This is a genomic window from Pseudomonas sp. NFACC14 (assembly GCF_900106885.1).
Lineage (GTDB): Bacteria > Pseudomonadota > Gammaproteobacteria > Pseudomonadales > Pseudomonadaceae > Aquipseudomonas > Aquipseudomonas fluorescens_AA.
The window spans coordinates 115,344-173,014 of sequence record NZ_FNOA01000012.1 but is presented as its reverse complement, the minus strand read 5'-3'; the positions used below and the strand labels follow the sequence as shown (position 1 = coordinate 173,014).

Annotated in this window: 39 protein-coding genes and 2 pseudogenes (2 of these 41 cut by a window edge); 27 read left to right on the top strand and 14 right to left on the bottom strand. The window is 61.2% G+C overall.

Going from position 1 to position 57,671, the window contains the following annotated elements:
• The 6 genes from recC to BLU85_RS18865 all read left to right on the top strand — a co-directional run.
• Positions 1–2,219, top strand: partial view of an exodeoxyribonuclease V subunit gamma gene (gene recC / locus BLU85_RS18890; RefSeq protein ID WP_092201962.1) — the 3' portion only. It extends 1,234 nt beyond the left edge of the window; the window shows 2,219 of its 3,453 coding nt (coding positions 1,235–3,453); its start codon lies beyond the left edge, outside the window; the stop codon is at positions 2,217–2,219.
• Complete coding sequence (gene recB, locus BLU85_RS18885) at positions 2,216–5,905, top strand: exodeoxyribonuclease V subunit beta (RefSeq protein WP_092202165.1); 3,690 nt, start codon at positions 2,216–2,218, stop codon at positions 5,903–5,905. The genes recC and recB overlap by 4 nt, the downstream gene beginning before the upstream one ends.
• Positions 5,902–7,998 (top strand): exodeoxyribonuclease V subunit alpha, encoded by a 2,097-nt coding sequence (recD, locus tag BLU85_RS18880; protein WP_092201964.1) that lies wholly within the window; start codon positions 5,902–5,904, stop codon positions 7,996–7,998. Before recB ends, recD begins: the two co-directional genes overlap by 4 nt.
• 138 nt (positions 7,999–8,136) lie before the next feature.
• Positions 8,137–8,712, top strand: coding sequence for a regulatory sequestration protein YfiR (locus BLU85_RS18875; protein ID WP_092201966.1), 576 nt, complete (start codon positions 8,137–8,139; stop codon positions 8,710–8,712).
• A complete protein-coding gene (locus BLU85_RS18870) occupies positions 8,709–9,977 on the top strand; it encodes a diguanylate cyclase DgcN/YfiN (RefSeq protein WP_092201968.1) in 1,269 nt (422 codons plus the stop codon). The genes BLU85_RS18875 and BLU85_RS18870 overlap by 4 nt, the downstream gene beginning before the upstream one ends.
• A 3-nt stretch (positions 9,978–9,980) precedes the next feature.
• On the top strand, positions 9,981–10,484 hold the full coding sequence (locus BLU85_RS18865; RefSeq protein WP_092201970.1) for an outer membrane lipoprotein YfiB: 504 nt from the start codon (positions 9,981–9,983) through the stop codon (positions 10,482–10,484).
• Here the strand turns inward: BLU85_RS18865 and BLU85_RS18860 are convergent.
• Positions 10,481–11,428, bottom strand: a complete 948-nt coding sequence (locus tag BLU85_RS18860; RefSeq protein WP_092201972.1) for a LysR family transcriptional regulator — start codon at positions 11,426–11,428, stop codon at positions 10,481–10,483. The genes BLU85_RS18865 and BLU85_RS18860 overlap by 4 nt on opposite strands.
• A gap of 139 nt (positions 11,429–11,567) precedes the next feature.
• Between BLU85_RS18860 and BLU85_RS18855 the strand changes: the two genes are divergently transcribed.
• The 8 genes from BLU85_RS18855 to gntB all read left to right on the top strand — a co-directional run bounded on the left by BLU85_RS18855 (position 11,568) and on the right by gntB (position 21,116).
• Positions 11,568–13,094 carry a CoA-acylating methylmalonate-semialdehyde dehydrogenase gene (locus BLU85_RS18855; RefSeq protein WP_092201974.1) on the top strand — a complete coding sequence of 509 codons (1,527 nt, stop codon included), beginning with the start codon at positions 11,568–11,570 and terminating at the stop codon, positions 13,092–13,094.
• 10 nt (positions 13,095–13,104) lie between these two features.
• Positions 13,105–13,992 carry a 3-hydroxyisobutyrate dehydrogenase gene (mmsB, locus tag BLU85_RS18850; RefSeq protein WP_092201976.1) on the top strand — a complete coding sequence of 296 codons (888 nt, stop codon included), beginning with the start codon at positions 13,105–13,107 and terminating at the stop codon, positions 13,990–13,992.
• Between the two features lie 274 nt (positions 13,993–14,266).
• Positions 14,267–15,229: a proline dehydrogenase family protein gene (locus tag BLU85_RS18845; protein ID WP_092201978.1), complete on the top strand. Its 963-nt coding sequence runs from the start codon at positions 14,267–14,269 to the stop codon at positions 15,227–15,229.
• An 11-nt stretch (positions 15,230–15,240) separates the two neighbouring features.
• Positions 15,241–16,302, top strand: coding sequence for a threonine aldolase family protein (locus BLU85_RS18840; protein WP_092201980.1), 1,062 nt, complete (start codon positions 15,241–15,243; stop codon positions 16,300–16,302).
• Positions 16,299–17,603, top strand: a complete 1,305-nt coding sequence (locus BLU85_RS18835) for a hypothetical protein (RefSeq protein ID WP_092201982.1) — start codon at positions 16,299–16,301, stop codon at positions 17,601–17,603. Before BLU85_RS18840 ends, BLU85_RS18835 begins: the two co-directional genes overlap by 4 nt.
• Positions 17,600–18,808 carry an MFS transporter gene (locus tag BLU85_RS18830; RefSeq protein ID WP_092201984.1) on the top strand — a complete coding sequence of 403 codons (1,209 nt, stop codon included), beginning with the start codon at positions 17,600–17,602 and terminating at the stop codon, positions 18,806–18,808. The genes BLU85_RS18835 and BLU85_RS18830 overlap by 4 nt, the downstream gene beginning before the upstream one ends.
• A gap of 3 nt (positions 18,809–18,811) precedes the next feature.
• Positions 18,812–19,927 carry an aminotransferase class V-fold PLP-dependent enzyme gene (locus BLU85_RS18825; RefSeq protein ID WP_092290033.1) on the top strand — a complete coding sequence of 372 codons (1,116 nt, stop codon included), beginning with the start codon at positions 18,812–18,814 and terminating at the stop codon, positions 19,925–19,927.
• Positions 19,928–20,129: 202 nt separating this feature from the next.
• Complete coding sequence (gene gntB / locus BLU85_RS18820) at positions 20,130–21,116, top strand: guanitoxin biosynthesis L-arginine gamma (S) hydroxylase (RefSeq protein WP_092201988.1); 987 nt, start codon at positions 20,130–20,132, stop codon at positions 21,114–21,116.
• 66 nt (positions 21,117–21,182) lie between these two features.
• Here gntB and BLU85_RS18815 read toward each other — a convergent pair whose 3' ends face one another.
• A complete protein-coding gene (locus BLU85_RS18815; protein ID WP_060739285.1) occupies positions 21,183–21,527 on the bottom strand; it encodes a cupin domain-containing protein in 345 nt (114 codons plus the stop codon).
• A 96-nt stretch (positions 21,528–21,623) separates the two neighbouring features.
• On the bottom strand, positions 21,624–22,505 hold the full coding sequence (locus BLU85_RS18810; protein WP_092201990.1) for a LysR substrate-binding domain-containing protein: 882 nt from the start codon (positions 22,503–22,505) through the stop codon (positions 21,624–21,626).
• 216 nt (positions 22,506–22,721) lie between these two features.
• Between BLU85_RS18810 and BLU85_RS18805 the strand changes: the two genes are divergently transcribed.
• Positions 22,722–23,486, top strand: coding sequence for a sulfite exporter TauE/SafE family protein (locus BLU85_RS18805; protein ID WP_092201992.1), 765 nt, complete (start codon positions 22,722–22,724; stop codon positions 23,484–23,486).
• Here BLU85_RS18805 and BLU85_RS18800 read toward each other — a convergent pair.
• Complete coding sequence (locus tag BLU85_RS18800; RefSeq protein WP_092201994.1) at positions 23,476–23,790, bottom strand: putative quinol monooxygenase; 315 nt, start codon at positions 23,788–23,790, stop codon at positions 23,476–23,478. The genes BLU85_RS18805 and BLU85_RS18800 overlap by 11 nt on opposite strands.
• Before the next feature lie 200 nt (positions 23,791–23,990).
• Here BLU85_RS18800 and BLU85_RS18795 point away from each other — a divergent pair, with 200 nt between their 5' ends.
• From BLU85_RS18795 to BLU85_RS18785, 3 genes are all read left to right on the top strand, one after another.
• Positions 23,991–24,581: an NADPH:quinone oxidoreductase MdaB gene (locus tag BLU85_RS18795; RefSeq protein ID WP_092201997.1), complete on the top strand. Its 591-nt coding sequence runs from the start codon at positions 23,991–23,993 to the stop codon at positions 24,579–24,581.
• Positions 24,582–24,789: 208 nt separating this feature from the next.
• Entirely contained in the window at positions 24,790–25,701 is a 912-nt protein-coding gene (locus BLU85_RS18790) for a LysR family transcriptional regulator (RefSeq protein WP_092201999.1), read from the top strand.
• Positions 25,702–25,804: 103 nt separating this feature from the next.
• Entirely contained in the window at positions 25,805–26,719 is a 915-nt protein-coding gene (locus BLU85_RS18785; protein WP_092202001.1) for an NAD-dependent epimerase/dehydratase family protein, read from the top strand.
• A gap of 116 nt (positions 26,720–26,835) precedes the next feature.
• Here the strand turns inward: BLU85_RS18785 and BLU85_RS18780 are convergent, their stop codons facing one another.
• Entirely contained in the window at positions 26,836–28,281 is a 1,446-nt protein-coding gene (locus BLU85_RS18780; RefSeq protein WP_092202003.1) for a SulP family inorganic anion transporter, read from the bottom strand.
• A 310-nt stretch (positions 28,282–28,591) separates the two neighbouring features.
• Between BLU85_RS18780 and BLU85_RS18775 the strand changes: the two genes are divergently transcribed.
• From BLU85_RS18775 to BLU85_RS18760, 4 genes are all read left to right on the top strand, one after another.
• On the top strand, positions 28,592–29,941 hold the full coding sequence (locus tag BLU85_RS18775) for a GntT/GntP/DsdX family permease (RefSeq protein ID WP_092202005.1): 1,350 nt from the start codon (positions 28,592–28,594) through the stop codon (positions 29,939–29,941).
• 27 nt (positions 29,942–29,968) lie between these two features.
• On the top strand, positions 29,969–30,829 hold the full coding sequence (locus tag BLU85_RS18770; protein ID WP_072411014.1) for a MurR/RpiR family transcriptional regulator: 861 nt from the start codon (positions 29,969–29,971) through the stop codon (positions 30,827–30,829).
• A gap of 1 nt (position 30,830) precedes the next feature.
• A complete protein-coding gene (locus tag BLU85_RS18765) occupies positions 30,831–32,303 on the top strand; it encodes an N-acyl-D-amino-acid deacylase family protein (RefSeq protein WP_092202007.1) in 1,473 nt (490 codons plus the stop codon).
• A 123-nt stretch (positions 32,304–32,426) separates the two neighbouring features.
• Entirely contained in the window at positions 32,427–32,795 is a 369-nt protein-coding gene (locus BLU85_RS18760; protein WP_060739274.1) for a glyoxalase superfamily protein, read from the top strand.
• Between the two features lie 67 nt (positions 32,796–32,862).
• Here the strand turns inward: BLU85_RS18760 and BLU85_RS18755 are convergent, their stop codons facing one another.
• From BLU85_RS18755 to BLU85_RS18740, 4 genes and pseudogenes are all read right to left on the bottom strand, one after another.
• The gene (locus BLU85_RS18755; RefSeq protein WP_092202009.1) at positions 32,863–35,664 is read right to left on the bottom strand and encodes an RHS repeat-associated core domain-containing protein; all 2,802 of its coding nucleotides are present in this window, start codon (positions 35,662–35,664) and stop codon (positions 32,863–32,865) included.
• Positions 35,661–40,147: pseudogene (locus BLU85_RS18750) on the bottom strand (SpvB/TcaC N-terminal domain-containing protein). The gene BLU85_RS18755 and the pseudogene BLU85_RS18750 overlap by 4 nt, the downstream one beginning before the upstream one ends.
• Complete coding sequence (locus tag BLU85_RS18745; protein ID WP_092202011.1) at positions 40,144–44,712, bottom strand: Tc toxin subunit A-related protein; 4,569 nt, start codon at positions 44,710–44,712, stop codon at positions 40,144–40,146. Before BLU85_RS18745 ends, BLU85_RS18750 begins: the two are co-directional and overlap by 4 nt.
• 30 nt (positions 44,713–44,742) lie before the next feature.
• The gene (locus BLU85_RS18740; protein ID WP_092202013.1) at positions 44,743–47,292 is read right to left on the bottom strand and encodes a Tc toxin subunit A; all 2,550 of its coding nucleotides are present in this window, start codon (positions 47,290–47,292) and stop codon (positions 44,743–44,745) included.
• Positions 47,293–47,520: 228 nt separating this feature from the next.
• On the opposite strand from BLU85_RS18740, the gene BLU85_RS18735 reads away from it, so the two are divergent.
• A complete protein-coding gene (locus BLU85_RS18735) occupies positions 47,521–47,760 on the top strand; it encodes a FitA-like ribbon-helix-helix domain-containing protein (protein ID WP_092202015.1) in 240 nt (79 codons plus the stop codon).
• On the top strand, positions 47,761–48,180 hold the full coding sequence (locus BLU85_RS18730) for a type II toxin-antitoxin system VapC family toxin (RefSeq protein ID WP_092202017.1): 420 nt from the start codon (positions 47,761–47,763) through the stop codon (positions 48,178–48,180).
• Positions 48,181–48,234: 54 nt separating this feature from the next.
• On the opposite strand, the gene BLU85_RS31775 is transcribed toward BLU85_RS18730, so the two are convergent.
• Together BLU85_RS31775 and BLU85_RS31770 are read right to left on the bottom strand one after the other, a co-directional pair.
• Positions 48,235–48,939, bottom strand: a complete 705-nt coding sequence (locus tag BLU85_RS31775) for a methyl-accepting chemotaxis protein (protein ID WP_371128544.1) — start codon at positions 48,937–48,939, stop codon at positions 48,235–48,237.
• A 201-nt stretch (positions 48,940–49,140) separates the two neighbouring features.
• Positions 49,141–50,019, bottom strand: a pseudogene (locus tag BLU85_RS31770) (methyl-accepting chemotaxis protein); the annotation flags it as partial.
• 347 nt (positions 50,020–50,366) lie between these two features.
• Here BLU85_RS31770 and BLU85_RS18720 point away from each other — a divergent pair.
• The gene (locus BLU85_RS18720; protein ID WP_371128543.1) at positions 50,367–51,038 is read left to right on the top strand and encodes a lipopolysaccharide core heptose(II)-phosphate phosphatase PmrG; all 672 of its coding nucleotides are present in this window, start codon (positions 50,367–50,369) and stop codon (positions 51,036–51,038) included.
• 24 nt (positions 51,039–51,062) lie between these two features.
• A complete protein-coding gene (locus tag BLU85_RS18715) occupies positions 51,063–51,923 on the top strand; it encodes a phosphatase PAP2 family protein (protein WP_092202023.1) in 861 nt (286 codons plus the stop codon).
• A 97-nt stretch (positions 51,924–52,020) separates the two neighbouring features.
• Here BLU85_RS18715 and katG read toward each other — a convergent pair whose 3' ends face one another.
• Complete coding sequence (katG, locus tag BLU85_RS18710; RefSeq protein ID WP_092202025.1) at positions 52,021–54,285, bottom strand: catalase/peroxidase HPI; 2,265 nt, start codon at positions 54,283–54,285, stop codon at positions 52,021–52,023.
• A 361-nt stretch (positions 54,286–54,646) separates the two neighbouring features.
• Between katG and BLU85_RS18705 the strand changes: the two genes are divergently transcribed.
• Positions 54,647–55,237, top strand: coding sequence for a hypothetical protein (locus tag BLU85_RS18705; RefSeq protein WP_092202027.1), 591 nt, complete (start codon positions 54,647–54,649; stop codon positions 55,235–55,237).
• Positions 55,238–55,287: 50 nt separating this feature from the next.
• Here BLU85_RS18705 and BLU85_RS18700 read toward each other — a convergent pair whose 3' ends face one another.
• Positions 55,288–56,802 (bottom strand): ABC transporter substrate-binding protein, encoded by a 1,515-nt coding sequence (locus tag BLU85_RS18700; RefSeq protein ID WP_092202029.1) that lies wholly within the window; start codon positions 56,800–56,802, stop codon positions 55,288–55,290.
• Between the two features lie 27 nt (positions 56,803–56,829).
• Positions 56,830–57,671, bottom strand: partial view of an ABC transporter ATP-binding protein gene (locus tag BLU85_RS18695; protein WP_092202031.1) — the 3' portion only. 130 nt of this gene lie beyond the right edge of the window; the window shows 842 of its 972 coding nt (coding positions 131–972); its start codon lies off the right edge, out of view; its stop codon occupies positions 56,830–56,832.

Sequence of the window (57,671 nt, the reverse complement as noted above, 5' to 3'; positions counted from 1 at the left end):
GTGCGGATCCGACCCTGCGCCCACGGGATATCATCGTCATGGTCCCGGACATCGACAGTTATGCGCCGCACATTCGCGCGGTGTTCGGCCAGCTCGACCAGAGCGACCCTCGTTTCATTCCATTCACGCTGACGGACCAGGGCCAGCGTGGACGTGATCCACTGCTGATCGCCGTCGAGCATTTGCTCAAGTTGCCGGACAGTCGTTTCCCGGTCAGCGAAATCCTCGATCTGCTGGATGTCCCGGCGTTGCGCGAACGGTTTGGCATCGATGAGGCCGACCTGCCGACATTGCACCGCTGGATCGAAGGTGCGGGGATCCGCTGGGGGATGAGCGCCGAACACCGTGCCGGGCTGGGCCTGCCTGCGGAGCTTGAGCAGAACAGCTGGCGTTTCGGCTTGCGTCGCATGTTGCTGGGGTATGCTGTCGGCAGTTCGCAGGCCTATGACGGCATCGAGCCCTATGACGAGATCGGCGGTCTGGATGCGGCATTGATCGGTCCACTGGTTGCGTTGCTGGATGCCCTGGAAGTCGCTCATCAGGAACTCACCCAGCCGGCATCGCCGCAGCAATGGGGCTCGCGCCTGCACGACTTGATGCAGCTGTTTTTCCAGGCGAGCAGCGAGCATGACGACTATTTGCTGGCCCAACTCGAAGACTTGCGTGAAACCTGGCTGGAAACCTGTGAGTCGGTGGGGCTGCAAGATGAATTGCCGCTGACGGTGGTACGTGAAGCGTGGTTGGCCGGGCTGGATCAGGGGCGACTGTCCCAACGCTTCCTGGCCGGAGCCGTCAACTTCTGTACCTTGATGCCGATGCGCGCGATCCCCTTCAGGCTTGTGTGCCTGCTGGGGATGAATGACGGTGATTACCCGCGAGCCCAGCCACCCTTGGACTTCGATCTGATGGGCGGCGATTATCGCCCGGGCGATCGTTCCCGCCGTGAGGATGACCGCTACCTGTTGTTGGAGGCGCTGCTTTCGGCCCGGGAAAAGCTGTACATCAGTTGGGTGGGGCGCAGCATTCGCGACAACAGTGAACGACCGGCATCGGTGTTGATCGGCCAACTGCGCGATCATCTCGCCAGTGGCTGGCGGTTGGCCGATGACAGCAAGAGTCTTCTCGATGCCCTGACCCGGGAACATCCGCTGCAACCGTTCAGTGCGCGTTATTTCCATCAAGGTGACGAGCTGTTCAGTTACGCCAGCGAATGGCGAATGCTCCACGACACCTCCGATCACACCGATAAAACCCAGGTGCTGGCACCTTACGTCCAGGAAGAACCTTTGGGCCTCGGTCAGTTACAGGACTTCCTGCGCAATCCCGTCCGCCATTTTTTCAGCCAGCGGCTGAAAGTATTCTTCGAAGCCATCGAGGCGCCTCTGGCCGATGACGAGCCTTTCGTGCTCGATGCGCTGCAACGCTACACCCTGAGTGACAGCCTGCTCGAGGCTGCGCTGGTACGCCTGGACCAGCCGGATCTGGCCCTGGCCGCCCACGCCCAGAGACTCCAGAACAGCGGCCTGTTACCGATGGCCGGGTTCGGAGAGTGTATGCAGCGCGAATTGATCGAACCCTTGCCGGATCTGCTCCAGCGTTACCAACAGCTTCTGGCGTTATGGCCCACACCGCTGACCAGTGCCGTGCCCGTCAGCCTGCACTTGCAGGGCGTGAGTGTCGAAGGGTGGCTCAGTGGCCTGCACCAACGCGCCGACGGTGCGGTCCTCGCCATCACGGCTATACCCAATAGCATCGGTTCCACCAAGAGCCGCAAGTGGCATCGCCTGATACGGCCCTGGGTCAACCATCTCGTGGCCTGTGCTAACGGCTTGTCGTTGACGACGGCGCTGGTGGCCAGTGATGACAGCTTGCTGTTGGCACCTTTCGAAGAGCCTGTCGCACGAAAGCTGCTGGGCGATATGCTGCAGGCTTGGCAGACCGGTATGCGCCAGCCGCTGCCGATCGCGGTGAAGACGGCTTTCGCCTGGCTGGGCCAGAGTGATCCGCTCAAGGCCGAAGCCGCGGCGCGCAAAGCCTATGAGGGCGATGGACAGACGTTTGAAGGCGAACGGCGGGAAAACCCGGCCTTGGCTCGACAGTTTCCGGATTTCGCGGCCTTGATGGCTGACGAAACATTCCCCGACTGGTGCGATGCGCTTTATCGGCCCTTGCTCGAAGCCCCATGGCGTTCATCGGCCGGCGAGAAGGCCCGTTCATGAGTCGGCAGACACCATTGGCCCTGGCTTTTCCGCTACGAGGCAGCCAACTGATCGAGGCCAGCGCCGGTACCGGCAAGACCTTCACCATTTCGGCGCTGTACCTGCGTCTGGTGCTGGGGCACGGCGGTTCGGCGTCCGGTTTTGGTCGCGAACTGCTTCCGCCGCAAATCCTGGTGGTGACCTTTACGGACGCTGCCACCAAGGAATTGCGTGAACGAATTCGCACCCGTCTGGCCGAAGCCGCACGCTTCTTTCGCGACGAGATTCCAGCCCCGGATTCACTGATCGCTGCATTGCGCGATGAATTCAGTGCCGAGCAATGGCCCGGCTGCGCGAACCGGCTGGACATCGCCGCGCAGTGGATGGACGAAGCGGCCGTTTCGACCATCCATAGCTGGTGCCAGCGCATGTTGCGTGAGCATGCCTTCGACAGCGGCAGCCTGTTTACCCAGACCCTGGAAACCGACCACAGTGAATTGCTGGGCGAGGTATTGCGCGATTACTGGCGCCTGTTCTGCTATTCGATGCAAGGCGAGGCGCTGAATTGGGTGCGTACCCATTGGGGAGGGCCGGCTGCGCTGTTGCCACGGGTGAGGGGGCTGTTTTCCAGCGAGCGTGGCGACGCTGACGGGCTTGAGCCTGCCGAACTCATCGCCGCCTCCCTGCAGGAGCGCAGTGCTGCCTTGCTCGATCTCAAGGCGCCATGGCGACAGTGGGCCGTGGAACTGCTGGAGATCTGCCAGCAAGGTGTCGCCAGCAAGTCTGTCGATGGGCGCAAGATGCAGGCGCGTTACTTCGAACCGTGGTTTCAGAAAATCACCGCCTGGGTCGATGACGAAAGCCTTGAGCTGTTGGACATCGGCACCGGGTTCACGCGCCTGACCCCCGAAGGTATGGCCGAAGCCTGGAAAGGTGAAGTGCCCAGCCATCCCGGGCTGGACGCCATGGCCGGTCTCAAGGCCAGCCTGGATGCGTTGCCCACGCCAGATGCCGCCGTGTTGCAGCATGCCGCGCGATGGGTCGGGGCGCGTTTCGAAGCCGAGAAGCGTCGCCGCGCCGAAATGGGCTTCGACGACATGCTGCTGCGTCTCGACGCGGCGTTGCAAGCCGACGGGGGCGAGCGTTTGGCGAGCCTGATCCGAGAGCAGTTTCCGGTGGCGCTGATCGATGAGTTCCAGGACACCGACCCGGTTCAATATCGGATCTTCGAAAGCATCTACCGCATCGAAGACAACGATCCTGAGACCGGGCTTTTCCTGATCGGTGATCCGAAGCAGGCGATCTACGCTTTTCGCGGTGCCGACATCTACACCTACCTGCGTGCTCGCCAGGCCACCGCCGGCCGGTTGCATACGCTGGGCACGAACTTCCGTTCCAGCCATGCCATGGTGGGTGCGGTAAACCATATTTTCCAGAAGGCCGAGTCCCGTCCAAAGGGGCGCGGCGCCTTTCTGTTCCGTGAACCTTCGGGTGAGAACCCGGTGCCGTTCCTGTCCGTTGAGTCCCAGGGGCGCAAGGAGTCCTTGCAGGTGGCAGGACAGGCCGTTGCAGCGCTGAATATCTGGCACCTGCCGTCGGAGCAGCCGCTTTCCGGTGCGGTGTACCGGCAATCCATGGCGGCCGCCTGCGCCAGTGAGATCACGGCATTGCTCAACGGTGGCCAGTCGGGACGCGACGGTTTCATGGTCGATGGCGAAACGTTGCGCGGGTTGCGCCCGGCGGATATCGCCATCCTGGTGCGCGACGGTAAAGAAGCGCAGGCCGTGCGAGACGAGTTGTCCGCGCGGGGCGTGCGCAGTGTCTATCTGTCCGACAAGGATTCGGTCTTCGCATCGCAAGAGGCGCGGGATTTGCTGACCTGGCTCAAGGCCTGCGCCGAGCCGGATGTGGAGCGACCGCTACGGGCAGCGCTGGCCAGCATCACGTTGAACCTGCCGCTGACGGAGCTGGAGCGCCTCAATCAGGATGAGCTGGCCTGGGAAGCCCGGGTCATGCAGTTTCGTGGTTATCGCTCGGTCTGGCGTAGCCAGGGTGTGCTGCCGATGTTGCGCCGCCTGCTGCATGATTTCGAACTGCCCCAGGCCTTGATGGCGCGCAGCGATGGCGAGCGGGTGCTGACCAACTTGCTGCACCTTTGCGAGCTGTTGCAGCAGGCCGCCGGTGAACTGGATGGCGAACAAGCCTTGATCCGGCATTTGTCCGAACACCTGGCCTTGTCCGGGCAGGCGGGGGAAGAGCAGATCCTGCGCCTGGAAAGCGATGAGCAGTTGGTCAAGGTGGTCACGATCCACAAGTCCAAGGGCCTTGAATATCCGTTGGTTTTCTTGCCCTTCATCTGTTCGACGAAACCGGTGGATGGCAGTCGATTGCCGTTGCATTACCACGATGAGGCCAACAAGGCGCAGATCAGCCTCACCCCCACCGCCGAATTGATCGCCAAGGCCGATGACGAGCGTCTGGCCGAGGATCTGCGGCTGCTCTACGTGGCACTGACCCGTGCGCAACATGCCTGCTGGCTGGGTGTGGCGGATCTCAAGCGGGGCAACAACAACAGCTCGATCCTGCATGTGTCCGCGCTGGGTTATCTGTTGGGCGGCGGTGTGCCGTTGGCCGAGTCGATGGAGCTGAGGCGTTGGCTGGAAGACCTGCAACAAGGCAGTGTCGCGGTGAGTTGCCAGCCAGTGCCCGAAGCGACCGACGAACGCTACCGGCCGCCGCGCAACGACGCTGTGTTGCTAGAACCCTTGGTGCCCTTGCGAAAAGCCAGCGAAAATTGGTGGATCGCGTCTTACAGCGCCCTGCGCATCGGCGAAAGCCTGAGCGAAGGCAGCGATACCGCGCCAGAGAATCCGCAGGCCCAGAAGCTGTTCGACGATGAGCGACTGGACCCGGACGCTCCCAGGGAGACCAACGCCATCGGTGGCGATATCCACCGTTTTCCCCGTGGTCCCGGCCCCGGCACTTTCCTCCATGGCCTCTTGGAGTGGGCCGCGGGGGAAGGCTTTTCATCTGCGCCGGCGGATATCGAGGATGCCATTGCCCGACGCTGCAATCGCCGAGGCTGGAAAGGTTGGATCGCCACATTGAGCGACTGGCTGCAGCGCCTGATCAGAATGCCCATGCCCGTCGGCGACGACCAGGCGCCGGTGGTGCTCGAACAACTGACCCGTTTCCAGGTCGAGATGGAGTTCTGGTTCGCCAGCCACAAGGTCGATGTGCAAAAGCTCGATCAACTGGTTTGCCGGTTCACCCATGGCGGTGTGGCCCGTGTCGCGGCGGAACCGGTGCTGCTCAACGGCATGTTCAAGGGCTTCATCGATTTGACGTTCGAACACGACGGTCGGTATTACGTGGCCGATTACAAATCCAACTGGCTGGGTGTCGATGACATGGCCTACACCGTACAGGCCATGGAACAGTCGATCCTGGACCATCGCTACGACCTGCAATACGTGCTGTACCTGTTGGCCCTGCATCGCCAGCTCAAGGCGCGGCTTCCCGATTACGACTACGACCGGCATGTCGGCGGCGCGCTCTACCTGTTCCTTCGCGGCACCCGCTCGACCAGCCAGGGCGTGTACTTCACCAAGCCGCCACGGGCCTTGATCGAACAACTGGATCGGCTGTTCCAAGGCGCGCCCGAACCCAAGGCCGAGCCGGCGTGGGTACAGGGAGAACTGCTATGAGTCGTTCCTTTGCCGACCTGCTGCCCAAGGCCGCCGACGACGAGAGCCCGGTTGACCTGGCCCCCTTGAGCCGTGCCCAGGACCTGCTGTCGTTACTGACGCGCTGGGTCGAGCGCGGCTGGTTGCGGGCCCTGGACAAGGCATTCGTGGCGTTCCTCCATGAACTGGCGCCGAACGATGATCCCTTGGTCCTGCTCGCCGCTGCGCTGACCAGTCATCAACTGGGCCACGGGCATGTTTGCCTGGATGTATTCGAGACCCTCAAGGAGCCGGACTTCGCCCTGTCGCTGCCCCCCGAGGGCGACCTGCAGCCAGGCGTGATGCTGTTGCCCTCGCAAATATTGCAGACACTGGACGGCGCCCATTGGTGCAAGGCCCTGGCGTCCAGCCGGCTGGTGGCCTTGGCTGCGGATGGGAGCGAGGAGGCGCAGCAACGTCCGTTGGTGCTGTCTGGCAAGCGTCTTTATCTGCGCCGCTACTGGGGTTATGAACGACGGATCGACGAGGCGTTGCGCCAACGGCTGATTGACCATGAAGCGGCGCCCGGGGATCTGCGCGAGCGTTTGGACGGGTTGTTCGGGCCGGCCAATGCCAACGGCCCGATCGATTGGCAGAAGCTGGCTTGCGCGCTGGCGACTCGCGGGGCCTTCAGTATCGTGACCGGTGGTCCGGGTACCGGCAAGACCACCACCGTTGTGCGCCTGCTGGCGTTGTTGCAGGCTCCGGCTGTCGAGGCTGGGAGGCCGCTGCGAATTCGCCTGGCTGCGCCCACGGGCAAGGCGGCGGCACGCCTGACCGAGTCCATCAGCCAGCAGGTCCGGACCCTGGACGTGGATGAGGCTGTGCGCGAACGCATTCCGTGCGACGTCACGACAGTCCATCGTTTGCTGGGTAGCCGCCCCGGCACCCGGCATTTTCGTCACCATGCAGGCAATCGCTTGCCGCTGGATGTGTTGGTGGTCGATGAGGCGTCGATGATCGACCTGGAGATGATGGCCAATCTGCTGGATGCGCTGCCGACCCATGCACGGTTGGTGTTGCTGGGGGACAAGGACCAGTTGGCTTCTGTAGAGGCCGGTGCGGTGCTGGGGGATTTGTGTCGAGACGCCGAGGACGGTTGGTACAGTCCCCGGACCCGAGCCTGGCTTGAGTCGGTCAGTGGTGAAAACCTGGCGGCCAGTGACCTGCGGCAAGACCTCGACGGCACTCATCCCCTGGCGCAGCAAGTGGTCATGCTCAGGCATTCCCGACGCTTCGGCGAAGGCAGTGGGATCGGTCAACTGGCTCGCTGGGTCAACCAGCAACAGCCGGAAAAAGCCCGTCAGTTGCTGGAGCAAGGGCAATATGCCGATCTGTCCTTCCTGAAATTGACGAGTGAGCACGACACCAAGCTGGAAAAGCTGTTGCTCGACGGCAAGCCAGAAGGGCCCCAGGGGTATCGGCATTACCTGAGCCTGCTGCGGCAGCGTCGCCCGGCCATTTCCCGCCCCTTGGAAGACGGCTGTTGGGCCGATTGGGCTCGAGAGGTACTGGCGGCCTTCGACGAGTTCCAATTGCTTTGCGCGGTGCGGAAAGGCCCGTGGGGCGTTGAAGGGTTGAACCAACGGATCACCGCCGCATTGCTCAAGGCCCGCCTTATCGATAGCGATCACCAGTGGTACGAAGGACGCCCGGTGCTGATGACCCGTAACGACTATGGGCTGGGGTTGATGAATGGCGATATCGGCATCGCCCTCAAGCTGCCCGAACGTGACGGGCCCGATGCCGGCAAGCAGGTCCTGCGGGTCGCTTTCCCGCGCAATGACGGCCAGGGCGGTGTGCGTTTCGTCCTGCCCAGCCGACTCAATGACGTGGAAACCGTGTATGCCATGACGGTGCACAAATCCCAGGGTTCGGAATTCACCCATACCGCGTTGATCCTTCCGGATGCGTTGAACCCGGTCTTGACCAAGGAACTGGTGTACACCGCCATTACCCGGGGCAAGCAATGGTTCAGCCTGATCGAGCCGCGAGTGGGCATCTTCGAGGAAGCAGTCCGGCGCAAGGTCAAGCGCTTGAGCGGGTTGATGCTGGAGTTGGAGCAGGCTGACTGAATCATCAGCTTTTAATGGTTCATGCCCCTCGGCAATTTTGCCTGTTTCGCTCCGAAGTCTGCGTAACACGTGGTCTCGCTGGCTTTTTGGCACTGTGCTATCGTTCCGGCACTTATCATCTGGATCAAGAGACTTTCCATGAAAGTGCCTGTACGGGAGGCAGTGCGCAGCAAGGGGTGGGGGCATTTTCTGCTGGCCGGCCTTTTATGTCTGCTGCTGCCTGTCGCGATGGCCCAGGAGCAGGTCAACACGACCCAGGCCGAGCAGCGGGCCGAAGCGGTGACCCAGGTGGTGTTGGGCATTCTCAGTTACGCACGCTGGCCCGTGGAGCCCACCCAACTGAAGCTGTGTATCGTCGGGCCAACCCAATACACCGACGATCTGGTCAAGGGCACCACCCAGGCCACGGGGCGGCCGGTGACGGTGCAGCGGCTGCTGGCCGATCATCCTGATATCGCCACTGACTGCAACGCGGTCTATGTCGGCAGGCTGACCAGCGATGAGCACACCCGTTTGTTTGCGTCCTTGATCGGCAAGCCGGTGCTGAGCATCAGCGAAGGCGGCGATCAGTGCACCGTGGGGAGCCTGTTCTGCCTTCGGGTCGGCGATGAACAAGTGTCTTTCGAGGTCAACCTTGACTCTGTGGCGCGCAGTGGTGTGCGCATCCATCCAAGTGTGCTGCAGCTTTCCCGCCGCAGGCCGGCGACGCCATGAAACAGCGCAAACCAAGGGTCCGTCCCACCCTGGGCTCGGTCATCGGTCGTGGCCATCTGATCGTCGCGTTGGTGGCTATCACCATGGCCAGTGTTTCCCTGACCTTGCTCGGCCTGCTGGCGTTGCGGGTCTACGCCGATCACAACCTGCACCTGATCGCCCGTTCGATCAACTACACCGTGGAAGCCGCCGTGGTCTTCGATGATTCGGCCGCGGCCACCGAAGCACTGGCCTTGATCGCCTCCACCGAGGAAGTCGCCGATGCCCAGGTGTTGAATGAACATGGCCGTCTGTTGGCGCGCTGGCAGCGACCGCAAACCGGCCTGTTGTCGGAACTGGAAGTACACATTGCCAAGGCGTTCCTGGAAAAGCCCATCAGCCTGCCGATCGTTCATCAAGGGCAGAACGTCGGCCGTATCGTGTTGGCGGGGCATGGCGGCAGCCTGTTGCGCTTTTTGCTCAGCGGCCTGACGGGGATCATCCTGTGCACGGCGGTCAGTGCCTGGGTGGCGCTTTATCTGGCGCGGCGCCAGTTGCGTGCGATCACCGGGCCGCTGCGCAGCCTGGCCGAGGTGGCCCACGCGGCACGCAGCGAACGAGCCCTGGACCGACGCGTGCCACCGGCGGCCATTGCTGAACTGGATAACCTGGCCAATGACTTCAACGCATTGCTCGATGAACTGGAGTCCTGGCAGACCCATCTGCAAAGCGAAAACGAAACCCTGGCGCACCAAGCCAGCCACGACAGTTTGACCGGCTTGCCGAACCGGGCGTTTTTCGAAGGCCGACTGATTCGCGCCTTGCGCAATGCCAGCAAGCTCAACGAGCAAGTGGCTGTACTGTACCTGGACAGCGACCGGTTCAAGGGCATCAATGACAACTTCGGCCATGCCGCCGGTGACGCGGTGCTGACGGCCGTGGCGACCCGGGTCCGGGCCCAGTTGCGCGAGGATGACCTGGTCGCGCGCCTGGGGGGCGATGAATTCGCCGTGCTGCTGGCCCCCCTGCACAAGGCCGAGGATGCCGAGCGGATCGCTGAAAAAATCATCGCCAGTATGGAGGTGCCGATTCAATTGCCCGGCAACGCCTCCGTGTTGACCTCCCTCAGTATCGGCATTGCCGTCTACCCGGATCATGGTGCCACACCGGGCACCCTGCTCCACGCCGCCGACGCGGCAATGTACCAAGCCAAACGCCTCGCTCGAGGCGGTCAACATACGGCGGGGTCGGATCACTCCGTCGCGGATCTTCAAACCAGGAGCTGACTCGTGCGTTCATACCCTCAATTTTCCCTGCGCTGGTTCGCGGCGCTGTTCTTGCTTGCCATCCTGGCGCTGAGCGGTTGCCAGACGGCCCCGCCGAAAGGTCTGACCCCGGCGCAAGTTGCCGTACTCAAGCAACAAGGCTTCGAATTGACCGACGATGGATGGGCCTTCGGTTTGTCGGGCAAGGTGTTGTTCGGCAGCGATGTGGAAAATCTCAACCCGGCCAGTACCGAAATCGTCGAGCGCATCGGCAAGGCGTTGCTGGGGGCGGGCATCGAGCGGGTACGCGTCGATGGTCATACCGACGCCTCGGGCTCCCAGGCTTACAACGAACAACTGTCGATGCGCCGGGCCGCCAGCGTGGGCAAGGTGCTGACAAGCGTTGGCATGCGCGAAGAGAACGTCCAGCTGCGCGGCCTGGGCAGCAGCAAACCGGTCGCCTCCAACGACACCGCCAGCGGTCGCACCGAAAACCGCCGCGTCGCCATCGTGGTCATCGCCGACTAGTCGGCGAACACCATCTCCCGGCTGTCGCCCATCAACAATGGCTGATTCTGCTCGGTCACCTCGCGGATGTAATCCCACAACAACGTAATCCGCTTCAGTTTCCTCAAATCTTCCCGGCAGTACATCCAGAACTGCCGGGTGACGGTGATGTCCTCCGGCAGCACCGGCAACAGCCTTGGGTCCTGGGCGGCGAGGAAGCAGGGCAGGATCGCCAGTGAGCGCCCTTGCTGCGCGGCCACGAATTGCGCTATCACGCTGGTGCTGCGCAGGTGGGCATTGGCGCCGGGCAGGACGTTGGCCAGGTAGAGCAATTCGGAACTGAACGCCAGGTCGTCCACGTAGCTGATGAACGAATGCTTGCCCAGGTCGGCCGGGCGCTGGATCGGTGGGTGATTGTCCAGGTAGGGCTGGGTGGCATAGAGCTGCAGTCGGTAGTCGCACAATTTGCAGCACACATAGGGGCCATGTTCGGGGCGTTCGAGGGCGATGACGATGTCGGCTTCGCGCTTGGAGAGGCTGATGAAGTGCGGCAGCGGCAGGATGTCCACCGAAATGGCCGGGTAGGCGTCGACGAAATGGCTCAGTTGCGGAGTGATGAAGAAGCTGCCGAAGCCTTCGGTGCACCCCATGCGGACATGGCCGGACAGCGCGACGCCGGAGCCTGAGACCTGTTCGCAGGCCATGTGCAGGGTGCTTTCGATGGATTCGGCGTAACCCAGCAGGCGCTGGCCTTCGGCGGTCAGGACAAAACCGTTGGTCCGGGATTTCTCGAACAGCAGCGTGCCCAGCGAGGCTTCCAGCGAGCTGATGCGTCGCGACACCGTGGTGTAGTCGACAGCCAGGCGCTTGGCGGCCGTGCTGGCCTTGCGGGTGCGGGACACTTCGAGGAAAAACTTGAGGTCGTCCCAATTCAGCGACCCCAGGGAGGTGATGTTTTTTTGCATGATGGACCGGCTTTTATGTGCATTCTTATTAGAAGTTTGCACATCTATACTCCAAAAACCGTCTCATCACCATGCGTGCCCATGCACCTTGGTCTTTGCTGAACCAGCGCTCTCTATAAGAACAATCCCGGAGGCCAGCATGAACGTTTCCCTTACGCCCAGCGACACCACCCTGCAAACCGTCAGACTGTTGATCGATGGCGAGTGGGTCGAATCCCAGTCCAGCGAATGGCACGACATCGTCAACCCGGCGACCCAGCAGGTGCTGGCGAAGGTTCCATTCGCTACGGCGTCGGAAGTCGATGCCGCCATCGCCGCTGCCCAGCGTGCGTTCCAGACCTGGAAACTGACGCCCATCGGTGCGCGGATGCGCATCATGCTCAAGCTCCAGGCATTGATCCGCGAGCACTCCAAGCGCATCGCCGCGGTGCTCAGCGCCGAACAGGGCAAGACCATCGCTGACGCCGAGGGCGATATTTTCCGCGGCCTGGAAGTGGTCGAGCACGCCTGTTCCATCGGCACCCTGCAGATGGGCGAGTTCGCCGAGAACGTCGCCGGTGGCGTGGACACCTACACGCTGCGCCAACCGATCGGGGTGTGCGCGGGCATTACGCCGTTCAACTTCCCGGCGATGATTCCGCTGTGGATGTTCCCGATGGCCATCGCCTGCGGCAACACCTTTGTGCTCAAGCCGTCCGAACAGGATCCGCTGTCGACCATGCTGCTGGTGGAGCTGGCCATTGAGGCCGGCGTACCGGCGGGTGTGCTCAACGTGGTGCACGGTGGCAAGGACGTGGTGGATGCGCTCTGCACCCACAAGGACATCAAGGCGGTTTCCTTCGTCGGTTCGACGGCGGTCGGCACCCACGTGTATGACCTGGCGGGTCGCCATGGCAAGCGCGTGCAGTCGATGATGGGCGCCAAGAACCACGCGGTGGTGTTGCCCGATGCCAATCGTGAGCAGACCCTCAACGCCTTGGTCGGCGCCGGTTTCGGCGCGGCGGGCCAGCGTTGCATGGCCACCTCCGTGGTGGTGCTGGTGGGCGCGGCCAAACAATGGTTGCCGGAGCTCAAGGCCCTGGCGCAGAAACTCAAGGTCAACGCCGGCAGTGAGCCGGGCACCGACGTCGGCCCGGTGATTTCCAAGCGGGCCAAGGCACGGATTCTCGAGTTGATCGAGAGCGGCGTGAAGGAAGGCGCGAAGCTGGAACTCGATGGCCGTGGCATCAGCGTGCCGGGCTTCGAGCAGGGCAACTTTGTCGGCCCGACCTTGTTTTCCGGTGTGACCACCGAGATGCGCATCTACACCGAGGAAATCTTCGGCCCGGTGCTGGTGGTGCTGGAAGTCGACACCCTGGATCAGGCGATAGCCCTGGTCAACGCCAACCCATTCGGTAACGGCACCGGCCTGTTCACCCAGAGCGGTGCGGCGGCGCGCAAATTCCAGAGCGAAATCGACGTTGGCCAGGTGGGCATCAACATCCCGATCCCGGTGCCGGTGCCGTTCTTCAGCTTCACCGGTTCCCGCGGTTCGAAACTCGGCGACCTCGGCCCGTACGGCAAACAAGTGGTGCAGTTCTACACTCAGACCAAGACCGTGACCGCGCGCTGGTTCGATGATGACAGCGTCAATGACGGTGTGAACACCACCATCAATTTGCGTTAAGGAGCCGGACATGAACATCGCATTTATCGGCCTGGGCAACATGGGCGCCCCCATGGCACGCAACCTGCTCAAGGCTGGCCATTCGCTGAACCTGTTCGACCTGAACCAGACGGTGCTGGCCGAGCTGGCGGCATTGGGCGGTACGATCAGCGCCTCGCCTCGCGACGCGGCCCAGGGCGCCGGGCTGGTGATCACCATGCTGCCGGCCGCCGCCCATGTACGTAGCGTCTGGCTGGGTGAGGACGGTGTGCTGGCCGGTATCGCCGCTGGCACACCGGCGGTGGATTGCAGCACCATCGATCCACAAACCGCTCGCGACGTGGCGGCTGCCGCTGCGAAACAAGGGGTGGCGATGGCCGATGCGCCCGTCTCGGGTGGCACCGGCGGTGCGGCGGCGGGTACGTTGACCTTCATGGTCGGCGCCACGGCTGAGTTGTTCGCCACCTTGCAACCGGTGTTGGCGCAAATGGGCCGTAACATCGTGCACTGTGGCGAAGTCGGCACCGGGCAGATCGCCAAGATCTGCAACAACCTGCTGCTGGGCATTTCCATGGTGGGCGTCAGCGAGGCCATGGCGCTGGGCAATGCCTTGGGAATCGACACCCAAGTGCTGGCCGGGATCATTAACAGTTCGACGGGGCGTTGCTGGAGTTCGGACACCTACAACCCGTGGCCGGGCGTGATCGAAATGGCGCCGGCGTCCCGTGGCTATACGGGTGGCTTTGGCGCCGACCTGATGCTCAAGGACCTTGGCCTGGCGACCGAAGCCGCGCGGCAGGCCCATCAGCCGGTGGTGCTGGGGGCGGTGGCGCAGCAGTTGTACCAGGCGATGAGCCTGCGAGGCGAGGGCGGCAAGGATTTTTCGGCGATTGTTAACAGCTATCGCAAGCCGCAATAAGCGTGTGATGGGCGAGGGAGCGAGCTTCCTCGCCACAGCGTCTGATGTTCAAGGTCGCCCCGTTGGCTGGGAAACAAGCTGACTGGGCGATATTTGCCGTGAAGCTGTAATAAACGATATTTACGATGACACTGTCTTGAGTGTACTTGGTTTCATATATATGAAACGTTGTGGATGATAACGAGTTGTTATAGTTATGGAGCCTTGACAGACAAAAAACGTTGCACAATACTCGGCGCTCAGGACGAGCAATCATTATCAAGGAGCGATACCCATGCCTTCGCAGGATACGTGCGTACTTATATCTGCTGCCCTTAAAAAGTTGGCGCTCAATCAAGAATGTCGGGACGCCTTCAGCAAAGACTCGTTGTTCTTCAAGTTGTTCGAGCAAGCGGCCCACCGCTATATCGTCTCTTCGGATCGGGAAGAGCTCGCTGGAAAACTCCAATTACTCCACGACAAAGGCTATCGACTCGGCGTTGAGTATGTCGGCGAGGAGAACCACGATCCGCGCGTGGTGCAGGCCTTTGTCGATGAATATCTGAAGTCTATCCAGACGTTCGCCAAGGCTGGGTTAACGCCGCAGTTGGGGTTTGATCTAAGTGCCGTGGGCATGCTCATTTCCCAGGAAACGGCCTATCGCAACGCCGCGACTATCCTGTCTGCTGCCGCAGAACATAATATTTCCGTGATGATTAGCATGGAGCACTCTTCGGCGGTCGATAAGATCCTCGAAGTGTATTCCCAGTTGGCGCCTGATCATTCCAATGTTGGTCTAACGGTACAAGCGCACTTGCATAGGACGCTTGATGATTTACCCGAAATCATTGGGTATGGCCGTAAGGTTAGATTGGTTAAGGGTGTATATAACGAAGCGCGTGAAATAGCCCTCCCTCGTGGTGCGGAACTGGATCAGCGCTATTTGACATTACTTGCCGAACTTCTCGAGGCCGACATCGCGGTCAGTTGCGCGACGCAGGACCCCAGTCTGATCAAGCGCATTTTCGAGCAGGGTTACCACTCGCGTATCCAGGAACTGGAAATGCTCCACGGTGTGCAACCCGAGACCTTGCGTAACGCCAAGGACGCCGGGCTGGCGTGTCGTATCGCGGCGGTTTATGGCGACAGCTGGTACCTGCATTTTCTGCATCGACTCGCCGAGTCGCCTGAAAACGTCCTGGAGTCCCTCGCTGACTTCTACGATCCCTCTCGCATCGTCTTTGGCGCAGGTTACTAACGGAGCAATTTATGTTTATCGATCTGAGAAGCGACACGGTAACCAAGCCAACGGAAGGCATGCGCAAGGCGATTTATCAGGCTGAAGTGGGTGATGACTGTTTCGGTGAGGACCCGACAGTGCGTGCGCTGGAGGAATACTGCGCCAATTACTTCCAGAAGGAAGCGGCGCTGTTCACCTCGGGCGGCACCTTGAGCAACCAGTTGGCGATCAAGGCACTGACGAACCCGGGCGACGAGATATTCCTCGACGCTTCGTACCACATCAATTTCTATGAGTCGGCTTCGACATCGGCTTTTTCAGGGGTCAATTTTTCGCTGTCCAACCATGACAACGGCCTGTTCGACGTCGGTGACCTGGAAAAACTCTACGCCTCCAAATGCCGCTGGAGTCAGAACTATGCCTTGCCGCGGGTGGTGGTGATTGAAAACACCCTAGGCTGCAAAGGCGGGGACATCTTTCCGCTGCAACAAATGAACGATGTCTTTGCTTACGCCAAGGATATCGGTGCCTATCGTTATCTCGATGGCGCACGCATTCTCCATGCGTCGATTGCCTCCGGCATCGATGTGACTTCATACACCGACAATGCTGATCTGCTGTCCATGTGCCTGTCGAAGGGATTGGGTGCGCCGATCGGTTCGATCATGGTGGGTTCGCAAGAACTGATACTGCGCGCCAAAAAATACCGCAAATGGTTCGGTGGTGATTTGCACCAGGCCGGCATGATGGCGGCGGCCGGGCTTTATGCGATGCAAAACCACGTCGAGCGGTTGGCCGACGACCATGAGCACGCAGCGTTGCTGCACCAGTTGCTCAATGACATCGACGAGGCGCCTGCGCGCTACAAGGGCACGAACATGGTCACCCTGGACATTGCCGCACTGGGTATCGCGCCGGTGCAGTTCGCCGCTCTTCTGCGTCAGAAAGGGGTGGGGGGCTTGCCTTATAACGCCAGGGAAATGCGCTTCATGCCGCATCTCAACATAAGCCGCGACGATATCCATAAAGCCGCCGGGATTATCAAGGAAACCGTTCGTGAGGTCAGCCGTGCCCCGGAGGCGATCAAGTGATCTATAAGAAAAACATTGTGCTGATCGTGGATGCCTATTCGATCGGCAGCCTCATCGCGCCCGCCTTCATTTCCCGTGGATTCGAATGCGTGCACGTGCGTTCCACCGCCAATGTCAACGCCTTCTACAAGCCCTGGTTCCGTCCGGCCGACTTTATCCAGGACGTTCTCTACCACTCTGACGCCGAGCTGCAGCAGGCATTATCCGATTACTCGGTGCAGTTCGTGCTGGCCGGCTGCGAGTTTGGTGTTGAACTGGCTGCGCATCTGGCGGGCCTGTTCGATATTCCTCGCCGCAATGATCCGGCGCATGCCGTTCGCTGGCGCGACAAGTTCGAAATGCATGAAGCCTTGCAGCGGGCGGGCGTGCGCTCGATCAAGCATTTCAAGTCGGATTCGCTGGCAGCGATTCTGGAGTGGATAAAAGAACAACGCATCCTGCCGGTGGTGTTGAAGCCGATCAAAAGTGCCGGTTCCGACAATATTCATATCTGTACGCAGGAAAGCGAAGTCGAACAGGCCTTCGAGGTCATCAAGTCGAGCCAGAACCTGTTCCTTGAAAGCAACGAGGAAATCCTGGTCCAGCAGTATCTGGACAATTCGGATTTCAACTCGGAGTTGTCGGCGAGCAAATCCACGGACGTGGACATCGAATACTGCGTCAATACCGTGAGTGTCGACGGCCAGCACTATGTCAGCGAAATCATCCGGGTATACCGCACTCGGATTGGCGATTCGCCCGTGCACGACTACAACCAGCTGATGTGCCCGGTGGACAATGCCGACGTCTACGGTCGCCTGTCGCAATACATTTTTTCCGTGCTCGATGCGCTGGGTATCCGGCAGGGTGTCGGTCACAGCGAACTGATGATTGTCGACGACGAACCGGTGTTGCTTGAAACCGCGGCACGCATGCCGGGCGGCATCGACCTGTCGGCCTATACCCGGGCCTTGGGGCATAACCAGTTGAGCCTGTGGATCGATTCGTTGATCAACCCCCAGGCCTTTCTCGATTACCGGCAACGCCCGAGAAACAAGCTTTATTTTCATTCCAGCTGTGTGTTCCTGATCGCTCGACAGGCCGGGCCAATCAAGCGCGCGCCGGACCTCGCCCGGTGGAAAGCGATCCCTGGCGTACACAGCATCAAGATCCAGGATGAAGGAGCGCTCAAGGAAACCGTTTCCCTGGAAAACTGCCCGGGCCACGTGTTCATTCTCGACCGTGACCGTGCAGCCATTCAGAAGAGCATCGAGTTGCTGCGCGAGGACGAACCCGGCGTGTACAGGGAAATGTTGTCATGAAAGACGTGTCGGGAGAGCTGGCGGTGCAGGGTGGATTCAAGGTGTATACCCGGCCCGTGGTTCTGCTGCTGTCGGCGACGTTCATCCTGACCGTTGCCCGGGCCCTGGCCTTGCCTTATCTGGTGGTTTATTTCTCCCAGGCCTTTGGCCTGGGGGTCACCGATATCGGTCTTGTGGTGGGCGGCGCGTTGATCGTCAGCTCCATCCTGGGTGTCTACGGCGGTTTTCTGGTGGATCGGTTTTCCAACTACCGGATCCTGCTCGGTGCCGCCACGCTGTTTGCCCTGGCGTTTGCCGTGGCTTACCAGGTGGCCAGCCTGGTGCCGTTCATCATCGCTATCGTGGTGGTCAACCTCGCCTATGCGGTGATCGACATCGCGGTGAAATCAGGCATCGGTTTCCTGGTGACGGCGGACAAGCGGGCGAGCGTGTTTTCCATGAAGTACACGCTGACCAACGTCGGTTACGCCATCGGTCCTTTCCTGGGGGCGCTGTGCGCGAAAATCAGTCCCGGCCTGCCGTTTGCGGTCTCGGCCTTGATCGGGGTGGCTTTTGTCGTGTTGTACAGCGGAATGGGAGCACGGCTTCCCCGTGGAGAAGGCGTAGAGCGGCCAAGTCATGATTTCGCCCGCGTGCTGGTCCATTTGGTGCGTAACTACAAGCTGGTGTGTTTTACGATCGGAGGCGTTCTCAGTGCCGTCGTGTTCGGTCAGTTCACGGCCTATTTGTCGCAATACCTGATCGTGACCAGCACGCCGGAGAACACCTACAAGATCATCAACTATCTGGTCACCACCAATGCTTGCGTGGTGATTGGTTTGCAATACCTGGTCGGCTCCAGGATCAACCAGAACAATCTGTTCCGGATGCTGATGCTGGGCATGTTGTTTTTCGTGGTTGGCCTGATGGGGTTTTGTTACGCACAGACTCCGCTGGCCTGGGTATTGGCCATGATCGTTTTCACCGTGGGTGAAATCATCATTATCCCGGTGGAATACCTGTTCATCGACTACATCGCCCCGGAGGATATGCGCGGCGTGTACTACGGTGCGCAAAACCTGTCCAACCTGGGGGCCGCGCTGGGGCCGGTGCTATGCGGTGTCGCCCTGTCGCTCTTTGCACCTTGGGCGGTGTTCTACCTGTTATCCATGTGCGTGGTCGTGGCCAGTCTGTTTTATTTCCTGGGTTCAAGGCGTGAGAGGTGATTGATGATTCACTTCAATACGGCGGGTTCGGGGCTGATGTCTGCCGAGACGCTGAAGCTGATGCAACGTTATCTGCAGGACGAGTTCGAGTCGGGAGCTTATGAAACCGAGTTGAATTACGCCCCTGTGCTGGACGTTGAGGTCTATGAAAACATTGCCCGGCTGCTGGGCACCGATGCGCGTAACGTGGCGCTTTTCGATGGGGCGACCAAGGCTTGGGTGACCGCGCTGGAGGCATTGACCTGGTCCGAAGGCGCACGCGTTCTGGTCACGCCCTACGAATACGCGGGCAACCTGATCGCACTTGCAACATTGCAGCGCCTGCATGGGGTCGTGGTTGAAGTGATGCCGCTGCTGGCCGATGGCAATCTCGACCTGCCATGGCTGGCCCGGCACATGAGCGCCGAGGTCAAGTTGGTCTCGATCGTCCATGTCCCTTCTTGCTGCGGCATCGTGAATGACATCGAGGCGGTGGGCAGTATCCTGCGCGACTACTCGGCCTGGTACTTTGTCGATGCCTGTCAATCGGCGGGCATGCTGGCGCTGGACGTGCGCGCCGCCGGCTGCGATGTGTTGACGGCTGCCGGTAGAAAATTCCTGTGTGGGCCAAGGGGAACAGGGTTTGCCTACTTGTCCGAGCGCTTCCTGGCCACCGCACAGCCTCGTTTCACTGACCTGGGCCGGGCCACGGTCGATGTCAGCGGCGGTGTCACGCGAGGGATGGAAGATGCCCGCTGTTTTGAATATGCCGAGCGCAACAACGCGGCCGTAGTGGGTTTGAACCAGGCGATAAAAGAGCGCTTGTCGAGCGCCTACGGGGCGGAGTCCGAGCTCTATCGAGTGCTGTTCCGGCGTCTGGCAGAGGCCCCCGGTGTCAACTTGATTGCTCCGGGCACTCACCATCAAGGCATCATCGCTTTCACCCATGAGCGTTGTTCGGCGACAGAACTCGTCAGTTATCTGCGCGCCCGAGGTATCAACGCATGGCCAGGATATGCATCGCATACGCCGTACTTCATGTTGGCGCAGGGGCATGAGCGTTTTGTGCGCGTGTCCATCAATGCGAGGAACAACGCTCAAGAGGTGGATGAGTTCATCGCGTTGCTGTCCGAGTTGTAAATGATCAATGAGGCAACCAATAGCCTTTAAATAAAAAATCTATGTCGTGCGGTTTGTCGCAATGGAATGTGCGTGGTGTGCCTGGCAGGTGACCGTCTGCGGCAGTGGTACTGCATTAATTGTTTTGTCCGGGGAAATAATTAAGGCCGCGCAGGCGTTTCGCGCCTGCATTCATCACTTCGAGTTATGAAAGGGAATTCTGATGAACGATGTGAACAGGTTCAATCCTTCCGCTGCACTCAGGCTGCGTCTGCGGCCCTTGTACAAAAAAGACAATTGGCACTGGCTGGTTGCCCTGGGTGCGGATCTTCTGGTCATTGCCTCGGCGATATTTCTAGCCAATCGCTATAACGTGCTTTATCCGCTGGCATTGTTGTTCATCGGCTCTCGGCAGCGGGCACTTGCCTCGCTTTTGCACGAAGCGGCGCACATGACGTTGGCTCAAAGCAAGGCGCTTAACAAATGGGTCGGTGAGTATTTGTTGGCCTATCCCATCTTTCAGGACTATGAAGCCTATCGTCGATCCCATGTGCAGATGCACCACCACCATCTGGGCGACAAGCTGAAGGATCCCGACCATCGTTTCTATATCGAGTCGGGTTTGTACGAGGCTCAGGACCGTCTGGACTTCCTGTTCCGTCATCTGTTCAGGAGCGTGACGCTGGTCAACACCTACAAGTACTTCCTTTATCTGGTCAAGAACCGGGCGGGGGACATCCTGGCCAATCCGTTACAGGGCTTGAAGCTTCTGGCGGTTCATGGCGCCATGTGGTTGCTCTTCAATTACTTTGTCGGCCCGTGGGCTTATGTCCTGTTCTGGTTGGTTCCTTACTTCACGGTGTTCCAAGTGATTGGCTGGCTCTCCGAGATTTCCGAGCACTTCGGCATGTTCGGGGTGTACCAGGATGAGGTGCAACTGACGCGCAATCGTTTCCCCACTCCGGTCGAGCGATTGTTTATCGGCATGCATGGCGATAACTATCATCTGACCCACCACCTGTTTGCCGGCGTGCCGTTCTGGAACCTGAAGCAGGCGCACCAGATATTGATGGAGGATGAAAGTTATGCGGCGGCCAATCGGGGCTGTGGCGGCATTTTCACTGCGAAAGGGGATGCCCGATCGAGCCTGCATCAGATATTCGAGGCGTATCGCAGCGGTAAAATCAGCACCGTCGACGTGACGGCATAGCGGGGGGCATGCTGCGCTGTGCTCCAGGCGCGCCTTCGAGCACAGCGTATCGGTCAAGCGCGTTCGTCAGGCGAAGACGAAATATTTGCGCACGGTCTCGACCACTTCCCACGTGCCTTTCATGCCTGGCTCGATGACGAAGATGTCACCGGCGCGCAGATGGATCGGCTCCAGGCCCTCCGGGGTGATGATGCAGTAGCCTTCCTGGAAATGGCAGTACTCCCACTTCACGTATTCCACATACCATTTGCCGGGTGTGCAGATCCAGGTGCCCATGATCTTGCTGCCGTCTTCGCTGGTGTAGGCGTTGAGGTTGACGGTGTGCGGGTCGCCTTCGAGTTTTTCCCATTTGCAGGCATCGAGTACGGGCAGCGGATGGGTGTCGCGCAGGACGGTGATGGGGGCGGTCATGTGAGCTCCGAAAGGGCGGAAGAGAACAGGCACCCTAACGCGTGGCCTGGGTGGGTAGATGCCTGTGGTCGACATCGAGCTATCCAGAAGCGCGCATCAATCGGCCAGATGTCGAGCCAGGGCGCTGGCGTAGGCCGGCAAACCGTCGAAGTGGCGGGCGCACAGCAGCAGCGCCCGGTGGGTCCAGGCCTCTTGCAGCGGGACGCAGTGATACGAAGGCTCGGGTGGGCGCCGGTCGATGGCCGCCTTCGGCACGATGGCAATGCCTGCACCATGGGCCACCATGCGAATCATGCCGTCGAAACCATCGGCGCGAATGCGGATTTGCATGCGCGAGCCGATGTGCAGGGCCTGTTCTTCCAGGTGAATCGCCAGGGCACTGGAGGCGTTCAGGCCGACATAGTCATGGCTGAGGGTCTCGCTGAACCGCACCGCTCGACCGTCAGCCAGTGGGTGCCCGGTCGGTAGGATCAAGACCAGTGGATCGTCGCGAAACGGCCAGGCCTGAAGGCCGTGGGTGTCCACCGCGTCGGAAACGATCCCCAGGTCCGCCGCGCCCTGGCGCAGCGCATGGGTGATCCGTGAGCTGGGTAATTCCTGCAGGTCGATGTCTAGGTGGGGATGGGCCTTGAGAAAGCCGGCCAGCAGTTCGGGCAGGTACTCGGTCATGGCGCTGGTGTTGCACAACAATCGCACCCGGCCTTTGACGCCCTTGGCGTATTCGGCCAGGTCCTGTTGCAGGCGTTCGGCCTGTTGCAACAGGGCCCGGGCATGCTCGGCCAGGGCCCTGCCAGCCGGCGTCGGGGTTACGCCACGCCGTCCGCGCTCAAGCAGATCGATGCCCAGGGAAGCTTCCATGGCCCGGACCCGCGCACTGGCCGCGGCCAGGGACAAATGGCTGCGGGCCGCACCGGCGGTGATGTTGCCGGTGTCGAGGATGTTCAGGTAGAGGCGCAGGTCGGTGAGGTCGAAGTGCATGGGCTGGTGATCCTGTGCCGGGTTTGTCTGGTGTTTGCTAAATCGCCATCGCGAGCAGGCTCGCTCCCACAGTTTGAAATGCAATCCCCCTGTGGGAGCGAGCTTGCTCGCGATGACGTCGTCAGCATCAACGAATTTACAGCCTCTTGTCACAAGAGAGGCACCCTCAGTATATGGCAGATTTTCAGGCCAGGTCCCGGGGCGCACGATACCCCCATGAACACACTTATCGCTTTCTATCAAAATCTCGGCCTGGCCCTTTCCTTGCTGGTCATCGTCACCTTCCTGCTGGCCGGCACCATCAAGGGTGTGATCGGCCTGGGGCTGCCGACCGTCTCCATGGGCTTGCTCGGGCTGGCTATGTCTCCGCCACAGGCTGCGGCGTTGCTGATTATCCCGGCGACCCTGACCAATCTCTGGCAACTGGCGTTCGGCGGTCATCTGCAAGCCCTGATCCGGCGCCTGTGGCCGCTGCTGCTGGCGATTTTCTTGGGCACCGGGCTCGGTACGCTGTGGCTCGGTATGACAGGCGGGGCTTGGGTCGTGCGGGCCTTGGGCGGGGCATTGTTGCTGTATGCGTTGAGCGGATTGTTGCTGCCAACGCTGCGGGTCGATCCCGATGCCGAATCGTGGATCGCTCCGCTTTGTGGGCTGCTGACCGGCCTCATCACGTCCGCCACCGGTGTGTTCGTCATTCCGGCGGTGCCCTATCTGCAAGCGCTGGGCTTGAGCAAGGATGAACTGGTGCAGGCCCTGGGCCTGTCTTTCACCGTTTCTACCCTGGCCCTGGCCGCCGGCCTGTTGTGGCGCGGCGAGCTGGGCGGGGGCGAGTTGAGTGCCTCGTTGTTGGCAGTGGCACCGGCGCTGCTGGGGATGTGGCTAGGGCAATGGTTGCGCCAGCGGATCAGCGCCGTGTGGTTCAAACGGGCATTTTTCATCGGCCTCGGCGTGCTCGGCGGCCATCTGCTGATCAGCGGCTAGCCGAGGACGGGCTGAGCATGTCGACGCGGCGGATGTCGAAGTCGCGCTCCAGGTACTCCATGCGTCGCTCGAAGAATTGCCGCATGTGCGGCAGGTTCGAGTGCACCTCCAGGTGCGCCTGGGATGCCCAGATTTCATAGAAGATGAACAGCGTTGGATCCTGCTGGTCCCGCAGCATGTGGTATTCGATGCAACCGGGCTCGGCACGGCTTGGCTCGACGTAGGCGCGAAACAGCGCTTCGAAGGCTTCGGCTTTTTCCGGGCGGGTCTTGGCATGCAGGATGAAACCGTGCAGTTCGCTCATCGAGGGGGCTCCTGAATAAAAGAGGTGTCGGAGCTTACGGCAACAATCGGCCTTCCATTCTTGCGTATAGATCAAATCAGTTTTGCCGTTGCGGTGCTTATTCCGCGCGAAGCTCGTCGGTACCCTGCCGCCATCATTTTCAACCTTTCCATGCAGCGGCCCTCCAACGGCCCACGCCGTGGAACCCGATGAGGCTCCCCATGAAAAAAGTCCTGTTGCTCAACGGCGGCAAACAATTCGCCCACTCTGACGGTCGCTATAACGCCACCCTCCACGACACGGCGCTCAGCGTGTTGGACCGTGGCGGTTTCGATGTGAAAACCACCTTCATCGACGGCGGCTACGACGTCCAGGAGGAAGTCGCCAAGTTCCTCTGGGCCGACGTGATCATTTACCAGATGCCAGGCTGGTGGATGGGCGCACCGTGGACCGTGAAGAAATACATCGACGAAGTCTTCACCGAAGGCCACGGCAGCCTCTATGCCAGCGACGGTCGGACCCGTTCCGATGCCTCGCAGAAATATGGCAGCGGCGGCCTGATCCAAGGCAAGCAGTACATGTTGTCCCTGACCTGGAACGCCCCGCAGCAAGCCTTCGACGACCCGACCGACTTCTTCGAAGCCAAGGGCGTGGACGCGGTGTACTTCCCGTTCCACAAGGCCAATCAGTTCCTCGGCATGACCGGCCTGCCGACCTTCCTGTGCGTGGACGTGATGAAGCGCCCGAACATCGAAGAGGATGTGGCGCGGTATGAGCGGCATTTGATCGAGGTGTTCGGCCTGAAGGCGTGACCTTTTTGCGACGTACCCCGTTACTATCTGTCTGGTCCGGGGCGCGGTGGATCTGTGGCGAGGGGATTTATCCCCGCTCGTCTGCGAAGCAGACGCCGAGGCATGACGACATGATTGCTCAGGTACATCGCGTCGTTGGCTAAGGTCCGCTTCGCGGCCCAGCGGGGATAAATCCCCTCGCCACAAAGATCAATCGACAGGGGGATACGTGAAAGCCAGATCCGACGAGTTGCAGATTTTCGTCTGCGTGATCGAGTGCGGATCGATCTCCGCCGCCGCCGAACAGGTCGGGCAGACGCCATCGGCGGTCAGCCGCACGCTATCGCGATTGGAGGCCAAGCTCGACATCACGCTGATCAACCGCACCACGCGGCGCATGGACCTGACCGAGGAGGGCAAGTACTTCTTCGAACAGGCCAAAGGCATCCTCGACCAGATGGATGAACTGGAAGAGCGCCTGTCGTCCCGCCAGAAAAATCCCGCGGGACGCTTGCGGATCAACGCGGCCTCGCCGTTCATGCTGCACGCCATCGTCCCGCACATTGAAGAGTTCCGCGGGCTTTACCCGGATATCCAGCTCGAACTCAACAGCAACGACCTGATCATCGACCTGCTGGAGCAAAGCACCGACATCGCCATCCGCATCGGCACCCTCACCGACTCGACGCTCCACGCCCGCGCCCTGGGCTGCAGCCCGTTGCACATCCTCGCCAGCCCGGCCTATTTGAAGCGGCACGGCACACCCACCAGCGTCGCCGAACTGGCGGAGCACGCATTGCTGGGGTTTGCCCAGAACGAGGGCCTCAATCAATGGCCGCTGCGCCACCGGCACGGTGATCGCTGGCCGATCCAGCCCGCCATCAGCGCGTCCAGCGGCGAGACCGTGCGGCACCTGGCGCTGCAAGGGCAGGGCATTGCCTGCCTGTCAGACTTCATGACCCGCGAAGACATCCAGGCCGGTCGGCTGAAGGTGCTGCTGGCCGATGCCAACAGCGGATACCGCCAGCCAATCAATGCGGTGTACTACCGCAACTCGCAACTGGCCCTGCGGATCCAGTGCTTCCTGGACTTCATTCAGGGCAAGCTCGCCGACTACGCCGCGCGGGACTTCAAGGGCTGATTCGTGACTTCAAGGCAAGAGTGATTTGGGCAATGTGGACTGTTTCGGCAAGGACCAGTCCTCGATACTCGTCCCATCACTCAGGTTGCCAAGGAGTTATCCCATGAACGTATTCATCACCGGCGCTGCCGGTTTTATCGGCGGTTCCATCGCCACCGGCCTGGTACGCGCCGGGCATCAGGTTCGCGGTCTGGTGCGCAGTGCCGAACAGGCGAGCGAACTCACTGCGCTGGGCATCGAGCCGGTCATTGGTACCCTCGAGGACAGCGCGCTGCTCACCGAACAGGCCCGTGCCGCCGACGCCGTGATCAACGCCGCCAGCAGCGATCATCGGGGTGCGGTCGAAGCCCTGATCGAAGGGCTCGAAGGCTCGAACAAAGTGCTGCTGCACACCAGCGGTTCGAGCATTGTCGGCGATGCTTCCGGTGGTCGTCACAGCGATGACATCTACCGGGAAGGCCATCTGCCGCCACCCACGGTCGACAAAGCGGCCCGTGTCGCCATCGACAATCTTGTCCTGGATGCCGCCCAGCAAGGCGTGAATTCGGCGGTGATCTGCAACACCTTGATCTACGGCCACAGCCTGGGGGTCAAGCGTGACAGTGTGCAGTTGCCACGGCTGCTCAAGCAGGCGCGTAAAAGCGGGGTGGTGCGGCATGTGGGACCGGGGCAGAACATCTGGTCCAACGTGCACATCGAAGACGTGGTCGAGCTGTACAAGTTGGCTCTGACCCGTAACGTACCCGGCACGTTCTATTTCGTTGAAAGCGGCGAGGCCTCGTTCATCGACATGACCACTGCCATGGCCCGGGCGCTGAAGCTGGGCGAGCCGCAAGATTGGCCGCTGGCCGAAGCCGAGGCCGAATGGGGCTACGAAATGGCCAACTATGGCCTGGGTTCCAACAGCCGTGTGCGAGGCACGAACGCCCGTGGGCTGCTGGGCTGGACGCCGAAGCGGACGTCGGTGGTGGAGTGGATTCTCGATGAGATGGTGACATCGACAGTGCCAGCAGAATAAGCACCCTTGTGGGAGCGAGCTTGCTCGCGATGGCGCCAGGTCATTCAGTACTGAAGTTGGCTGACCCACCGCTATCGCGAGCAAGCTCGCTCCCACAGTTTTTGTTGGGTGTTGCTTCAGTCGTGCTGCACGCCTGCACGCTTGAGCATTTGCTTGCAACGCTCGGACAGGTGAAACACCCGCAGGTGCTTGCCCGCTTTGCTGTAGCGCTCGCGCAGGGTCTTGAGCGCGGCGACGGCCGAGTAGTCGACGAAGCGCAAGTGACGGCAATCGAGGGTCACCAGCGCCGGGTCGTTGGCCGGGTCGAACTGGTTGAGGAACGGCGTCGACGAGGCGAAGAACAGCGTGCCGTGCAAGCGATAAAGCTTGCTGCCGTCGGCTTCCTCGTGGGTGTCGGCGTACAGCTCCCGGGCTTGTTGCCAGGCGAAGTTGAGCGCCGCGATGATAATCCCGCAGAGCACGGCCACGGCCAGGTCGGTGAACACCGTGATCACCGTCACCGCGATGATGACCAGCACATCGTTGGCCGGCACTTTGTTGACCACCCGCAACGAGGCCCAGGCGAATGTCTGTTGGGACACCACGAACATCACGCCCACCAGCGCCGCCAGCGGGATGCGCTCGATCAGCGGCGACAGGAACAACACGAACAGCAACACCATCACCCCGGCCACCACGCCGGATAACCGCCCGCGTCCGCCCGAGCTGAGGTTGATCATGGTCTGGCCGATCATGGCGCAACCGCCCATGCCGCCGAGCAAGCCGGAGGCCATGTTGGCCGCGCCCAACGCCACGCACTCACGGTCCGGATAACCGCGGCTCTCGGTGATTTCATCGGTCAGGTTCAAGGTCAACAAGGTTTCCAGCAAACCGACCATCGCCATGATGACCGCATAGGGTGCGACGATTTGCAGGGTTTGCAGGTTCCAGGGAATGTCCGGCAGGGCAAAGGTCGGCAAGCCGCCGGCGATGTGGGCCATGTCGCCCAGTGTTCGGGTCGGCAGGCCGAGCAGGTCGACCGCCAGGCCAACACCGAGGATGGCCACCAGCGCCGGCGGCACGCTGCGGGTCAGGCGCGGCAGCAGGTAGACGATGGCCATGGTCAGCGCCACCAGGCCGGCCATCAGGTACAGCGGCGGGCCGCTCAGCCAAGCCTCGCCATTCTTGAAGTGTTCCAACTGGGCCAGGGCAATGACGATCGCCAGGCCGTTGACGAAGCCGAGCATCACCGGGTGCGGCACCATGCGCACCAGCTTGCCCAGGCGTAACAACCCGAACGCCATCATGATCAACCCGCCCAGCAGCACGGTCGCCAACAGGTACTGCACACCGTGTTGCACCACCAAGGCGACGATCACCACGGCCATCGATCCCGCCGCGCCTGACACCATCCCGGGGCGACCACCGAACAACGCGGTCAGCGTGCACAGGATGAACGCACCGTACAACCCCATCAGCGGATTGAGATGGGCCACCAGGGCGAAGGCGATGCACTCGGGGAGCAGGGCGAAAGAGGTGGTGAGGCCGGCGAGGGTATCGGCGCGAAGGCGTGCTGGTTTCATGATTTACCTGACTGGGCGCCGGTGGAGCGTCGGCTGCCGGGGCGTGGTGCGAAAACAGCTGCGGATGGTACGGAATTGAGTGCGGGGCGGCCAGCCGTCTGTGGTGAGGGGATAAATCCCCTCACCACAAGAGAAGGGTTCTGTATGAAAGTCCGGCGCCGGATTTTCATAGCGGCTGCATCGCGATGTCCGTCAGCGACATTTCTTGCCTGTGGGCGAAAATTACTTTCAATGGGTTTGAAGAATCCTCGGTGAAATGATTTATGAGTTTCACAACACATCGACGTGACCCCCATTCGAGGAGTAACGCATGGCCCCTGCTTTCGGTTATTGGCTACTGGTCTACGCGGCCATCGCCATCATTGCGCTGATCGTTCTGATCGCCCGTTATCGACTCAATCCGTTCATCGTGATTACTCTGGTTTCCATTGGCCTGGCGTTGCTGGCCGGGATGCCGCCGTCAGGTGTGGTGGGGGCGTACGAGGCGGGTGTCGGCAAGACGCTGGGGCACATTGCACTGGTGGTGGCCTTGGGCACGATGCTCGGCAAGATGATGGCCGAGTCCGGCGGGGCGGAGCGGATGGCGCAGACGCTGATCGGACGCTTCGGCGAGCGCAACGCCCACTGGGCAATGGTGTGCATTGCCTTCCTGGTGGGCTTGCCGTTGTTCTTCGAAGTCGGCTTTGTGCTGCTGGTGCCCATCGCTTTCACCATCGCCCGGCGTGTGGGCGTGTCGATCCTGATGGTGGGGCTGCCGATGGTCGCCGGGCTTTCGGTGGTCCATGCCCTGGTGCCGCCTCATCCGGCGGCGATGCTGGCAGTGCAGGCGTTCCAGGCCTCGGTGGGCCAGACCTTGCTGTACGCGATCCTGATCGGCATTCCCACCGCGATCATCGCCGGCCCGCTGTACGCCAAATTCATCGTGCCACGCATCCAGCTACCGGCCGAGAACCCGCTGGAGCGACAATTCCTCGACCGCGAGCCGCGCGCCAGGCTGCCGGGTTTCGGCGTGACCCTGGGGACCATTCTGCTGCCGGTGATTCTGATGTTGATCGGCGGCTGGGCCAACCTGATCTCCACGCCGGGCAGCGGTTTCAATCAGTTCCTGCTGTTCATCGGCAACTCGGTGATCGCCTTGCTGCTGGCGACCGTTCTCAGCTTCTGGACTCTCGGCCTGGCCCAGGGCTTCAACCGCGAATCGATCCTCAAGTTCACCAACGAATGCCTGGCACCGACCGCCAGCATCACCTTGCTGGTGGGTGCCGGCGGTGGTTTGAACCGGATCCTGGTGGACGCCGGGGTCACGCAACAGATTGTCGGCCTGGCCCAGGAGTTCCAGTTGTCACCGCTGGTCATGGGCTGGTTGTTCGCCGCACTGATGCGGGTTGCCACCGGATCGGCCACGGTGGCGATGACCACGGCCTCGGGCATCGTCGCGCCCGTGGCGATTGGCCTGGGTTATCCCCATCCCGAGTTACTGGTGCTGGCCACCGGGGCCGGGTCGGTTATCTTTTCCCACGTCAACGACGGCGGCTTCTGGCTGATCAAGGAATACTTCAATATGACCGTCACGCAAACCTTCAAGACCTGGACGGTGCTCGAAACGCTGATTTCCGTGGTCGCGTTCGCCTTGACCCTCGGGCTTTCGCGCTTGCTTTGAGCGCAACGCACCCCAACAGGAGCCGCCATGGACATCCTCTACCAGATCCGTTCCCGCCAGGATTCCTTCAGCGCCGGCGAAGGAAGAATCGCCCGGCTGATGCTCGAAGACGTCGGCTTTGCCGCCTCCGCCAGCCTCGATGAACTGGCCCAACGGGCGGAAGTCAGCAGCGCTACCCTGTCGCGCTTCGCCCGTACCGTCGGTTGCCGCGACCTGCGGGACTTGCGCCTGCAACTGGCCCAGGCCAGCGGTGTCGGCAGCCGTTTCCTCGACCCCGCCGGCGCGCCGGAGCAATCGGCGTTTTATGGACAGATCGTCGGCGATATCGAAGCGACTCTGCGCCAGCATCTGTCGGCATTCGAAGAGTCGCGGTTCGGCGATGCCGTGCGGATGATCGGCAAGGCACGGATGATTCATGCGTTCGGCCTCGGTGGCTGGTCGGCGCTGTGCGGCGAGGAGTTGCAGGTGCGGCTGGTGCGTTTCGGCTACCCGATTGCCGCCTGTCGCGACCCGGTGATGATGCGCATCACCGCCACTTCGCTGAGTGACCAGCATCTGGTCATCGCCTGTTCACTGACCGGTATCACGCCGGAGCTGTTGAGTGCCGTTGAATTGGCCCGCAGCTACGGCGCGGCGATCCTGGCCGTCACCCGCGCCGACTCGCCACTGGCCCAACTGGCCGACTGCGTGCTGCCCCTGCAAGGCGCCGAAACCTCGTTCATCTACAAACCCACGGCGGCGCGCTACGGCATGCTGCTGGCCATCGACGTGCTCGCCACCGAGCTGGCGCTGGCCCACCCCGAAGACAATCAAGAGCGCCTGCGGCGGGTCAAACTCGCCCTGGACGACTACCGCGGCGGCGACGATCACTTGCCGCTGGGAGACTGACATGCTGTACGACACGCTTATCCGCAATGCGCTGGTCATCGACGGCAGCGACAGCCCCGGTTACCACGCCGATGTCGGCATTCGCGCTGGGCGCATCGAACGCATCGGCGAGCTGGGCGATGCCCGGGCGCTTGAAGACATCGACGCCGGCGGCCGCGTGCTGGCGCCTGGGTTCATCGATGTGCACACCCACGACGACACGGTGGTGATTCGCCAACCGCAGATGCTGCCCAAGCTCAGCCAGGGCGTGACCACGGTGATCGTCGGCAACTGCGGCATCAGCGCTTCGCCGGTGAGCCTGCGGGGCGATCCACCGGACCCGATGAACCTGCTCGGCACAGCCCAGGCGTTCGCCTACCCGCGCTTTGGAGATTATCGTGGGGCGGTAGAGGCGGCGAAGCCGGCGGTCAACGTGGCCGCGTTGGTCGGGCACACGGCGTTGCGCAGCAATCACATGGATGATTTGTTGCGCACTGCGTCGGTGGGCGAAATCGCAGCCATGCGTCGGCAATTGCGCGAAAGCCTGGAGGCCGGTGCACTGGGTTTGTCCACCGGCCTGGCCTATGCCAACGCTTTTTCGGCGTCCACCGACGAAGTCATGCAACTGACCGAAGAGTTGAGTGCATTCGGCGCGGTCTACACCACCCACCTGCGCAGCGAATTCGAGCCGGTGCTCGAGGCCATGGACGAGGCGTTCCAGATCGGTCGCCATGCGCAGAGCCCGGTGATCATTTCCCACCTCAAGTGTGCCGGGGCCGGTAACTGGGGACGCAGCCCGCAGGTGCTCGCGGCCTTGGAGAACGCGGCGAAAACCCATCCGGTCGGTTGCGACTGCTATCCCTACGCGGCCAGCTCCTCGACCCTGGATCTCAAGCAAGTGACCGATGCCCATCGCATCACCATCACCTGGTCGACACCGCACCCGTCAATGGGCGGGCGCGACCTGACCGACATCGCCCGCGAATGGGCGGTGTCGCTGTTGGAAGCGGCGCGGCGGCTGCAACCGGCCGGTGCGGTGTATTACGGCATGGACGAAGGCGACGTCCGCCGAATCCTCGCCCATCCGCTATCCATGGTCGGCTCCGACGGATTGCCCGAAGACCCGTTTCCTCATCCGCGCTTGTGGGGCGCTTTCCCACGGGTGCTGGGCCATTTCAGTCGTGATGTCGGGCTGTTTGCGCTGCACACCGCCGTGCACAAGATGACCGGCCTTTCAGCGGCGCGTTTCGGCCTCAAGCAACGAGGGGAAATCCGCGAAGGCCATTGGGCGGACCTGGTGCTGTTCAATCCGCACACCATTCGCGACGTGGCCGATTTCAACGAGCCGCAACGGGCTGCCGAAGGGATTGATGGCGTGTGGGTCAATGGTGTCTTGAGCTACCGCGAAGGGCAGGCTAACGGGCGCCGGAAAGGCCGGTTCCTGGCGCGGGAGGGTGATCTGCGCCAGGGGTTTGCTCCTGCGAATGACGTGTAAGCGGCTGATATTGTGTAAATTGGCGTCACAATAATGGCACTGCGACACTAAAGAAGCCGGGTCCAAGGCCGAAGCATTGGGGTCAACCCACTAAACTGGGTCTTTTCAGCCAGGGAGCAACCCATGAGCTTCGGTAAAACCACCCCGATCCTGCGGATCTTCGATGAAACCAAGGCGCTGGCGTTCTATGTCGACTTCCTGGGCTTTACCGTCGACTGGCAACATCGCTTCGGTGACAACTTCCCGTTGTACTTGCAGGTCTCCCGTGGCGACTGCGTGTTGCACCTGAGCGAGCACCATGGCGATTGCACGCCGGGCTCGGCCCTGCGGATCGAGACCGATGAGCTGGAAGCGTTCCAGCAGCAATTGCAGGACAAGGCGTATCGCTACGCCCACCCCCAGATCCAGGCCATGCCCTGGGGAAGCCAGGACATGACGGTGGTCGATCCGTTTGGGAACCGGTTGGTGTTTACCAATGCGATCACTGTCTGAGAGGCGCCCCCGCTCGAGTCCTCCAGGCCAGGCAGGATCCGAGCGGGTTTGAGCTGGCCAGGTGCAGTCAGGGACTGGGACCAGGGCGCGGAGCACGATTGATAGCCAAGACATGCTCGTTATATTTCGCGTAGTCCATAGCGTGGCGCCCCGTCTGGATACTGACGCTTTCCGGGATGATGCCGCTGCAATTGAAACAGGCAATGAAAGGTTTCGGTTCATCCACGCCGGTTATTTTGTGGGTGAACAGTTGCGTGTTCGACAGCTTCATTTCAGCTTGACCCGGGTAGAGCGCAACGACCGAGTTGATCAGGCGGACTTCTCCGTGCGCCCCTGGCCCGCCCGTGAGCGTGGGAATGATGTTGTCGGATTTGTCGATGTGCGTGGCGATGAGGTTCTGGGTGTATTGCTGAAGTTCATGGACGTCCTCGACGGTCCTGCTCAGCGTCGGCTCGCTTTTTAACTCGTCAAGGTCCAGTTCGATTTTATGGATCGGATCGTTTTTCGTCGCGCTGTATCGTTCGGCCAGGTCGGCCAGGTATTCATGGGTATTGCCGATCCTGTAGCTGCCGAACTTCAGGTAGAAACTTTCGCTTTGGGCGGTGCCGCCATACGTCTTGTCTACGCCACGGTATCCCTCCGGGCCGGATTTAGGCCCGGTGAGGTTGTAGAATTCGTTGAGGCCCACGCCCAAGCCCTCGACCAAGCCATGGGAGTGAACGACCAGCTCCTTGCGTTTGGTTTTGCTGAAACTGGGGCTGGCGTCGGGATCTGGAGGACCTTCCTGATGAGTGCCGGCACGTTTTTTAGCGTGTTTCGTCGGTGGCGGCTGCATCATTTTCAGGGAACGGGCGTGGCCATCCTCTTTCATCCATTGGAGGAAATCCTCCTTCATCCATCCTTGGCGGTCGACAAACCTGAGGGGGTTGTTTCCCACCAGGGCATACAGGTTCAAGCCATCGACCGCCCCTGCCGGGTCGGGACTGATCCAGCGTTGCAACCACGGCGCGTAGTACCGCTGCCCGTAGTAATACAGGCCACTGGCATCGCGTTCCTTGCCGGAGTAGCGAAGGGTCCGGTAGTCGGCTTCCACGGCTGAGCGGGAGGCCTGCCAAGCGGTTGCGCCGTAGGGCAGGTAGCTTTCCTGGCTGATCAGGCCGCCCTGGTCGTCGAGTTCCAGTGAGCTGGAGCCCAGGTGGTCGCCAAGGCCATAGCGAATCTGGTTGGCGGCGATACCGGACGGTCGGCCTTCGGTCCAGTGCAGGTAGCGCACGTTGTAGCGACCGGCTTGCAGGGTGATGACTTCCAGGCGTTCATTATCGCGCGTGCGAATTTCGAGGCCCGGCAGATAACGGACTTCCCGAGTGTGAACCCGTGTTGCGCCCAGGGTTGTCTGGAGCTTGCGTACTCGTTGACCGCCGCTGTCGTAGCGATAGCGCTCGATGTCATCGGCAGCGTTTTCACGCCGCACCAACACCACGCCGTCGAGCTGGTTGCGCAGGTTCCATGTCAGCGCCTGGCCTGGGGAAAGCGCCTGCTGGTTGCCGTTGGCATCGAAGTCCACTGCCACGTCGGGCGTCGATTGGCCTTTATTCCAGGCGCGCAGGCGATTGCTCGCGGCGGCCACGTTCAGGGTCCGGGTGTAGTGATTGCCGTCGCGACGATGGCGCAATTCGATCAGGTTGCCGCCGGCGTCGTACTCGTAGTGTTCGGTGAAGTTGAACAGCTGATTCGGGTCGATGGGTGTTTTGCCGAGGGCTGGAAGGTCCGGGGGGCTGGTCAATCCGGCGGCCTCGCGGCCCGTCGCGCTGATCAATTGGTAAAGGCTGTCGTAGGTGAATGTGCTGGCGGCTTCGACCCGCTGGTTACTGCCGAACTGCACCGGTTGGGCCTTGTCCTCGAGGTGCGTCACGTTGCCCACCGGGTCGTAGGTGTAGCGCAGATCCTGCAAGGTGCTGGCCGCCCGCGACGTGAGCAGTTTGGTCAGTCTACCGTTGGCCGGATCGTACACGGCGCGACTGACGACCCCGTTGCCGGCCGTCTGGGACTCGATCTGGCCGGACGCGTTATAGACCAGATCGCTCATGATGACTTTTTCGGTCGCCGTGTTGCTTATCTGCAGGCCCACGGACTTGAGCTGACCGGCGACATCGAACGAGTAGCGCTGCTGGTGCTGGGCGGCATCGGTCTGCTGGATGAGTTCGGCGAGCGCGTCGTAGCGCCAGCGGGTGGTGTAGCCGTTCCCCTGTTCCAGCAAGCGATCGCGGTCTGTCTCCTGCGCTGGCCAGTCCAGGCGTTCGGCGGTGGCCAGCAGGTGCCTGGTCTGGCTGAGAGGTTTGGCGCAAAGCCCATAGTCATGGATCAACAAGGTGCCGGCGCTGTCATCGTGGCGGATCAGCGCACCGCACTGGTTATGCACCGCGGACTCCGGCGAATTGTCGCCGTAATGCCGGCATTCGACCCTGCGCGGTACGTCGCCTGCCGCTTGTTCATGGACGGCCGTCATGCGCAGTTGCGTGTCATAGGTGGTTCGCCAATAGGTGCCTCGCTGATCCCAGCAGTGCGATAGCTGCCCGGCATCGCCAGGCAGGTACAGGCGCCACCCGGCATCGATACTGTCGAGCAACAGCGTCTTGCCGGACAAGCTGAAGACCGTCCGCAGGTTCGCTCCGCCGGTCGCCATGGCAAACAGTCGAGGATCACGCTGCGCCACCGCTCGTCCCGCCGCGTCATAGTCTTGCTGGGCAATGCGCGCCTGGGAGGGCGCCTGGGCGTCGCGCCGGTAGTAGGCGATTTGCCGCACGGGCAGGCCACGACTGTCGAGGGCATTGATCGTGGGCGTCTTGTGATGAAGGCGTGCGTCGTTCATACGCCACCTCCAGCCGTGGCGGCGTGTTCGGACAGGACTTCCTGCAGCGTGTCATTCTCGTCCTCGTCCACGGTGTACCAGGGATGACGTGTATGCCGACGCAGGTAGGCGAGGCCATTTTGCCTGGCGAGCAACACGTGGCTGGGGCGTCCGAGTGGGTCGTAGAAGTGTTGGTCGAAATGCCCGGACTGGCGCAAGGACGTATCGTTGATGTGGCTGTGCCGGTCGGCGAAATATGGGCGGTAGATACGCACCGCCAGGCCCTTGCTGTTGTATTCCACCCGTTCGCTGACACGCCAGCGCCTGGCGGCGATCTGCTCCTTGGGCTTTCCATCCGTCAGTGTCAGGTCGCCCTTGGCGTCGACGACATAAGCCAGGCCCGGTTCGACGAGTTGCTTGCTTTGCAGGGGGCGCCCGAAGCCATCGAAGCCACTGACGGCGATGCGGATTTGTCTTCGGGAGTCATCCGGGTAGCGGTCGGCGACCAGCGTGGCGATGTGTATCGGTTCACGGGGCGCGGCTGCGATTTCGTGTTTCAGCTTGAGGTCGTCGGCGGAGGATGTCTGAAGCTCCGCCAGGCGGGCTCGGGCCGATGCGCGGATATGGCCGCTGGGCAGCAGGTCGCCGTTACCCACGCAACGTGCCAGCCAGTCGCTGTCCGACCGGGCAACCGTCGAAACACGTCCCATCCAACTGAAGGGCGCGTAATAGAGGGTCATGGCGGCATCTTGCAGAGCATCCCTGCTTTGGTTGATAGCATCTGCCGGGCTGCTGAACGGTGGCCGTTTGAACTGTGCGAGCGGCTTGAAACCCACGGGTGTGTGGTGCTCGTCCCCATGAAAAGAGGTGGCCAATACTTGGCCGAACGCATCGAACAGGCCTTCCTGTACGTTACCGTTAGGGTCGATGATGCGCAGGGGCTGGAGTGAACGGTAATCGCAGAACACCTGGGTGGTGCAGCCGTCGGGCAGTTTGAAGGTGGTGACAAGACAAGCGTATGGGTCATGGCCTATCTCGTATACGCCTTGGCTTTCGCTCGGTTGTACGGTCCTGGTTTTGTAGAAGCCCGCCAATGGCGCGTAGGTGGTGAAAGCGCTTTTGACTGACCAGAGTTTTTTCTCCGGCGCGGTGTCGAGAAGAAAATCGCTCATTCGGTGATAACCCATTCGCTCCAATAGTTTTCCTTTGGGGCGGCTGTCCTGTGGCAGTAATTGGAACGCGCCCAGGGCGTTTTCATCCAGTTCGGCGCTTTCCAGATGGTCGACCAGGGCCTGAAAATCCGCGACGCCGTCCGGCAGGGTCGCTGTGCTCGACGCGTGTCTGTAGCGCTGCACGGACAAGCCGGTCAGCACGCCTTGGGTTTTCCAGGTGGTCTGTTGCGTGAGTTCGCTGAGCGTTTCGAAAGACAGGTCCCGTGGGCTCAACCCCTGGTCCGCAGGGCGCTTGGGGCGCTGCAACGCCTGGGTGCGCTGGCGATAAGGCAGGCCGAGTCGCCATTGCTGGGGCGTCTGCAGATGGATGAATTCGGCACGGGTTTCGTTCAGGTAGTAGAGCTGCTGCGCCGGGTCATGCGCGTCGCGCCACCACTGTTGCGGGTCGGCTTCGCTGAACGGTGGTGTATCGCTGGCGGTTTTTCGTCGGGCGTAATGGATGTCCACGCTGTGGGTCAGCGCGCCGTACCGATCGTGTTGCAGGTTCAGGGTGTGCCGGCATTGCGGGTCATCGACAATGCCTTCGTACTGATAACTGATGGACTCCAGCAGCAGGGGCAACATTCGGGCCTGCTGGCGAACGCTGTCGGGCGCTTGCAGCAGGCGCAGCCCATAACGGTTTTCCTCCACCGAATACAGACGGGTGGTTTTCAACTGTCTGTCGATGCCGAAGACCTCGCTGCGCAATACCCGGCCACACAGGGCGCGGGACATTTCCAGTTCGGTCGCCGCGTCTGGCGAGGCAATGATGCGATCCTGCAACGACTCTGGCGGACAGTGGCACAGCACGGTCTTGCCCAGCGGCACGGCTTGCTTGTCTGCCCGGCTGTAGCCATTGCGTGGCAGGTTCACCCTTCGCCCGGTGTGAAACCAGGTCTTTTTCAGGCAGGTGGCGGTGAAGGCCTGGACGTCGGTGTCGCCGGGGCTCGCTTCAGTGTCGGTTTGCAGCAACAGGCCAAAGCCCCGAAACTCACGTTCGATGCCGTCGTAGTAACCCTGGCGATAGGAGAATGCCTGGGTCAGTCGATTGCCGGTTATTTCATCCACTTGGGTCTGAGCGCAAACCAGGTGCAGGGCCAAGGGCAAGCGACAGGTGAGGGGCTTGCCGGCCGTCATCCGCTGCAGTTTTTCATCCAGCCACTCCTGGGCCGAGCTGCGGTAGCGGATGCGCTGGTCGGCGCCCATGTTGTTGTGGATGCCGGTGAGCAGGTACGGTTTGGCGCTGACGAAGTCGTAGCGCCAATGCCGCGGCGTCATGTGCGGCGCGCTCAGGATCAGGCTGGAACAACCGAGCCCTTGCAGGTCGGCGATGCTGACCTGGCACAGAGGATCGTAGCGCAGGCCTTCCGGCCAAGGCAGGGTAACCGCGGGGCTGAAACCATGGCCGCAGCGGTTCATGAAAATCAACGCCTGGTCCGCTTGCAGATAGATCAGGTCGACAGCGCCGGAACCATCCAGGTCCGCCAGGCGGATACGCGCGGCGTCGAAGCTGTCGTAGGCCAGCCCGGGAAAGTCCAGCACCCTGGCGTTGCCGAAACGCCCACGGCCGAGGTTGGGCCAGCACTTCACTTCGTTGTGACGAATGCGCACCAGATGCTGCTGGCCGCTGCCCAGTACATCGCTGAAAGCCACCAGTTCACCGGGTGAGGCGCTGAATAAGGGCAGGGCGTCTTCGTTTTCCTTGCGAGGGACTTCCACTGGGGGGGAGAAGCCGCGCTCCCGCTGGTTGGCGTACAGGCGAAGGCTGCGCGGGCCGATCACCGCCAGATCGCCGAGCCCGGCGCCCATCAGGTCGGCCAACTGCCCTTGGGGGCTGAAAAACTCTGGCGCAAGTGCATTGAACGTGGCGAAGCCCGACCAGCTTCGTTCGGCATCGAGGGCGAAAAAGCCGCTCACTTGCGGCTGGGCGACGAGCCAATCCAAACGACCATCACCCGTGAGGTCGCTCAGGGCCTGGTGCACCGGTGTGGCCGTGTCGGTCGCGGGATGTGGGGCAGCGTTCGCCACGGCCCGTAGGTCACGTCGTCGCCTTGGGTACTGGCCCGCACGGGCTCGCGATAATGCCAGCCGTTGTCGGTTCGATGGAGCATCCCCGGCAGGCCTTCACCGTACAGGTCCACCAGTTGATAGGCGTGGCCGTCGTTGAGCCCCGGCATGTCCTGGAAACGCCGCCAGGCAAGGGGCTCAGGCGCAAGCTGGAAGGCGCTGTAGCTGAATTCGACGGGCGGTCGGCTTTCGGCCGCTTCACCTTCGCCGAACGCCTGGTCATGGGCGGCGCTAAGGAGCGGGTAACCCGGAGGTGTCTGGCGATAATCCAGCAGCAGGCGCCGTATCAGGACGGGGACGGCGCCCAATTCCTCAGGGAAACGGTGAAACATCAGGACCTGGCGACAGAGCCGTTCGGTGCGCAACTCAAAACCGTAGGCGAAGCTGGAAAATGCATCGCCCCGGGCTTGCCACTGCTGCCCCTCATACGACGGTTTTTCTGTGTAGGCGGTGGTCCGTTCGCCGTAGTCGAACAGCAGCTCGAAGTGCCATTGCGCGTTCGCGAGCCGATCCGCTGTCCACCCGTACAGGTGTGGGTCAGCCTTGAAATTGCCATAGCTGACCTGGCTCAAATAGCGTTGGGCGGTGGTGTCTGTCTTGTACTGGTAGAGGATGTGCTCACCGTGGGCGTTCAGGCTCTCCTCCAGCAGCCATTCGCCGACACGGCTCGTGTCCTGGGGATCGGTGCGCCGTGCTGAGAGGTGCTTGCCAAACAGGTGGAGGCTGCCGTCGGCACCGTGCACCAGCCAGAAGCCGGCCTTATCGTCTTGCGAGGACCAATGCTCAATTCGGTCGAAGTGGCTTTCGATCCTTGAAAAGTATTGGGTGACGGTATAGCGCGTACCCAAGTCCAGACCGTTGTAGTGGTCGATGTAGGTGGCGGCGATGACATCTTGTGAATCGCGCTCGGCTAGCCACGCCACCTCGCTGGGGCCGACGAACTCGTCATCCTCGGTGTACGCCGGTACACCCTTGCTGGTGCGGCGCGTCACGCTGGGCAATGACAGCCCCCAGCCGATGCCGAACACCCCGTTGCCGAGCGAGCTGAGATAGCTCAGGGTCAAGGGCGGCGCAAAGCCACGTCCTGGCGAAATGGGCAGGGCAATCTCATAGGAGGCCGTACCGTGGGCGCCGACGGGGCTCGATCCTTTGCCGATGCTTTGGATGGCGCCGCCCCCCTTGGGCAGGGACGGTGCGGTGACAGGCAGCGGGGCGTGTTCATTCATTGCACACCTCCGCCGACCCTGGCGGTATAGCTCACGTGCACGATGACGTCGGTCAGCGACTCCAGCAGGTCTTTTTGGGCCTCGGGGTTCGGGAAGGTCAACCGCCATTTGGAAATCGCGCCGGTGTATTCGAACGGCAGGTAGCGATCATCGTTGAAGTTCAGGGTGAACAGACCGTTATCGTCGACACCCGTCGAAAGGGCGATCTGCTGGTTGGCGCGCCAGCTCTCCATGGCCGGTCCTTGATTGTCCGGCGACAGGAACACGGTGCTGGCGGTCTGGGTCAGCGTGGCTCGAATGTTTTCATAAGGCCCGACGACGGTGGGCAAGGTCACGCTGATGGTTTTGATGCGTCGCAGATAATGTCGCTGGTCCTTGTAATCGTCTTCGAACAATTGATGGGTCAGCTCGAACTCGCATCCGCCTTGCTTCAGGTCGGCGTGCAACTGTCCCCACTCCTTGTTGAGAGAGCTGTCAGCGGTTTTGCCCTTGAGTTGTCGCAACGATATTGTCTTGCGGATCTCCAGCTCCCGCTCGTGACGTTGCAGGTACCCGGCGTGCATCTTGAACAGGTTCATCTTCAGCCGCTCGCCAGCGCCAAGCCCGCGATAGGTCGCATGCCAGGCGCCAGGTTGAATGAAGCGTGTGTCGAAGTCGGCGATTTCATACTGCCAACAGGCTTCGGCGGCCAGGCACAGGCTCAATGTCGCGTCGTAGGCCTGGCGATAGAGTGCGGCCAACTGGCTGTTCAACCATTGATACAGTTGCGCCTTGGTAAAGCGTTTGCTTAGGAAATCGTAGTGGGCCTTGGCTTGGCCCAGGGTCGATTCGGCAAGCCGCAATTGCAGGCGAGTGGCGGTTTGCTGCTCGGTGAATTGCGCCAGTTGTGCGTCGATCTGGGCCAGTTCCAGTTGCGACTGATCATACGCTTGCATCCATTCATCCCAGCGTCGATTGAACGATGCCAGACGGTCGTATTGGTCCGCTGCCGTGCGGCTGATGATGGCGGCGCTATGGGCTGCGGCGGAGGCAGAGAGCATTGGCCCTTCCCACCGGCTGCCACCGTTGCTGAAGCCAAAGACGTTGGGTAGCGTCATCAGTCCGCCTGCCGCGATTTGATAGGTCATCGCCGCGAGCTCTGAGGCTCCGCTGGCGACGTAGAGGTAACCCGCATTTTTCTCGGAGTCACTCAGGTTGTCCTCCAGCAGTTTTTTGTAATGGTTGGCGCGGCCCTGGACAATCGCTTTGCCGGCCAGCAGCGCCTGGCGGGTTTGTCGTTCGATATTCAAGGCCTGGCGTTGCAGGTCGACGGAAATTTTCGCCAGGTCCCAGGCTTGCTGTTGTTGCAACTCCTGCAACTGGGCTTGTTCCTTGCGCTCGATCAGCGACAGTAGCAGGGTGCCGAATTGGCTGAGGCTTTCCACGGCGTTCTGGGCATGGCTGTGCATGACGGTGAAACGATAGTGGGGAATGGTGACGCTCGGCAGGCCTGTCGACGGGTTGTCCGAGAGACTCAGGGCCTTGGCGCTGGAGAGGGCGCGCGGGTCCAGCGGTGCCGCGATAATCGGCAAATGCAGCGGCTTGCCGGCCATGTCGAGGTTATGCCGCAGGTTGTACAGGCGACTTTCAGCGAGATCCCAGCACTTGAGCAGTTGCGGATTGAAGGGCAAATGCAAATACGGGCTGTCGATCGCCGGCAGGGTCGGCCGCGAGCTGCCTTCGCGAAGGGCCAGTGTGTGATTACCGGTCAAGCCGGTCACGGCGTATTCGAAGGTGCGCAGGCTGTCATCGGCGGTGTCGCTCAGCGCTTTCAAGCTGATGGCAGTCCAGGGATCGGCCGGTTGGACGACCGGGCGTGGACCCAGCAGGTCCAGCACGCGCACGTACCACAGCTTTGCCTCGCTGAGCCCGTCAGGGGTCATCTCGCGGTACGCGGCATCGCCTCGGTTGATCAGGATGTCGAGATACAGAAAGTACAGCGCCTTGCGAAAGTGCACGGGATGACTGAGGGCAATCTGATGGGGATCGTGGGGGGCCTGGTGGGAATACGAAGGCATGCTGTCGTCGATCAGCGGCACGCTCCGCCAAAACGCCTTCCTGTCGCGACCCGGGTCGAAGGTATAACGCAGCCAGCGCTCGGCCTCCTCGTGGTGCTGTTCGGCATTCAAACGATGGGCGACCAGCCAGGGCAGATAGAGAAACAACTCGGTGAAGTAACGGCCATAGGCGCCATGGAAATCCATGCCGTTGGCCAAGTCACCGGGCATCGCGGGTTCCTGCAGGTGTTGCGTCGTCCAGTCGAACAATTCATCCAGACTGTTTTCGGTACGGCGGATCAGTTCGGTGGCGAATACCGTGTTCAATCGGATGGGTGGGCGAAGTCGGCTGGAGGCGTCACTGGTTTCGATAGCGGACTTGGCGAAGTCGATGAATTGGGTGGTTCCCAGGCCGGGTGTCGTGACGTGGGTAATGGTCGGAGGTTGCTGGCGCTTTAAAGGGAGCTTCAGCGTAATAGCCTTGAGGACGGAATAGAGCTTCGTTGCCGGTTCGAGGGGATGGACGAACGCCACCCCGAGAAGAAGCGTGGTGCCGTCGTGACCGGGATCGTTACCGGGCCACTCGAAATCGAAGGACTGTGCCAGGTGCTCCGCGGGTATGGACTCGGCCACGACGGTCAGGTCGTCGTAGGTCAGGGGGCGGTCCGCTAAGGTGGGTGGTTGCCGGAAGACGACATATTGCTTGTTCAGCGGTTCATCGCGGAGAACGGCGAGGGGCCCCACGTCAAAAGGTTTGGCGTGCGCCGCTTGCAGGGTAATGGTTTCCGATGCGGTGGTGGAGGAGCTTGTATTCTCACGCCGGCTCGCCTCGAGCATTCGCCTGACGGCATCCGTGGAAATGAATTTACCTTCAAGGTTGGTCTCGCGGGATAGCGTGACGGTGGGCGAGTGTTCACTGTCTCTCAGTGCGTCAGGCGTGTGCCTGAAGGACAGCGTGAAGCGTCGGTCGAGAGAGACCGGGGTGTTGATGAGGCGAAGTCTCGAACCTCCATTGAGCCTCATGTAGGGAGTTTGCGGCAGGCTTTGAGCAGGGAATACCAAAGTGAATTGAAGGTGAGGTTCAACAGTGGAGGAGTTATCCACCCTCAAGTGCATTGTGTTACGTTGCAGGTCACTTATGAATCCTACGCTGGTAATGCCGATGTTCGCCGTCATGTGCAGTGTGAGCCTGGACCCGTGCCTGGTATAGCGCAGGTTGATCCGATCGCGATAGGCACTTTCGAAATCCGACATGCTAGAGGGCATGTCGCTGGGCGGGGCAGCTTCTGCGAGTTCCAGGTCTGTGGAGGTTTTGGCTTGGATGCGCTGGACGGCAGTGTCCAGGAATGCTTTCTCGGTGGCGGAGTCCGCCGAGCGAACCGATTCAAGGCTGAGGTGCTTGTCGATGCAAGTCGTTCTGTTGAATACGAGGCTATTGTCGGTGGTGACGCCCGACGCTACCAGGGATTCATAACCATACAGGGCCAGAAACAGGACGTCTTGCGAACCGTTGCTGTGCCTTACCGCAATGGTGCGAATAAATGCCTTGATCGCGTTCACGTCCTTGCTGCCAAGTACCTCATTCTCGCAATAGCCTTGCAACGCCACCCGCGGAGTGCTCCAGTTGCCGTCCTGTTTCTTGAAGCAATAGCTCAAGCGCAAGAGCGGGTGAGTCTTGCCCGATGGCGTGGTATTGGTCTGCGAAGGAGCGTTGGCGGAGGGATCCTGGTGGATGCATTCGGCCCAGGTCACGAACAGCCGATTGTTGAACCAGACCGGCCGAATCGAGTGCTCGGCCGCATTCTCGGGAATGGGCACGTCGGCTTTTTCCCAGTCCGACCAGGCGAACGGATCCGGCTGGTTCCGCTTGGGTGCGATGGCCGGTGGTGGCGCAGGGGGGCCGTCGAACGGACGCTGGGCCATGTTCAACGAGCGCCAGAAGTAGCTGTTTTCGGAGCGGGATTTGGCAATGAAGTAATAGGTGCTGTTGGCAAAGTCCGAGCCGTCGATGTAACCGTTGAGAATGTTCAGGTTGGCGACTTCTTCGAAGCGGGTCAGGTAGGCCATGACCGCCGTTTGAACGGCATCGGGTTGAATCTGGTTCTGGCTGAGCTCGTTTTCCAGTTGCCGGAAATTCTCGCTTTTATCAGCCCTCAGGGCGGGGTCGAGATAAGTCGCGGGGAAGTACAGCAATTTTTGATGGGCAGCCCAGGTGGGGTACTGATGCATCTCATCGCGCCATGTTTTCAAACGCTCGGCGCCGATACTGGCCGGGTCGTAACCGGGCTCCAGGTTCATCAGGATGCGGTTGATGTACTGCTGCAGGCTGGCAATGGCGCAGGCCACTGGCGTGGTGGGCACGTCCTGGCTGACCAGCACATCGAGCAGCCAGTATTCGTAGAGGTCACGGGCTGTCTTGAGCTGGCGGGTTTTTGTCGTGGCCTGGTCAGGCGCGACCTTGTTCAGATAGAGCGCCAGCAGGGCATCGCGCAGGCTTTCATCGAGCTGCTTTTTCAGGGCAACGGTCATATTCGATCCTTGAATATTGAAGTAGGGTGGTCAATGGCTGGCCGCGATCAGCGCTTCGCCGACGGTTTTCCAATCCGAAACAGGGCTGTGGGTATTCAGTGCGGTTGCCTTGAGTAGCTGCTCTGCCGACAGCCCTGTGCTGACGCAGCACGCTTGGCAGCGCATGACCCAGTCCAGCGCTTCCATTGACGTCGCACGTCGTGGTTCCAATTGCGCCGTGAGGCGTTGCACTTCTTCGTTGTTCCAGTTCAGGAGACTGGCCAGCAGGCTGTTGGCTTCTTTTTCCGCCTGTTGGTCGTCCTGGTTGGCGACGTGCAGGTAGTGCAGCAGGTTTTCTTCCGACTGCGCCTGGTGACGGGCGCAATGGCTGAAACGCTCGAGCAGATACAGCGTTTGCGGGGTGAGGGCTCTGGAAGTGTTCGGGGCCAGCCATGTCGGGTTTGTCATCAAGGCGTTCAGCGTGCTGCTGCTCAGGTGCAGGTGTTGGCAAGCCTCGGCGGTGCGAAGTACCTTTGCCAGCGCTTGCGGCATGATGCCCGGGGCAGCCTTGATGGCCGCGACAAGCGCCTCGGCATCGGTACCGGCCATTTGCATCACGTGGGGAACGAGCTCGCTGGAAAGGTCGGCCATGTCATGCAGGAGGGTTTCAACCAGGTGCTGAGGGACGTGTTCGGTGTCCTCTCGACGTCTCGCCAGGCGTTGTTCCTGGTTCTGGTTCAGTGGCAAGCCCGCTTCTGGTTCAGCGAACAGACGACACCACCGCAGCACATCGAGCCCGTTTTGCCTGAGCCAGTCGACGGCCCAATCCAGGGCCATCAGCACGTCGAGAATGTCGGGTGTCGAGGATGCCGGGGGAGACAGTCGCCCGGTCACCAGCGCCTTGCCGTAATCGTCCCCTCCCAGTAGCCGGGCCAGCTCGGTGCACTCCAGCGGCGATAGGCCCAGCATCCGGGCGATGCGGGCCTGGCGGTAGAGGGATGAAACCGTGGGCAGGTCGTGTTCCAGTCCCGGCAGGTATTGTTCGCTCTGTTGCACAAGCAATAGCAACGCGTCCTGGCTCATGGGCAATCCGAGGCCGGCACTCAAGTAGCTGAAGGTTTGCTGGTCGGTGACGGCCAGTGGCTTCTTGGGGTATTGCCACACGGGGTTTTCAAGCAAGCGGGTGCGATTGAACACCTGATCGAACAACGGGACTCGTTCCCCGCAGGCTTCAACCGGCATGTCGTGCAGCAAAGAAGCAAACTCTTCAGGCGCGATGCCATGACGTTGGTTCAGGTACCGGTAGACGCCAAGGGTGCGCAACGTGTTGGCGCTGAGCGTGTCGCTTCCCTCGGATCGCAGGGCATTGATGATCAGTGTGTCCAGTTCGGCCACGGGGATATCGGTCCAGCGATGCAGGCGGATCATGCGCTGGAGACGATCGAAACGTTCATCGGAATAGTGCAGGAAGACGCGCGACGCCCCTTGGGTTTCGATGCGCAGGGGGGGAGTACTTTCCGACCCGTTGATGTAGCTGGCGCCATAAACGCTCTGCGTGGCGTCCGGGCTGTTGATCGAGCTGCGAGGGCTGTAGCGGCCTTGCGCCAGGAATTGTTCCACCTGGTCCGTCGTCAGCCCGGTGCGTTCCTGGAAAAAATCGAGCTGATCCAGGCGTGTGATGTCCTGGGTGCCATAGCTTTTCTTCAGCGCTTCAGGCCTGGCGCTTGAAGCGCTTGGCGCGAGTAGCAGGTTCTGTTGTTCCGGGCTGAGGCCGGACAACAGCTTTTGGGCATCGACATGAGACGTCGTGACGCGCCCGTACGCCGAAGGGCCTCGTGAAAATGGCAATTGCAGGCTGATCCGATAGTTCAGCTCGCCCAGCGCGGGTTTGCCTGCGCCCAAGCCAAGCAGACATTGGTGGTGATGCAGGTCGTAGGGCAGCGAGAAGGGATAGTGCTCACCGGCCAGCACCTGCTGGACGGTCTCGTTCCTGCCGGTACTGGCCAGGTGCGCCGCGATGTTGCTGCGCAGGGTGTCGTTGATGATGTCGAGCATCGGGCGTGTGGCGGAGGCGCTCTGTCGGTCGAGCATTAGCTTGCCGAGGTCCGGGCGCCGCTCCTCCAGGGTGATCCTGGCCGCTTGTACAGGGGCCGGTAGCTGCTCCAATTGCCGGGCGAACAGGTACAGGGCGCGCAGATACGCCACCGGTGAGTCGATGGCGGCGATGTCGCCTTCGTCACAGAACTGATCCCAGTTTTCTTCGAAGAGTGCCTGATAGCCGGAGGACGCTGGCGTTGAATCCGAATCCGGGCTGTACCGGAAGCTTGGCTGGGTGTCCTTCCTGGGTGATACGCGGTGCTCCTGGTACAGGCGGCTGATTTGTCCGGCATAACTCACAGCGCTGTCATACACCCGCCCGGCATCCGCGTCGCTGTGCTTGGCGAGTTCGAGGGCGAACTGCGTTTTGTCCATGCGCACGATGTCGAACACCGACGTCACTCCCATGCGCTGTAGGGCTGTTCTGAATTTGGTTTCTGAAGTTTTCTTGCGGGAAGGGAAGGCGACGAGCCGGTGTAACAGCGAGTCGTTGCTAACGTCCATGTGGGGTCTATCTCCTGTTCGAACGGAATGTGCGTTTCGGAGAAAACCGTACAGGAGCGTGCAGAAAAAAACGGTAGGACGTCAGGGGAAGATGTGTAAGAAAGGGCGATGCGTGGGGCGGTTTTGGATTCCCGGTGGTCCCTGGGGGCTGAGGGGGAGTGGCCGCTAGACAAGTTGAGCGCTTTAAACTAGCTTGCAATCAATGATTTCATTGATTGCAGGTGTTTTATGGCCAGCCTCACTATTCGAAACCTGGACGATCAGATAAAGGAACAACTGCGTATCGCGGCAGCCCATAACGGCCACTCCATGGAGGAAGAGGCCCGGCTGATTTTAGGGCGTGCCTTGGCAAGAGTGAGCCCTGAAGGTGGATTGGGGAGTCGCATCCGAAACAGATTCAGTGCCCTGGGCGGTGTGGAGCTGGATCTGCCTGCGCGTGACGAAAGGGCCAATGCGGCGGATATCTGAATGATAGTGCTCGATACCAACGTGATTTCAGAGTTCATGCGTGCAGAGCCGAACGCCAGTGTCCTGGCCTGGGTTGATTTGCAGCCTGCAATGGAACTGGTCATTTGCGCTGTCACCGTGGCGGAAATTCTTCATGGTGTCGCCCGGCTGCCTTCCGGCAAGCGCAAGCAAAAGCTTGAAGCCCATGCAATGGCAATGTTCGAAGAGGATTTTGCTGGCAGAATCCTGCCTTTCGATGCCCATGCGGCGGTTGAGTACGCGACCCTCGTTGCGTCATGCGAGGCGAAGGGGAGGACGGCCGGCATGGCTGATGCACAGATTGCCGCTATTTGCCGTACTCACGGGGCGCTGATTGCAACTCGCAATACCACAGACTTCGAGTTCTCAGGGGTTGAAGTCATCAACCCCTGGAACGCTTGAAGAGGGCTTCATCCATAACGCCCGTATCCCATCGGAACCGGGCGTTGTCCATGATCAAACCCTGAAGTGGCTCACCATCATCTGCAATTGACTACCCAGCCGCGCCAGTTCCACGCTGGAAGCGGCGGTTTCTTCGCTGGCGGCGGCGGTCTGTTCTGACACGTCGCGCACGTTGATGATGCTGCGGCTGATCTCCTCGGCCACGGCGCTTTGCTGCTCGGCAGCGGCGGCGATCTGCTGGTTCATCGACTGGATGTTCGACACCGTGCGGGTGATGTTTCCCAGGGATTCTCCAGCCTTGCGAGTCAGGGCCACGCTGCTGTCAGTGAGGCTGCGGCTGTTGTTCATCACGGCGGCCACTTGCTGGGTACCGTTCTGCAGGCCGGCCACCAGGCCTTCGATTTCCTCGGTGGATTTTTGCGTGCGCTGGGCCAGGCCACGGACTTCGTCGGCCACCACGGCGAAACCACGCCCGGCTTCACCGGCGCGGGCCGCTTCGATGGCTGCGTTGAGCGCCAACAGGTTGGTCTGCTCGGCCACGGCCTTGATCACGTCCATGACGCTGCCGATCTTGTCGCTTTCCTGTTGCAGCACGGTCATGGCGTCGGTGGAACGCACCACCTCGCTGGCCAGGCGTTCGATCTGGGCGATGGCTTCGCTGACCACCTGGTCGCCGGCCCGGGCTTCGCCATCCGCGGCGGCGGCTGCCTGGGAGGCTTCTTCGGCGTTGCGCGCGACTTCCTGGACCGTGGCGGTCATCTCGTGCATGGCGGTCGCGACCTGGTCGGTCTCGACTTTCTGGCTGTTGACCCCGGCGCTGGTCTGCTCGGTCACGGCGGACAATTCTTCGGCGGCGCTGGCGATCTGGGTCACGCCATCGCGGATGCCGCTGATCAGGTCGCGCAGGGTCACGCCCATGCGTGCGATGCCTTGTTGCAGCACGCCCAGCTCGTCACGGCGGGTGACGATGACATTCTGCGACAGGTCGCCACTGGCAATGCGTTCGACCACGGCCAGGGTTTCGCGCAGCGGGCCGGTGATCTGGCGCGTGATGATCACGGCCGCGATGACGCCGACCAGCAACGCCAACAGGGTGCTGACCAGTTGCAGGGTGCGGGCCTGGGCGCTTTCAGCGTCGCGGCGGTCGAGTTGGATCTGGTACAGCTGTTCGCTCAAGGTCACGATGGTCGCGCCCTGGTCGGTCATTTCCTTGCGTGCCTGGACCACATCGGCGGTGGCCACTTTGAAGGCCTGCACGGCGCTGCGGTATTGGGTCAGGGCGTTTTCCAACTGGCGCAGTTCGTCCTGGCGGCTGCTGGAGAAATGTTCATTCAGCGGCTTGAGCGAAGCGATGGCGGCGTCCAGTTGGGCGATGGCCTTGCGTTCGGTGTCGGCGTTGCTGTTGGCGGTGTAGCCGCGCACTTCATAGCGGGCCAGCATGAAGGCCTGCTTGGCCTCGGTGATGGCCTGGAACTGGGCGAAACGCTCATCGCTGAGGGCCATGTGCCGCACGTCGGAATCGATGGCCTCGATCAGCTTGTAGGCGACCTCGGCGTTCGCGCCCATGGCGTCGCGGGCGCTGTTGCCGGTGCGGTAGGCGCTGCGCATTTTGTTCAGGGAAACCTGATAGGCACCGATGACCGCGCTCTGCTCCTTGAGCAGCTTGACGTTTTCCGGGCTCTTGAAGCTGCTGAGCAGGGTGTTCTGTTGCGCCACGAAACCATCGAGGGTGGTTTGCACATTTTGTGCGGCGGTTTCGTCGCCATTGGTCAGCATGTATTGCAGGCGGGTGACGCGAAGTTTGGTCAGGCCGGCGTTGAGCTGAGTGATGTCGCTCATCCAGTTGCTGCGCTGGATCAGACCGCCCAGGCTGGTCCAACTGGTCAGGGCCAGCAGGCAGGTCAGGACCAGCACCAGGCCGAAGCCCAGGCCCAATTTCATGTTGACGCTAATGTTGCCAAACCAGCTATTCATCAAATTCCTCCAGGAACGTTGTGCTGCTTGATCATCGATTGGCTGGAAGATTGTTGTTGTTAAGAGCCAGCAAGAGCATGTAGCAGGGCTGTATCGGCGAGGGTCCCTGGATCTGAAGCTTTTTTTCACATCGGTTTCACTGCCTGCCTACGTTGGCCTCTCTATTGTCGCGCCATCGAATGACTGGGTGGATGCCGTCGAGGCGGCTTGATGTGGAACTGAGACTGAGCCTTTTCGGCCTGACGCGCTCGATCGATACGCGTTGGTTTGCCCGTTACCAAAACACCCTGGTCGTGCTGGCTTCGGCGCTGCTGGTGATCCCGTTGACCTTCTGGCTGCTGAGCCCGGCAGCGGTGCCGGACCTGGCCCATGGCAATATCGCCGGTGCCCGGGCCTTGGCCGATGGCTGGGCCAAGGGCGAGATGATCGTGCTGGTGCGCCATGTCGAGCGCTGCGACCACTCCAAGGCCGCGTGCCTGAATGATCGCGAGGGCATCACGGACCGCGCCCGTGCCGTTGCGGTGGGCCTCGGTGCCCGGTTCGAGCAACTGGGCCTGGACAACGTCGACCTCTACAACAGCCCGCTGGTGCGTGCGACCCAGACGGCGGGTTACATGTTCAACAAGGTGAGCACCGGTGACGATTGGCTGATCAATTGCCGGCATGACCTGCTGCGTAATGCCCTGGCCCACAAGGTGGCGGGGCGCAACCTGATTCTGGTCACCCATAGCGAATGCATGCAGGCCATGGAAACCGCACTCCAGCGCCCGACTTCGGCGTTCGGCTATGGCGCTTCGCTGTTCGTTTCCACCGCCCAGCCCCAAGCGCCACGCTTGCTTGGGTTTATCGAGGCCTCTGACTGGCACTCGGTGGCGTTTCAGTAACTTTCCCCACGATTAGGACCGCTCATGCTGACGTCTGCTCGCGCCCGTTTCTACGGACTCAACCTCGGAATTCCCTTGGTCTGTGCCGCCGTGGTGTTCCTGCTGTTCGACCTGACCCGCATCGACATCGCCATCAGCGATCTTTTCTACGATCCGCTGCACCAGGTTTTTCCGCTAGAGCACGTGCGGCTGTTCGAGCAAATCACCCACAAGTGGGCGAGGGTCATCCCGAACTGGACCGGCGAGGCGGCCATAGTGGGGGCGCTGTTGTCGTTTTTCTGGTCGATCTTAAAACCGGAAAAGCGCCCTGGGCTGCTTCGCCTGCTGGATAAGACCCGACTGAGCAAACCACTGCGTTTTGCCCACAAGCATCGTCGCGACTTTCTCTACGTGGTCTTCGCCTTTTCCCTCAGTACCGGGGTGATCCATTACCTCAAGGGCCACACCAGCGTGTACTGCCCGGTGGAAACCACCCAGTACGCCGGCAAGATCGAGCACAAGGAATGGTTCCAGAACTTCGACCTGCTGAACGTCGCCGGTGACGGTCGGTGCTGGCCTGGCGGTCATGCGTCCGGCGGCTTCACGATGCTGGCGCTGTATTTCGTCGCCCGCCGCTACCGCTGGCGTCATTCGAAAGCCTTGATGTATGGGGCGCTGGCCCTGGGGTTTGTCTACGGCACGACGCGGGTCCTGCAGGGTTGGCACTACATGTCCCACACGTTCTGGGCGGGGATTTTCGTCTGGTTGAGTTGTTGGCTGATGGCGTTGCTGTTTTATGGGCGGGCGGCCTTGGAGCAGCCTGTGTTGGGCAACGCACTTCGTCAGCCTGAACGCCAGGCAAAAAAAAGCCCGCTGGGAGCGCGGGCTAAAACCTTAGTTTCTTGAATGAGCGAGGGGACTCTACCCAATCCCACGCAGGCGTGGGGTGAAGAAAAGTTCATGAGGCCGCGTCCTTGCACGACCTCATGGGCTTGTCCCCTTCTCACCGCACATCGAACCGATCCAGGTTCATCACCTTGACCCACGCCGCGATGAAGTCCTTGACGAACTGCTCCTGGGCATCCGGGCTGGCATAGACTTCGGCCAGGGCCCGCAGCTGTGCGTTGGAGCCGAAGACCAGGTCGACGCGAGTGCCGGTCCATTTGACTTGGCCGGTCTTGCGGTCGCGAGCTTCGAAGGTTTCCTGGGTGTCGGAAAGGGCTTTCCATTCCACGCCCATGTCGAGCAGGTTGACGAAAAAGTCGTTGCTCAACGTCCCTGGCCGTTGGGTAAAGACACCGTGCGCGGTATGGCCGACGTTGGTATCCAGTACCCGCAGGCCGCCAATCAGTGCCGTCATTTGCGGAGCTGTGAGGGTCAGCAGTTGTGCCTTGTCGATCAGCAGCGCCTCGGCGGACACGCGGTACCGGCCCTTGAGGTAGTTGCGGAAACCATCGGCGATGGGCTCGAGAAAACCGAACGACTCGACGTCCGTCTGCTCCTGGCTCGCGTCCATCCGTCCTGGCGTGAAGGGTACCGTCACGCTGAGCCCGGCATTTTTCGCGGCCTGTTCAATACCGGCGCTGCCAGCCAGCACGATCAGGTCCGCCAGAGAGATTTTCTTGCCGTCGGCTTGGGCGGCATTGAACTCGTTCCGAACCCTTTCCAGGGTCGCCAGCACTTGGGCCAGTTGTTCTGGCTGGTTGGCTGGCCAATCCTTCTGCGGGGCCAGGCGCAGGCGGCCACCGTTGGCACCGCCGCGTTTGTCGGAACCACGGAAGGTGGAGGCCGCGGCCCACGCCGTGGACACCAGCTGTGAAACCGTGAGGCCCGAGGCCTGCAACTTGGCTTTGAGGGCGGCGATGTCGCTGTCGTTGACCAGCGGATGGTCGACCGCCGGGATAGGGTCCTGCCACAACAGTTCTTCATTGGGCAGTTCCGGGCCGAGGTAGCGTGAGAGCGGGCCCATGTCGCGGTGGATCAGCTTGAACCAGGCGCGGGCAAAGGCGTCGGACAACTGCTCCGGGTTTTCCAGGAAGCGCCGGGAGATTTTTTCGTAGATCGGGTCGAAGCGCAGCGCCAGGTCGGTGGTCAACATCGTTGGATTACGCCGTTTGGCCGGGTCATGGGCATCGGGGATGATGCCCGCGCCTGCGCCGTTTTTCGGCGTCCATTGATGCGCGCCTGCCGGGCTCTTGGTCAGTTCCCATTCGAAGCCGAACAGGTTCTCCAGGTAGTTGTTGCTCCAGCGGGTGGGCGTGGTGGTCCAGGTGACTTCCAGGCCGCTGGTGATGGTGTCGGGCCCCTTGCCGGTGCCGAAGGTGCTCTTCCAGCCCAGGCCTTGCAGCTCCAGGCCCGCGGCTTCGGGCTCGGCGCCGACATTGTCCGCAGGCCCGGCGCCGTGGGTCTTGCCGAAGGCGTGGCCGCCGGCAATCAGTGCCACGGTTTCTTCGTCGTTCATCGCCATGCGGCCGAAGGTTTCGCGAATATCCAGCCCGGCGGCGACCGGGTCCGGCTGGCCCTCGGGGCCTTCCGGGTTGACGTAGATCAGCCCCATCTGCACGGCGGCCAGCGGGTTCTCCAGGTTGCGTCCTTCGTCAGTGCGGCTCTCTTCGTTGCCAGGTTCGGCCACCAATTGGCCTTCGCCGGGATCCTGCATGGCGGCTTTGTCGGGCTTGCCGTAGCGAACATCGCCCCCCAGCCATTTGTTTTCGGAACCCCAGTAGACGTCTTCATCCGGCTCCCAGACATCGGCGCGACCACCGGAAAAGCCGAAGGTCTTGAAGCCCATGGACTCCAGCGCGACGTTGCCGGTGAGGACGATCAGGTCGGCCCAGGAGATGTTGCGGCCATACTTCTGCTTGATCGGCCACAGCAGCCGACGTGCCTTGTCGAGGCTGACGTTGTCGGGCCAGCTGTTGAGCGGCGCAAACCGCTGCTGGCCGGAACCCGCCCCACCGCGCCCATCACCGGTGCGGTAGGTGCCTGCACTGTGCCAGGCCATGCGGACAAAGAGCGGTCCGTAGTGGCCGAAGTCCGCTGGCCACCAGTCTTGCGAGTCGGTCATCAGCGCATTCAGGTCTTGTTTCAAGGCCTGGAAGTCCAGGCGCTTGAACGCCTCGGCATAGTTGAAGTCCTCGCCCATTGGGTCGGACAGCGAGGAGTGCTGGTGCAGGATCTTCAGATTCAGTTGGTTCGGCCACCAGTCGCGGTTCGTCGTGCCACCGCCAGCGGCGTGATTGAATGGGCATTTCGATTCGTTTGCCATGAGAAGCTACCTTTGGTCGTATTCATCCAGCTATCCGGCCCGGCGGGGCTTCGAATAGCGACAGGCGAAATAAATGACACAGGGCGCAGGGCTCACAGTTCGCTCAACTGATCATGTTCTGCCACGCGGCAACGTCTAATTGCCAATACGGTGGCCCACGGCAAGCCCAGTACGTTTCTGAACGCTTCCTATCTCTTGTCAGGTTTCACGGGCCGGATTACACCAGCCTGAATTCAGGCTAGCCCCCCTTTGGCAGATAGCTAATAGGCGCAGTATTAACGGTCGATAGGGACAATCTTTTATCGGCGCCCGGGGGGGGAGGCAGATGATAGGAACGGCGCCTGCCGTGACGGACCCCCTCATGAACAAATGCCCGCGCAGCACGGCCTTCCATGAAGCGGGTCATGCCCTGGCCTTTTGGTGGAATGGTCTACCTATAAAGCGCATCAGCGTGCGTACCAAGGTCGAAGCCTGCGCGGGGCCTCTGTTCGACCTGCGCGGCAACCCGCGATACGCGGAAGGGCTGGTCGAAGCCGACTACCTTGTTTCGCGCCCGGCCTTCGACGCGCCGGGAATCGCTGAATACCTGCCCTCGATGATCGATGCCATCGAGCGTGACCTGCTCCATTGCTTCGCCGGGCCAGTGGCCGAAGCGGTCTACCGGCACGGCAGGTCCGACCGGCTGATCAGGGGCAGCGGCCGGGGTGACCTGGACCGGGGGTACGAGCTGATCAGCCTGCTGCCACCGCGCAAGCTGCTCGACGCCCAAGCCCAGGCCATCGCTCGTTGCAGTTGCCTGGTGCACCGTTACTGGCCGGCGGTCAGCGCCGTGGCGGGCTTCCTGCAGGAGCATGGCAGGGTTGAAGGGAACGCCGTCACAGCGCTGCTGTGCGAGATGACCGGGGAGCGGCCGATGTTGCTTGGCCATCAAGTGGCAAGCCTCGATTCGTGATCAAGGCGTTGCCACTGGCCCTATTCGACTCGGATGAAAGCTACTACGCGTTAGCGCTTCACTGTTTCCTCAAGAGAGAAGCGCCCCAGTGGGTTTTGTTGGAAGTGCTCGATGTTCTTGCGCGAAATATTGATGTACGGGCTGTAGTAGAGATCGATCCAGTTGACGTCCTGCTTGGCGATTGCCTGAAGGTCGGTATACATCTGCTTGCGCTTGGTCGGGTCCACTTCTACCCGCGCGGCCGCGACCAGATCCTTGACCTTGTCGTTCTTGTAGCGGGTCATGTAATTCATGTTGGTGTCATGTCCCAGCACGAAGGTGGTCTTCTGGTCCGGGTCGAGGATGTCGTTGGTCCAGTACATCACGGACAGATCGTAGTCGCCGTCGATCAGCATCTGCCAACTCTGGGTTGGGTCGACTTTCTGCAAGGTGGCTGTCACGCCGACTGCTGCGAGCTGTTGCTGGACCAGCACGGCGATCTGCTCGTCGGCTTCATTGCCCGCATTGACCACATAGTTGAGCTTCAGGCCTGAGGCGCCTGCATCGGCCAGCATTTTTTTGGCTTTTGCCGGGTCGTACGGGCGCTGCAGATTATCGGCATTGTGATAGAGCGCTCCCTTGGGAATGTAGGAATAAGCCACCTGGCCATGGCCGAAGGTCACGGTATCGACCAGGGATTTTTTGTTGATCGCAAGGTCCAGGGCCTGACGTACTTCAGGCTTGCCCAGCAGGCCGTGCTCATGGTTGATCAGCAGATGATCCTCACGGGTGGAGGGATCCATGTGTACGACCAGGTTGGGATCTTTCTTCAGGGTTTCGACGCGCGAGAAGGGTACGAAGATCGCCGAATCCAGTTCACCGGCCTGTACCTTCAACATCCGCGTATTGTCATCCGGGATGGAGATCCATTCCACGCCATCCAGGCTCACCTTGTCGGCCTGCCAGAAGTGGGGGTTCTTTTCCAGCACCACGCGATCACCGCGTAGCCACTCCTTGACAATAAAGGCGCCAGAGGCGACGGGGTCCTGGGCATAGGCTTCCTCACCCATTTTCTCCATGGCCTTTTGCGACAGGATGGAGACGTTGGGCAACGCCAGCTGCGCGAGGAAGGGCACTGAAGGGCTCGTGAGGGTCACCACCAGGGTCTGCGGGTCGGTTGCCTGGGCCTTGTCGATAATCTTGTAGGAGTCGCTCCACAGCGACCCTTTGTTGTCGCGGATGCGCAACAGACTGAACGCTGCATCGCTGGCGGTAATCGCTGAGCCGTCGGAGAACTTGGCCGAGCGCAGTTTGAAGGTATAGGTCATGCCATCGTCGGAAACCTGCCAGCTTTCGGCCAACCCCGGTACCAGCTTGGTGCCGGTGTTGTCGACGCGCACCAATACGTCGTAGACATTGGAAAACACCCAGTTATCACGGTTCTGCGCGCTTTTGATCGGGTCGAACGTCGTACTTTCTTCACGGCAACCGATGGTCAGCACGCCTGCTGCCTGGGCGACACCGGCCGCCAGTGTGCAAGCGGTCAACGTCGCGGCGGTCAGCAACTTCAAGTGTTTCGATCGCATGGTCAAACTCCCTATTGGTGAATGTTTTTAGAGCAACGGCTCTCCGAGCACACAGCTATAACGATGTCCATTGATGTCATGGCTGGGGGGCGGCGTTTTCGCGCAGATGGGTTGTGCATACCGGCAGCGTGGGTGAAAAACGCAGCCGGATGGAAGGTTCAGGGGGCTGGGTGGCTCGCCAGGCAGGGGGGCGCTCAGCAACGGTCGCGTCGGGTCGATATGTGGAATGGACTGGATCAGCGCGACGGTATAAGGATGCCGCGGGTTGCTGAACACGGCCTCCGTGGGGCCTTGCTCGACGATCTCGCCGAGGTACATCACGGCGACCCGATCACAGAGCCGCCGAACGATCGCCAGGTCGTGAGCGATGAACAGAATCGCCAGGTTCATGCGCTGTCGCAGCTCCAGCAGCAGGTTGATGATCTGTCCCTGGATGGAAACGTCCAGCGCGGCCACGCATTCATCGGCGATGATCAACCGTGGCTCGATGGCCAGTGCCCGAGCGATCCCCACACGTTGGCATTGACCGCCACTCAACGAACCCGGTTTGCGGTGGGCCAGCTCCGGTCGCAGGCCGACCAGGTTCAGCAGTTCCTCGACCCGCTGGCGAATCAGCGATGCAGGAGTCGCACAGCGTACTCGCAGCACTTCAGCCAGGGTGTCGCCAATGCTCTTCCGTGGATTGAGGGCGGTATAAGGATCCTGGAAAATCATCGCGGTTTCGTGGCGCAGTCGCTCGATGTCGATCCGCTTGCCTCGGGCCATATCCACGCCATCGAACAGGATTTGTCCGGCGCTGACGTCAGTGAGGCGCAAGATGGCCCGACCCAGGGTGCTCTTGCCGCTGCCCGACTCCCCCACCAACCCGA

What these genes read in the sequence shown, in the direction of transcription:
- BLU85_RS18800 (WP_092201994.1), bottom strand. Translation starts at nt 23,790, where the DNA reads ATGAGCGAACTGCACGGTTTCATCCTGCATGCCAAGACCCGCCCGGAA.
- BLU85_RS18740 (WP_092202013.1), bottom strand. Translation starts at nt 47,292, where the DNA reads ATGGACGTTAGCAACGACTCGCTGTTACACCGGCTCGTCGCCTTCCCT.
- BLU85_RS18795 (WP_092201997.1), top strand. Translation starts at nt 23,991, where the DNA reads ATGAAAAAAGTCCTGTTGCTCAACGGCGGCAAACAATTCGCCCACTCT.
- katG (WP_092202025.1), bottom strand. Translation starts at nt 54,285, where the DNA reads ATGGCAAACGAATCGAAATGCCCATTCAATCACGCCGCTGGCGGTGGC.
- BLU85_RS18870 (WP_092201968.1), top strand. Translation starts at nt 8,709, where the DNA reads ATGAAACAGCGCAAACCAAGGGTCCGTCCCACCCTGGGCTCGGTCATC.
- BLU85_RS18730 (WP_092202017.1), top strand. Translation starts at nt 47,761, where the DNA reads ATGATAGTGCTCGATACCAACGTGATTTCAGAGTTCATGCGTGCAGAG.
- BLU85_RS18745 (WP_092202011.1), bottom strand. Translation starts at nt 44,712, where the DNA reads ATGACCGTTGCCCTGAAAAAGCAGCTCGATGAAAGCCTGCGCGATGCC.
- BLU85_RS18860 (WP_092201972.1), bottom strand. Translation starts at nt 11,428, where the DNA reads ATGCAAAAAAACATCACCTCCCTGGGGTCGCTGAATTGGGACGACCTC.
- BLU85_RS18845 (WP_092201978.1), top strand. Translation starts at nt 14,267, where the DNA reads ATGCCTTCGCAGGATACGTGCGTACTTATATCTGCTGCCCTTAAAAAG.
- BLU85_RS18780 (WP_092202003.1), bottom strand. Translation starts at nt 28,281, where the DNA reads ATGAAACCAGCACGCCTTCGCGCCGATACCCTCGCCGGCCTCACCACC.
- recB (WP_092202165.1), top strand. Translation starts at nt 2,216, where the DNA reads ATGAGTCGGCAGACACCATTGGCCCTGGCTTTTCCGCTACGAGGCAGC.
- BLU85_RS18810 (WP_092201990.1), bottom strand. Translation starts at nt 22,505, where the DNA reads ATGCACTTCGACCTCACCGACCTGCGCCTCTACCTGAACATCCTCGAC.
- gntB (WP_092201988.1), top strand. Translation starts at nt 20,130, where the DNA reads ATGAACGATGTGAACAGGTTCAATCCTTCCGCTGCACTCAGGCTGCGT.
- BLU85_RS18765 (WP_092202007.1), top strand. Translation starts at nt 30,831, where the DNA reads ATGCTGTACGACACGCTTATCCGCAATGCGCTGGTCATCGACGGCAGC.
- BLU85_RS18805 (WP_092201992.1), top strand. Translation starts at nt 22,722, where the DNA reads ATGAACACACTTATCGCTTTCTATCAAAATCTCGGCCTGGCCCTTTCC.
- recD (WP_092201964.1), top strand. Translation starts at nt 5,902, where the DNA reads ATGAGTCGTTCCTTTGCCGACCTGCTGCCCAAGGCCGCCGACGACGAG.
- BLU85_RS18735 (WP_092202015.1), top strand. Translation starts at nt 47,521, where the DNA reads ATGGCCAGCCTCACTATTCGAAACCTGGACGATCAGATAAAGGAACAA.
- BLU85_RS18715 (WP_092202023.1), top strand. Translation starts at nt 51,063, where the DNA reads ATGCTGACGTCTGCTCGCGCCCGTTTCTACGGACTCAACCTCGGAATT.
- BLU85_RS31775 (WP_371128544.1), bottom strand. Translation starts at nt 48,939, where the DNA reads ATGACCGCCACGGTCCAGGAAGTCGCGCGCAACGCCGAAGAAGCCTCC.
- BLU85_RS18785 (WP_092202001.1), top strand. Translation starts at nt 25,805, where the DNA reads ATGAACGTATTCATCACCGGCGCTGCCGGTTTTATCGGCGGTTCCATC.
- BLU85_RS18830 (WP_092201984.1), top strand. Translation starts at nt 17,600, where the DNA reads ATGAAAGACGTGTCGGGAGAGCTGGCGGTGCAGGGTGGATTCAAGGTG.
- mmsB (WP_092201976.1), top strand. Translation starts at nt 13,105, where the DNA reads ATGAACATCGCATTTATCGGCCTGGGCAACATGGGCGCCCCCATGGCA.
- BLU85_RS18755 (WP_092202009.1), bottom strand. Translation starts at nt 35,664, where the DNA reads ATGAACGACGCACGCCTTCATCACAAGACGCCCACGATCAATGCCCTC.
- BLU85_RS18825 (WP_092290033.1), top strand. Translation starts at nt 18,812, where the DNA reads ATGATTCACTTCAATACGGCGGGTTCGGGGCTGATGTCTGCCGAGACG.
- BLU85_RS18875 (WP_092201966.1), top strand. Translation starts at nt 8,137, where the DNA reads ATGAAAGTGCCTGTACGGGAGGCAGTGCGCAGCAAGGGGTGGGGGCAT.
- BLU85_RS18760 (WP_060739274.1), top strand. Translation starts at nt 32,427, where the DNA reads ATGAGCTTCGGTAAAACCACCCCGATCCTGCGGATCTTCGATGAAACC.
- BLU85_RS18815 (WP_060739285.1), bottom strand. Translation starts at nt 21,527, where the DNA reads ATGACCGCCCCCATCACCGTCCTGCGCGACACCCATCCGCTGCCCGTA.
- BLU85_RS18705 (WP_092202027.1), top strand. Translation starts at nt 54,647, where the DNA reads ATGAACAAATGCCCGCGCAGCACGGCCTTCCATGAAGCGGGTCATGCC.
- BLU85_RS18700 (WP_092202029.1), bottom strand. Translation starts at nt 56,802, where the DNA reads ATGCGATCGAAACACTTGAAGTTGCTGACCGCCGCGACGTTGACCGCT.
- BLU85_RS18840 (WP_092201980.1), top strand. Translation starts at nt 15,241, where the DNA reads ATGTTTATCGATCTGAGAAGCGACACGGTAACCAAGCCAACGGAAGGC.
- BLU85_RS18855 (WP_092201974.1), top strand. Translation starts at nt 11,568, where the DNA reads ATGAACGTTTCCCTTACGCCCAGCGACACCACCCTGCAAACCGTCAGA.
- BLU85_RS18775 (WP_092202005.1), top strand. Translation starts at nt 28,592, where the DNA reads ATGGCCCCTGCTTTCGGTTATTGGCTACTGGTCTACGCGGCCATCGCC.
- BLU85_RS18770 (WP_072411014.1), top strand. Translation starts at nt 29,969, where the DNA reads ATGGACATCCTCTACCAGATCCGTTCCCGCCAGGATTCCTTCAGCGCC.